The sequence below is a fragment of the Microcoleus sp. EPA2 genome, assembly GCA_020882975.1.
Lineage (GTDB): Bacteria > Cyanobacteriota > Cyanobacteriia > Cyanobacteriales > Microcoleaceae > Microcoleus.
The window spans coordinates 1-57,671 of record JAHRFD010000013.1 but is presented as its reverse complement, the minus strand read 5'-3'; the positions used below and the strand labels follow the sequence as shown (position 1 = coordinate 57,671).

Here is a 57,671-nt window from a genome sequence, read left to right as displayed (position 1 = left end):
ACCGCACCCACACCCCAAGTCATCGAGTACAGCCCACAACCCCTCGAAACCATAAACTTCGACATAGTTATCAGCGGCGCAACCCTAGGAATACTAATCGGTACAGCCCTAGCCCTGCAAGGCTGGCGAGTTGCCTTACTCGAACGTGGCATCCTGCGAGGCCGCGATCAAGAATGGAACATTTCCCGCAAAGAATTAGACGTATTCTTAAAACTAAATTTGCTATCCCTTGAACAAATAGAAAAAGCCATTGCTACCGAATATAACCCAGCCCGCATCAGCTTTCCCGATACCCCAGACATTTGGGTACGGGACGTACTCAACATTGGAATCGACCCAGTTTACCTCCTCGAAACCCTCAAACAGCGCTTTCTCCAAGCCGGAGGTAAACTATTTGAAAATACACCATTTAAAAAAGCAACCATTCACCCCAATGGAGTTGTCATAGAATCTACCAATACAGATGCGCCAGCAGCCCCAAATTTATTTACAACCAGATTATTAATAGACGCAATGGGACATTTTTCACCCATTGTGCGACAAGCCAGACAAGGTAAAAAACCCGATGCCGTCTGCTTAGTAGTCGGTAGTTGCGCCCAAGGATTCCCCAAAAACGACACCGGCGACATATTTGCATCCTTCACCCCAATGCAAAATCAGTGCCAATATTTTTGGGAAGCATTTCCCGCGCGAGACGGGCGCACCACTTACCTATTTACTTACCTAGATGCCGACACAGAAAGATTCAGTTTAGAAACATTATTTGAAGAATATCTACGCTTGCTGCCCCAATATCAAAACGTCCAACTTCACCAGCTCAAATTTCAAAGAGCACTCTATGGATTTTTCCCTTGCTATCGCCAAAGTCCCCTCAAAACCCCTTGGAATCGGATTCTCCCCGTCGGAGATAGCAGCGGCAGTCAATCTCCCCTCAGCTTTGGTGGTTTCGGCGCAATGGTGCGTCATCTTCAGCGCTTAACTCTGGGAATTCACGAAGCTTTGACAAGCGACAGTCTCAGTCAAAATTCCCTGGCACTTTTGCAGCCCTATCAGCCAAATCTATCCGTCACCTGGTTGTTTCAGCGTTCCATGAGTGCGGCGATGAATCAGAAAATCGCCCCCAATCAAATTAATCAACTTTTGTCTAGTGTGTTTCAGGTAATGGAAGAGTTGGGGGAACCTGTACTCAAACCATTTCTTCAGGATATCGTGCTGTTTCCGGCTTTGTCACAAACGCTGTTTAAAACTGCAATTAGTCATCCTGGATTAGTGATGAAAATCATCCCCCAGGTGGGAATACCTAATTTGTTGGATTGGATGGTTCATTATGTAAATTTAGGGATTTATACGGGATTGCAGCCTTTGGCTAAAGCTGTAGAACCCCAGGTGAAGCAGTTGTCACCGCAGCAGCAATATTATTTTCACCGATTAATTGAAGCCTGGGAATACGGCGCTGGGGGCGATTATTAACTGATAAACAAACAGGCAAGATGCCTGTTTTACAAGACACATATATATAAGTTGTGAGTTATTACGGTGCTATAACTATTAAAGCTTTAGGAATAACTCGAAATTTCGCAGGAGTATGAGTTGTGATTTCACCATCGGTATTAATCGCAAGACGTTTGGTAGTATACACCTCAATTTCTTCAGATTCCAAGGTGCGAACATTAGACCAAATAGCATGATTGCCTTGCCTCATGGCAGGAAGTAAAGCGATTATTTCCCACCAATGATTTGTTTCCAAACTGTACAAATCTAGTCGCCGATCGTCTATGGTTGCATCTTCCGCAATCGTCATGCCACCGCCGTAGTAGCGACCGTTACCAATCGCAATTTGAATAGTTTTTACATAAAAAACTTGGTTATTTGTATGAATTTCAGCTCTAAAAATTCGGGATTTCCAAATTACTTGCAACGCAGTAAAAGCATAAGCTAAAATTCCCCAGCGCTGCTTGACTTCTTTAGTCAGTCGTTCGGTAATTTGCACGCTCAATCCCAAACTGGCTACATTAAAAAAATGCTGGCCGTTCACCCAACCTAAGTCTATGCGCCGGACTTTCCCCCTGGAAATTATTTGACAAGCTGCTGATAAAGAGGTAGGAATTCCGAGAGTGCGAGCTAAGTCATTGGCAGTTCCCATGGGCAAAATACCCAAGGGCAACTGAGTGTCAATTAAACCTTCGATGGCTGCATTGAGAGTGCCATCTCCACCGCCGACTATGACTAATTCCACCAAATTTTGGTAGGATTTGATGATTGCTGAAAGTTGGTGAGGATGGTTGTTAGACTCTACAATTAACTCAAAACCTAGTGCTTGCAATTGGGCATTTGCTTGAGAGAATAAATTTTTCCCTTTTCGGGAGTGTTGGTTTATTAACAGTAGAGCTTTTTTCATTTTTTTAGTGTTATTTGTTATTTGTTATTGGTTATTTGTTATAACAATAAAGGTCAACTATCAATTGCCCACTCCAAACGTTCATCTACCTCCCTGCTGAAAAAAGCTCAACTAAAATTATGTCTAATATTTTAGAACAAGCGCAAGCCGCTGCCGATCGCCAAAACTGGTCTGAACTTGTCCAATGCTTGCAACAACTGCCACTCAAGGAACAGCAGGCGCTGGAAACACAAAATTTAGACAAGGCCGTAAGTTTGTCCATAGAAGTCTTAGAATGGGGCGATTTTCAAGATCGATGGGATATTGCGAAAATATTGCCCAATCTGGGAACTAGGGCGATCGCACCCTTAATCGATATACTCGAAAACGAAGACGCAGATACCGAACAGCAGTGGTTCGCCACCCGCATCCTCGGAAAGTTCGATCGCCCCGAAGTGATTGAAACTTTAGCAAAATTAGTCAAAAATTCCGACGAAGAATTGAGTCAAATCGCAGCGGAAACCCTGGGGAATTTAGGGCCAACAGCAGTCGCATCCCTAGCAGCTTTGTTATTGCAAGCAGAATCCCGACAGTTTGCAACAGAAGCACTGGCTCAAATTCGCCACAGTGAAACCATCGTACCGCTGTTGAGTGTAGTCGGAGATTCCCAAGTTGCAGTGCGGTTGGCTGCGATCGAGGCGCTGAGCACCTTTCACGACTCGCGGATTGGGCCGGTATTGATAGCAGCACTCACAGATCCAGCCACAGCAGTCAGAAAAGAAGCCGTGCGAGCCCTAGGAGTTCGTTCGTACCTAGATGCAGAATTCGATTTAGTTAGTTTGCTGAAACCTTTGTTGTGGGATATCCGTTTGGAAGTTTGTTATCAAGCTGTGATGGCTCTGGGACGGCTGAAAACTGATGTAGCGGCGGCGGCTTTATTTGAATTATTGCGATCGGTAACAACTCCGGTGGAATTGCAAATTGAAACTGTTCGGGCTTTAAGCTGGATGGAAACGAGCGCCGCTTGGGAATATTTGCAACAAGCGCTAACCGGAGGATTTAATAACATTAATTATGCTGTTTGTCAAGAAATTATTACGGTGTTGGGGCGTCTGTCAACGCCGGAATTAAAAGGCAAAACTGCGAAGATTTTGATCGATTTTCTCGAAAGTAGTCATGCCGCAGCCCAGCAGGTGGAAGTCCAACAATCTTTAGCTTTAGCTTTAGGTCAATTAGGAGATTTCAGGGCGCTAGATTGTTTGATTCAACTGTTGGCTAACCCAGATAGCAGAATCAGGCTCCACAGTTTATCAGCGCTCAAACAGCTAGGTGAGGCTCAGGTGAGGCAGAAATTAGAAAGTTTACTGAAAGAAGATAATTTGGAACTGGGGTTGAGAAAGGGAATTGCGATCGCATTACAAGAATGGTAGCAACATCAATCTAAAAACAGAATACCGATATCCCCGACTTCTTCAATAAGTCGGGGATATACTTTGGTATCGTCCTGTATTCATCTATCTTCTCCTCTGGAGAATCTGTGGCTGGAGCGGTTGAATCTTTTCCAAACAACTTTAAACAATATTAGAGAATCCGTTGCCGAACTTTCTTCGGCTAGATCATCCATGTTCTTTGTGAATTTGCGATATCGCACTTGTCACTCGCCCCAAATCCCCATCATTTAAATTAGAACCAGAAGGTAAACAAAGCCCATACTCAAATAACTCTTGGGCTACCGCACCGCCGATACATTCACAATCAGCAAAAACAGGCTGTAAATGTAAAGGTTTCCAAACCGGACGAGCTTCTATTTTCTCTTGGGCCAGCGCGAGACGAACCTGTTCTCTATCTGTACCAAAAGCGACCGGATCGATTGTCAAACAAGTCAGCCAGCGAGTAGCTTTTCCAAAAGCTGCTTCCGGCATAAATTCGATTCCCGGCAAGTTTTCTAAAGCTTGTTTGTAAAATTCAAAATTGTGCCTTCTTGCCTCTACTCTTTCCTCTAAAACCTGCAATTGTCCCCGACCAATTCCCGCTAAAACATTACTGAGCCGGTAGTTATAGCCAATTTCAGAATGTTGATAGTGAGTCGCGGAGTCGCGGGCTTGGGTTGCTAAAAAACGAGCTTTTTCTATTAATCTTTGGTCGTCTGAAACTAACATTCCGCCGCCGGAAGTGGTGATAATTTTGTTACCATTGAATGAGAAAATGCCGATTTTACCAAAGCTTCCAGGCGATCGACCTTTGTAGCTAGCCCCTAGAGATTCGGCTGCATCTTCTATTAGCGGAATTTCATAAGCATTGCAAGCTGCTAGAATTGGGTCGATGTCGCAACTTTGACCGTAGAGGTGTACGATGACAACAGCTTTGGGTAATTTACCAATTTTTGCTCGTTTGTCAAGGGCTTCTCGGAACAAGTTGGGGTCTAGATTCCAAGAAGTGCGATCGCTATCGATAAAAACAGGTTTTGCACCAAGATAAGTAATCGGGCTAGCAGTCGCAATAAAAGTCAGAGTCGAGCAAAAAACTTCATCTCCCGCACCGACACCAATTAATTTGAGAGCCAAATGCAAAGCTGCGGTACCGGAAGTAACAGCCGCTGCGTGTTTAGCGCCAACTACTTCGCAGAATTCTTGCTCGAAAGCGTCTATATGGGGGCCAACAGGGGCGATCCAGTTGGTGTCAAAGGCTTCTTTGACGAACTCCTGTTCGAGGGAACCCATGTGAGGTGTTGATAGCAGAATTTGTTTTTTCACTATGTAAAATAAACTGTAAGTAATGTTTCCAATTACCACTTTGGGCTATTTCAACCCGGAAGCAATAATTTTTCGCAGACTAAGTATACAGCACTTTTAATCTGCTGGTTGCTAATTGGTTCCACCATAGGGATACAAACCAAATTCATCATTTATAGACTTACTCAAAAATACCAATCTATACTTAAAAATCGTTTTAATCAGAGAGCAAAAAAAAGATTTCCCAGGAATTTGTAATTTCCTTACTTTTGACCGGGATAACAAAAAAAACATTAACTTTTCTCCTAGTAATTCAAAATATTAGTATTCATTAAAACAAGTTTGGTTGGTCAACTCCGTGAATATTTTACCTTACCTCTGAAGGTAAACGATAGGCAGGAAAAAACTTTGAATTGAGCATTTCTTCTGGTTTTACCCCTAAATATTTTGCTCGTAACTCAACCAGATGATGATATTTTTCTTCATCTGTAATCAGACGCATAGTAAAGAAATTGTGCCTTTCTTTGGAAAAACCAGACTTGAATATGTAAAGACTATCTTCCTTAGACCCTCCCACACCACCTCCCATATGAAAAAATTCATTTCCCCGTTCTTGAGACCAGTATCTGCCATAGTCAAATATTAAACTAAAAGGAGACTCACTCAAAAACTCTGTTTTGCTTCCGCCCAGGTGAACCTGAACTATACCACCACATTCTAGAAATATGGAAGCACTCGCAATTTGATTCTCCTTTTCTACAAGGCATAAATGAGTGTGTTCTCCTAATTTTGCTAAATCTTCAAAATACTCACGTCCAAAATAATAGGATTTACTCGCTTCCACACGATCCATGGTCTCTTCATAAACTTCCATAAATTCATTGAGGTATTCCAAATAAGGGACTATTCTTGCGGTTAATCCTAATCGTTTGCACTTATTAATTGTACTTTTATGACCCTTTCTAGTCCGCGACTTAATTTTACCTGTCGAAAGTTTTAAGTCAACGGAGACCGTCTCGCCATTAGGTGTAAAAGTCCCTGGTTGACAAATTTGATTTAAGTTGTCATGAAGGATAGGATGAAGCCGAAAAAAAGCGGAACATACACCTTTATTCCTCAAAACTCGCTTGAGTTCGTTGATGGCAAAATCTGGAAATCCTGGGGTGTTAGCTGCGGCTTCACTTAATAAAAATCCGGGATATCCGTAGGGAGAGATAACGTCAAAATTTTCCAGATCTGATAATTCAGTTGGCACGAGGTCATGGCAGGGACGTAGCAAATAAGGCAAGAATAAAATCTTCTCCCCATCAACTATCAAAAAAGCTTCTGGAGTTGTGTTAGTTCTTTTTGAATCTAACAATAAATACTCAGGTAAGTGATAGGTATCATGGCGAATTTTCGCCAATATTTCCAGCCATAATGGGTTTTGTATATCAAGGATTGAAATATTCATCTGCCTTCCTCCAACAAGTGATAGGTATAGTCGGAAATTTTGGGTAATTTTTAGCGTGATAATCTCGCGATAATTAGGTGTTATATTTCAAAGGATTGAAATGTTTATCTGTCTTACTCCGACCACAAAACAGGAAACACGGCTGGATCGTGGAAATCAGGCTCGCCGTTGGGCAATTTATGGCACAAAAGTTCGTTAAGAATGTGAACTTCTTCGCCTTTTTGATTCCAAAAATGCCGATATTGGTTAGCTTCATCTTGTAGGTGAATTGCCATTGCCAAACGGATGCGATCGCTAGTGTTAGGGTAGCTACCGTGAATTGTCCAACAGTGATGAAAGCTCATTTGACCTTTCTTTAAGGTCATCGGTAGTTTGATGATTTGCTCTCCTTTAGGGCATAAATTTTGTTCTATTTCCTCAAGATTCGGATTGTTAAAAGATCGCATATTTTCAAGTCCAGACCACTTGTGGCTGCGATCGAAAACCGCGATTGGACCCATCAACTCGTCGCAGTCTTGGAAAGGTATCCAAGCTGTGAGCAAATTATCGGAGGTACAGGTTGACCAGTAGGCGCGATCGACGTGCCAGCCGATAGTAGTTTTGCCACTTTTGGGTGGCTTAGAGATGATTTGGTCGTCTAAAATGCGAATTTGCTTGGTTCTTGCCAGTCGTGCGGCGATCGCGCCGATAATTGGTTGAAGGGCAAATTTCCGCAAAGCGTTACTTTGCAATGAAATAAATTCGTTGTTGCGAGTAACATCTCCATCTTCTGGCTTCCAGTTACAGTATCCGCTACTGAGAGGAAGTACCGCATCTCTTTCTCCTTGATAAAATTTTTCGCAAGCTAAAATTGCTTCGTCAATCATTTCATCAGGGATAACTTTTTGGGAAATGTACCAGCCGTGTTCTTCGTAAAACTGCACATCTTCTTCTGTCGGCAGAAGAGATTTCTGTTCATCTGTTAAAACTTGAGTTAAAGTTTCCATTTTTTATTCTGTCCTAGGGATTGACTAAGTGTTTTTTAGGAATTTTTCACAGACCCAATCTAACAAATGACTAAGGAACGATCGCTTGGGACAAATTCAACTAATTTGGTGACAACTCGCTCAATATCATTGTAGGAGTAACGATGATCTGCGGGAATTGTCAGCAACCGATTTGACAAATCAAATGCCAGTGGATCGTTACCGGATAATTGGTCTGGCGGTTGTGGCCAATGAACTGAAGCAAAAATATTTTCGCTAATCAAAAATCGGCGCAGTTCTTGTCGAACTTGAGTATTTTTGCAGAGGAGGATGCTGTTAAAAGGTACTGAACCTGGTTTCCAATCAGTAAAAATCGGTTCCCAATAGTCGTTTTTTTCTTTCACTATCAAATCTAAAATATTTCTGATATTAGCTGCTCGCTGTTGCCTCATTTCAGAAATTTTTAAACTTAATAGGACATTTTTTGTCAAGGTAGAAATGGTGTGTTCGCCATCGTTAATCAGCTCGTGTTCGCCCTCTAATTGTAAATTTCTATAGCTATCTTTGGAAATATTTGCCCCCATTAAATACGAGCGCTTTAGTAGCATGGCGGTGAGTTTTTGGGCGGCGGCTGGTGATTCTGATTGATTTGGTCGAGGCAATTCCATGTTTTGCCCCGACCAAATCATCCCTCCGTCGGGAATTGGCAGTGTTTTACGCAGAGATGCGATCGCATAATGAGCGGTAGTTTGTTGCGCCCAAAGGGAGAAGGGATCGTGGCTGTGGTCTTCAATCAAAATCATATCTTGATGTTGAGTTAGCCAATCTTGCCAAGCTTTTCCTTCCTTGATGCCAAACAAATTAACTGCTAATACCAAATCACCTGGTGAAGGGCGAAGGGAGTTAAAATCTGGTGCTGCTTCGGTAGGCAAATCTCGATACCAACAGACATCGAAAACTCTAGCCATTTTTTCGGCAACTTCCATGCAGTAATAGGTCGGTAAATGCAGCTTCAATCGCTGTCCATCGCCTCTTAAGAAACGTTCGATCGACAATAAAACGCCCGTCGCGGTAGAAAATAATTCGTAGTTTTGGGGAAATAAAGTTAGCGATGATGATGATGCCAAAACATCATCCGACCAATCAAATTCCGATCCGACTTCCCATCTTACTGTCATTAATTTAAATTCCTCATTCATTACCTTTAAATTCTTCTCCAGTGGCTTGACCTTCTTGGCTGATTTCTTTTTGTCCCAAAACTTTCCCTATTGTGAGGAAAAGTATTTTTAAATCCAGCCACAGGCTCCAATTATCGACATACCAAACGTCGAGCCTAAATTTTTCCGGCCAATTTCCATCTAGTAGTCGGCGACCGTTCACCTGAGCCCAGCCAGTGATTCCGGGCATAACTTCGTGGCGGCGTGCTTGTTCTGGGCTGTAGCGTTCTAGGTATCTTACTAATAAGGGGCGAGGGCCAACCAAGCTCATGTCGCCTTTGAGAACGTTCCACAGTTGCGGAAGTTCGTCCAAACTGGTTTTACGCAATAATTGACCGATCGCAGTCAGGCGTTGCTCATCGGGGAGCAGGTTTCCTTCTGCATCGCGATCGCTTGTCATGGTGCGAAATTTGTAGAAGTTGAAAACGCGACCGTTTTTACCCGGACGCGGTTGGGTAAAAATAATGGGGCTACCCATGCGGAGGTAGATGGCGATCGCCACGATTAAAAGTAAGGGAGAGAAGATTAGTAGTGCGATCGCGGCCACTAATCTATCTAATACCCACTTAGTTAGTTTGGCGAATTTGGTGATTAGCGATTGGTGATTATTCATTGTTGATTATTTGTGACTTAAATCAAGATTTTGGATATTCCTGTTTGGAAAATGTTCAGTTAGTTATTTAGAGAAGAATTGCTGGCAGTAGAATCCCAAAAATATAAATGATTAAGCGGTGGCTTCTGCATACAATTCCTCATGGAGTTTCACAATTTGCCCCAGCTCGTAATTTGCCATCCACGTTCTTCCCTTTTGTCCCATTACTTTAGCTTCTTGGGGATGATCTAATATCCAGGCCATTGCATTAGCAATTCCTTTTGTATCTCCCACATCTACCAGAAGACCGCAATCTTTTTCCAGCAAATCCCTTGTGCCCCGAATATTAGTACCAATCACCGGAACTTCCAGAGATAAGGACTCCATCACACTTCTTGGCAATCCCTCCTGTTCCGAAGCCAGCAGCGTCGCCACAGAAGCTCGTACTAAAGTCGGAATATCTCGGCGGTGTCCGAGAAAATGCACAAGGTTTTTTAGTCCCAAATCCGATCCTAATTGCTGCATTTGTTCGAGCATCGGGCCCTCTCCAGCAAAAGCCAAATGAACATCAGGTCTAGCCAATTTAGCAAAGGCGTTTAACACATCCTGCGGGTGCTTGCGGGGAATGAATTCGATCGCAGATAAAAATAGTTGATTTTTCCCGTTAAGCCCCATTTCCTGACGTACTTGCTGGACATCAGTTTCAGAAACAGCATCGGGACTGTAGCGTTCTAGATCAACTCCAATTCCCGGCATATAGCGGATTCTTTCGGGAGGCAGAATTTGGTAGCGTTTTGCTGCTGATTCATCCTCGCTATTAATCGTGACTAAATAATTAGTCCAAGGCCCTGCTAGCTTTTCCAAAGTCAGAAAAACAGAATTTTTTAACGGTTTACCTAAAGAATGAAAGTGAAAGCCGTGAGCTGTGTAAACGATCTGAACTTTTTTCTGTTTTTTCAAATCCTTGAGGGCGTATCTAGCAACAAAAGCAGCGACCGGAGTGTGTACGTGAATGATATCATATTGTTCTGTTTCTGCAACCTCTCGGATGACTCGCGGAGCAACTAATAAGTTTCTCGGATCTAGAGGATTACGCGACCATTCTACATCCCAGACGCGATCGAAAGCTTGCAAACATTCAGCATTTTCTGAAGCTCCACAAGCCATTGCATCTACCCGCCAACCCCGGTCGCGGAAGTGATAGGCAAAAGGCAGTAAAAAAGCACCGATAGTTGCTGGAATAGTAGTAATAATTAGAAGCTTATTCATGATAAAAATCACCCTGATTAAACCTTGGTATAAATAGAAATTATCCTAGTTTTTTTGCTTCAACCAAGCTTCAGTCATCTCTCGGACATAGCGGTAAAACTCATTCCGCTGTTCGCGTAGAACTTCATCTGTGTAATCTTTGGCTTTTTCTAAATTGCGGGCCGACATCCGAGCCATGCGCTCCGGGTCAGTCACTACCTCACGGATTTTCGAGGCCAATACCGCCACATCGCCCGGAGGCACGAGATCCTCAGATGGCAGCAATTCGGGAATCCCACCAACTGTAGAGCCAATGCAGGGCAGCGCCCGCGCCATCGCTTCCACCATTGCTTTCGGCAAACCTTCCTGGTGAGAGGGTAGGAGGAAAAGGTCAGCTCGATCCAACTCAGCGCGGACAGCATCACTACTGACCAACTGCCCCAGAAAACAGACTCGTTCGCTGATGCCCAATATCGCCGCTTGTGCTTCCAGTTCCGTCCGGTACTGACCCTCTCCAACTAAAACCAACTTGATGTCTAATCCCTCCCGAACGCAGACAGCCACCGCATCCAGTAGTACATCGGGAGCCTTGTAAAGTTGAACCAAAGTACCTACAAAGATTAGAGTCAATGGGCGCGTTTCCCGACACAGGGAACGGGGTGCGGATATCAGTGCCTGATCTGAAAGGTTCACGTCTGATATCCCCACCGAAAGGTTTGGGCAAGGATACCGCCGCTGGAGAGCTTCTCTGGTAACGTAAGCCGCCGCCCCAGCACCAGCACACTGGTGCTTCAGTTCACGGGGGAACCACCAGCGGAACAGCGGGCGCAAGGGATGTCTGATAGAGCCTGGTGCAAACGCATCGTAAGAATCAGCAACAACTTCAACACCATAAGGTCTTCCCGATGGCAATAAATGCAAAACTTCTGTACCAATACTACAAGGTATTCGCAACAGTAACGCTTCCGTATTCGGAACTACTTTACTAATCTTTCTTCTGATCTTTGTGTAGTTTTTGATAAACTCCCAAGCACCTACAAAATAAGGAACTGAAACTGCGTTAATTCCTGGTCCCGAAACCAAATTCCATCCCGCTGGTGGTTCGGAATGCAATTCTGCCCGCGCCATCAGATGTACCTCGTCGAATACCTCTAAATACCTAGCCCACAAATAATAGCCTAGGGACGCATTTGGAGTCCAAAAATTTCCGTCACTGGTAATGGCAAAGCGGGCGCTAGCTGTAACTAATACTTTCATTTTTAGTTCCTCAATTAATTGATTGGTACAAAAGAATTGTAAATTTCTTGCAATCGTTTGGCACTTACCTCCGTTGAGTAGTTATCTTTGACTCTGGTAAATCCAGCCTGAGCAAGCTGCTGAGCATAGGCAGGATCTTTGACGATCTTGACGACAGATTTAGCCATACCATCAATATCTCGAACATCATGTAGCAATGCCGTATCACCATCTTTAACTGCTTCTGAAAGTCCGGGAATTCTTGACCCGACCACAGGAAGATTAGCTGCATTAGCCTCCAATGCAACCAGTCCAAACCCTTCATAAATTGATGGGAATAAAAATACGTCGCACTTGCTCATCAGGGATGAAACATCATCGCGAAAACCCAGTAAGTACACGGCATTACTCAGCCCGCGTTTAGCTACTGTCTCCTCAATTAAAGACTGAAGTGGCCCTGACCCCACTAACACCAATTTAGCTGTAGGAATCTGCTCTAAAACTCGCTGAAATACAGATAGCAAACCTAAATGATTCTTTTGTTCTATAATGCGCCCTACATGAAGAATAATTGGCGTGTCCGCAGACCAACCACAGGATTTCCGAAATTCAGCACGCTCTTTAGGAGTTGACGGTTCTGGCAAGTTTACACCGTAATATAACAGGCTATGGTCTGCTTGCAATTTTTTACCATCAGGGTCTAGACTGTCAATAACTCCTTGAGAACAACCCGTGACTAAATCAGAATTTTGGAGCGCGTAACTAATACTAATGCTCGCATAAATTGACCGCATTTGGCGGAAGAAAGGTAGGCGAGTCAATGTAGTCTGCGGAGCAAACTGAGTGTTGTGAAAGGAAGTGATAACTGGAATTCTTAATTGCCGGCTTATCCACACAGGCACACCGCTGTAAGCTTCCAAATGGTTGTGTAAAATGTGGTATTCTCCCTCGATTAATATCTGTTTGAGCTTTTGAGTAAAACCGATATGAGCAGGTCCCAAGGGACAGTGAATTACTTTAGCTCCCAGTTCCTCGACGAGACTAGCAAGGGGACCAACCTCTAATCCTTTGCAGCAGAAATCCATCTCGTATTGACTTCGAGGAATTGCTTGCAGCATAGAAATTAGCCAAGTTTCAATTCCCCCTCTGTTAAAGCTGGTGATTGTATGAAGAACTTTTACCATAAATCTGACTCTCTAGTTTTTTGATAAACAATCATAATTGCACCTTGGCTGTGAGTTCTTTTCATTGCTTTTTAGTTTGCTTTTTTAATAATTATTTTGCTTTTCAGAGATTGTTGGAGCAAAAAATACTTGATTTTTTGGTGATTCTTGCAGACTTGTGTTTGGAGGATAGACAACTATTTTTTTATGAATTATGCAAATCAGCAAAATTGGAAACCCGGCATTTTTAAAAAGAAAAAAGATATCATTATCAAAGTCGCTGACAAGGACTACAAAACAAAAATTTACCATCATTGGCAGCAAGAGTAACCTGATATCCGTAGAGTCCCAGGTCACAAGGCAACGTTTAACCAGACCTACAATAAGCCCCAATACAATAAAAGCAAAGGGAACTGGCAGAGGACCAAAGTTGAGCATTACTTCGCCAGCAAGTCCGTACACCTTCGATGCAACCCATTTTCCCGGCTCTTGAGGATTGTATGAACCCATGCCAGACATAACATTGGTTCCTTCCATTGATTTATTGGGTGGTTTATTTGGTAAAATAGCTCCTGGTATCATAATAGTTGTCGCAGCAAAATAAGTTCTGCCCCAAGCGTATTGGTAATCGCTATTGGCACGCATCATGCGGTAAAGTACAAAAGCTTGAACGTCACTGCGGCCCAAATCTCCTAACAGCATACCTTTCCAAGTTCTACCCGATTTTTCCTCGGCACCAGAACTATCTTCCTGTAATGCTTTTTGAACTCCTTCTATACCTCCCCCCTTATAAAAGCCATAAATATACATAAAAAACATTAGAAAAACTAGCCCAAAGGCAATTTCTTTTTTAGTAACCGATCGCAGCCAGAAATGAACGATCCCTAAAGCCCAAAACAGAGCCCATATCGTGTTAGAACGACTGCCACGGAGACCACCAAAAAACATTTGTAAGACCAAAAATACAATTAAAACTCCTATTAATACAGGTAAAGTTCGCAGCCGCTTGTACTTTTGAGCAGAGACGGCAAACCCCATCATTGCCAAAATAGGAAAGCTTTCTGAAACTATAAAGATCATGCCCATGCCTTGGAATTGGCTTGAGTCTGCGTCTGTAGATGGAGATGTGGATGTCGCAGCATTGATGTAACTCATTACCCCGCCAAATTTTTGGTAAGTTAATACCTGTAGGGTCGCAGAAAGCAATAGGGCAATCATCAGAACTGGTAGAAATCGCTTCTGGTTAACTGTCCAAATTATTTTTCGCTTTGACTGATGCTTTGCCGGTGTGTTGCCAAAACTTCTGGACAGGCGATATATGCAAAGACCCATGAAATTAAGGATTGCCATATAGCCAAGCCAAGGCCGCCAGTCTGGAGGAGGAGTGTACCAAGGTTCCAGCCAAGCGTCCCACCTAATGTGGAGCAGAGGGGCTAAGAAAAAGAAATGGAAACCGAGTAAACCGATAATGCCAACAGGATCGAATATCTCCAAGCGACCTCGAAACCAGTCAACAGCATCGATACCAATTAAAATACCGCTCAATGTAACAGGAATGACAAACCAGTGCCAATACTGATCCGAGTGTGGAAGAAATTCTGCTACTATTAAGATAGTGAGAAAAAAAGAAATAAAAAAACTGTGTTTGTATGCAACTTGGCGGCGGGAGCTTTTTCCGTTCATAGAGCAACCTCCTTAGTGAATTGCGCTTGATAAATGCTTTCCAACTGCTGCACAGATGTCTCTATATTGAAAGGGCTAGTTTCTACAAGTGACAAGGCATCAAACTTAGTAATAGCTGAGGGTAAGTTTGGTTGGGCTAACACCGTCTCAGCCCACTCGGAAACTGGCTGCGATAGGGACAGTCTCGACATTAGAGACTTGAGGACATCTGCTTCGTCGGGAACAACACTGGAAACAATACAGGGTAGCCCCGCGGCTTGTGCTTCGATTAATACTAGGCCTAGTCCTTCGTAAAGGGATGGAAATAGAAATACATCCATAATACTTCCCATGATTTCGGGTACATCTGGTCTGGCACCTGCAAAGATCGCACGATCGCTCAAACCCATTTCCAAAACTTTCTGCTCAATGTCTGACCGCAACGAACCTTCACCCAGCAACAACAGACGCATTTTCGGTTCTCGCTTGGCAACCTCGGCCGCGATTTCTAAGAGAAATACATGGTTTTTTTGCTCGGCAAATCTCCCGACATGACCAATCACAAAGGCATCTTTTGGTATGCCTAATTCAGCGCGTAGGGAGCCTGAATCTACCTGCTTTTGAAAGGGAGTTAAGTTAATACCATAATAAAGAACTCGCCAGCGCGGATCGCTTTTCCAATCGGAACCAAACAGGTTGGCTGCTGCTTTGTGGCTGCATCCCAAACCCATAGTGGCATAGCGGGCAATCCACTTTTTTGTTAAAGCTAAATATAAGCGCCGGTGCCATACTGCTTTAGCTTCGACGGCGGAGGTATCGTTGTGGCTGTGGGCTATACGAACAGGTATTCCTGCTTGCTTTGCTAACCAAAGAACGTAACCGCTGAAGTGGTGGACGTGGCTATGAACGATGTTATAAGCCCCGTACTCGCGCAAAATTCGTTTGAAGTTGCTGGCGTACAGCCAAGGTTTTGACGGGTTAAGGCAAGGGATAATTTTACTGCCGATCGCGTACACTTCCTCATCATAAGCGCAGGGTTCTGCCGTATGAACCAGAAAGTCCATGTGAAAGCGATCCGGATCTATGTGTCGCAAAACGTGCATCAGCCAAGTTTCTATCCCACCCCGGTTCATTCCTCCTACAACGTGGAGAATACGTATGGGATGCCGGACATTTTGATTAATATGGGGATAACCGATCACTAGAGTTCTCCTATTGAGTTAGTTGCGAATATTTACTACTGCATGAAAATCTGGACCAAGCATATAATCGATACTATTTGGCAAGTTTTCCAAGGAGATAAACACTGTCTTTAATTCTTCTTGTTTGGTACGAGCGTGGGGTTGAATAGTAATCGTCGCTTCAGTAGCACCAATCGGAATTGTCACAGTCTCAGGAATACTTTGGTAATCTGTTCCATTTTTTGCTGTCCCCCTGATAGTGTACTTTACCCTTAATGCTTGACTCGTATCGCCCGTGCGCGTGATGCGAAATTCCCCCCCATCACCTGACCGAGACGCATACAGTTTTTTGGCTGTGATGTTCACAATTTTAGGATGGCTGCTGGTAAACTTCAAATCAACATATTCATTGGCAATATCAAAGTAAGCATCTTTGGGATTTAAAGCCAGCTTACCTTCAATATACAGGTTGTCAAAAGTTACATTTCTGATGTCGTGTTGTAAATTGTAGCCCTGAAAAGTTGATTTTTTTCCCCCGCGATCGTCAGCAGTCAGATTATAAACATAAACGTTTCTAATAGAACCTAAATTGTTAGGAGAAGAAGTGGGTTCCCATGATGCTATCATAATGCGCCACTGAAATAGATCGGCAGAACCAGATCCTTTGGGAGCATCCATAATATCTTCAGACCTAATATTTTTGAAGTATATATTGTCAAATTTTGCTGCGGTGACAGGCCATAATCCTGCCAAAGAATCTGCATACACAACGTCAATATTTTCGTAAGTGATATTGTGGATAATTTCTTGCTCTGCTGTTGTTCCTATTTTAAACCCAGAACCTCCATAAAATACAGAATTGATCGCATTAATATTTTCATTATTCTGAATTCTGCCCTTTTTGTCACCTCCATGAGAGGTAGCATCATCGGTTCCTTTATAAAGAACATTATCAATAGTAATATTTCTGGAAGACCAAAAATCAAAGCCATCTGTATTGATAAAGTTAATCGGATCTGCCAAAATTTTGACGTTGTAGATTTTCCAATTTTCTAAATGGGACATCCAGACATTCGCTACACAGGGATCTCTGATGATAATGTCCTGCAAAATCACATTGTTAGCGTTTTCACCATGAATTAAACTGTACCATCCTCCATGGGAACGCCAATAAGAACCATTACCGTAGATCGCTCCACGTCCCAGAATTTTGATATTATTGACGTCTTTCATATAGATCAGACCCTCTCCGTAGGAAGGGTTTATATCTTTCGTGGCTTCCAGTACAGCGCCTCCGGCTAAATAAAGAGTCAAATTGCTGTTGAGATTAATTTGTTTGATTTTGTATATCCCTGGTGGAAAATAAAGTACACGCAATTGTGATGAAGCATCGTTAATAGCTTGTTGAATTTTTGCTGTTGCATCAATTACTCCGGTGTTATCAACCCCGTAGTTCATAATATTGATTGCTGTTTGCAGATCTAATTTAACAGAATTATCTTCGAGTGTATCGGCGATAATAAACAGTTTTTCCTCTAAAAAGTTTAGTTTGTGAATAATCAGTTTTCTGGGAACATTCAGAGAAAAATTTATTTTATTCCCCTGCTTTTTTGATACAATATTATAACTTTTGGGACTCAAGGTATAGTTATCGATTTTTTCTTTGATAGTTACTTCAATGTCAGCATTGCCAGCAAAAGCAAAGTGAACATAACTCAGCGAGTTATATTTTTCGACAAAGAGCTTTTTACCGTTAACGCTCACTGAATATGTACTGCTTGGTTGAGCAGATATGGTGACTGGGTAGTTGACAATACTGCTTGGTTGACCTTTGACTAAATTAGAGTTGATTTGTAGTATGCTTAGCCCTGGCAAACAAAGCCAAAATATTTTGTTTTTAAGTTTGGTTAATTTGTTGCCATTAGCTGATTTTTTTACAGAGGTTGGCTCCTGCATATTGAACAAATATGAGATTAATTTGATCGTATTTAATTTGATAATTCTGATGCTCAATATTAGAATTCTTGAGTACAGCATATATTAATTACTCATCTAGTTTTTCGGTTTTGACTGGTGGGTGAATCTTGTATAGTGCGTGATATATCGCCCCTAAACTAAAAACTGCTTGAACGATCGCCCCAACGATCAGCGCGATCGCCGCCCCTTGCACTCCCATACTTGGAATTAACCATAAACAAGCGATCGCAGAACTCCCCGTCACCACAGCAAACAAAGGCATTTGAATACGGAAGTATCTAGCAGCCGTAATCCCGTAACCCAAAAACGAAGACACATAACCTATTCCCGCCGCCACCATCAGCCAGACAAACAAATCTGCCTGTTGACCATATTCAGGTCGATACAGAATAGTCAATATTTCCTGACCAGCAACAACAGCAACTAAAACACCCGCCCCTCCGATCGCAGCACCAACCCCTACCAACTTGAACATAAGTGTCCGAAAAGCGATGCTATTTCCTGCTGCATAATACTTCGCCAGCCGTGGACTAGCCGACTCCGCCAAGGCACTCACTACCATACCTCCAACCACCATTAGGTAAGATATTGCACCAAAAATACCAAGTTGTCGTTCTCCTAAATACTGTTCGATCAAGTATCGAGGAATATTAGTATTAAAGGAAATCAACATCATCACAAAACCTAAAGGCAAGGCAAGCCATATTAACTTTCTCAAGGTTTTCAAATGCCAACGGGGGAGTAACTGATGTTTGCTTTTCTCCCCCCCTTGCGAAGCAGGGGTTAGGAAAGGTAAATGGGTAGGATTTTCGGTTGACTCAGCAGGTTCTTCGACTTGAGTTGCGATCGCTCGCGTCTCTACAAGATTCTCCCGTTGTGCTTTTTGAGAACTCTTCACGATTAATCTACCATTGCGAATGTCGCACACAATTAGCACCACCGCCCAGGCAATTGCTAACCCCACAGATCCCCCTACCACACTCCCAGTTAGGGAAACTCCGAGGCCTAAAAGTAACAGGGATAAAGGGCCTTTAATCATCAGGGCGATCGCAATTTTATCCATCCGTTCGTGCTGCTGAATCAGTCCGTAAAATATATCGCTGATAGACTCGAAGGCCTTAGCTAATCCTATGTCTAAAATCACTAACGATGTCTCCCAGCTATACCCAGCTTTCAGCGTAATTCCCGCAATTATCAACAGGGCTAAACCAGTGCCAATTAACCTCAGACCTAAATAGTCAGCAAAAACATACTCGCCTTTGGCATCAGTCACTTGGATACTTCGCAGTTGGAGATTAGTAAACATCATCACAGGTGCTGTCACCGCCAAACCCAAGGTAAATTGACCCACCATTTCAGGACTGCCGAATTTAGCAAGCACCACCAAAATCCCCCACTGAGAAGCCGCATAAACGAGGTTTCCAGTGAAAGTCCAGGAAAAATTTCGGCGTAAAGTTAGTGGTTTCAACTGTTGCATTAGTAGCTAATTTCCGGCTGGCTAATTGGTTAATTCCAAATCTTGTATTGTCCTGGCAATTTTATTCACCAATGCCCAATTAATTTTGATTAACTTTAGCCCCCATCAGTTTACCTGCCGCAGCGCATTCTACAGGCTTCGAGAAAAAGTATCCCTGTCCGTAGACGCACTTCAGCTCTTTTAGCTGAGCGATTTGCCATCTCGTTTCTACTCCTGTGGCAATCATCCCCATACCCAACTCCTGAGTTATGGCAATAATTTTGTGAAGAATTTCTAAGTTTGGGTGGCTAGCATCCAGACCACTTACTAAAGAGCAATCTAGCTTCAAACTGTCGAATTTTCCATACTTAAGCCGCGTCAATTGGTAGAGCTGAGTTAACGATACATCACTCAAACCACAGTGATCGATTTGTACTTGCACGCCTAAAGTTTTAATTTGAACTAAAACAGACCCAGCCAACTCAGAATTTTGGGTGACAACATCTTCGGGAATTTCTAATCTCAAACTAGAAGCATCAAGATTGGTTTCCTTCAATATTTTGCAGATAGTCGGGATTAAGTCAGGGTGAAAAAACTGTTTGCTAGTCAGATTGACACTGACTGTTAAAGGAGTGTCAAAACCAAATTGCGACTGCCAAATCTGTATCTGGGTGCAAGCTTGCCACAGTACCCACTCGCCAATCGGAACAATCAAGCCTGTTTGTTCTGCGGCTGTGAGGAATTCGTCTGGCCACAGCAAACCTCGATGCGGGTGCTGCCAGCGCAACAGCGCTTCAAAACTACTAATCTTATCAGTTTCCAGGCAGACTATCGGCTGATAATGAATCCGAAACTCTTCATTAGCAAGAGCCACGCACAAGTCATTTTCTAACTGCACAGATGCTGCACTGCTAATCTTGACCGGTTCAGTTTTTTCTAGGGCTGTAGTTTCGTGTAAATTGGCTGGGGAATATCCTGGTACGTATTCAGGAACTAACTGCTGTAGGAGCGAGACAATTAAATTGGTATCATTGCGATCGCCTGCTTGACAAAGAGCTTCGATTTCCCGATCGATATTATCTTTCACTAGGCGGCTGGCATTACCCAAACTGAGAATTTTTGCGTGTTGAGTTTTGTTATATTGCTCACCAGGAATAAATAGCTCTTCAAACAATTTTTCTCCCGGCCTGAGCCCCGTGAACGCGATTTCAATGTCTTTGCCGACTTCATATCCTGAGAGTCGAATCAAATCATTTGCCAAATCAACAATTCTGACTGCTTCACCCATCTCCAGCATGAAAACTTCCCCACCACCACCGATGACTGCGGCCTGCAAAACCAGTTGAACTGCTTCGGGAATTGTCATGAAGTAGCGACAGATATCTGGATGGGTAATGGTAATCGGCCCACCCTCAGCAATTTGTCGCTTGAAAGTTGGTACGACACTACCACGACTGCCCAGAACATTACCGAAACGAACCACTACAAACGGGTTTTTGCTTTTTTTGGCTGCTTGCAACACCAGCATTTCGGCAACTCTTTTGCTAACTCCCATAATGCTAGTTGGATTCACCGCTTTGTCGGTGGAAATCATCACCAAGTTTTGCACATTATATTTCAAGGCCATATCTAACAGATTTTTCGTCCCCCGCACATTGTTAGTAATGGCTTCCGGCGGATTTAATTCCATCATGGGTACGTGCTTGTGAGCGGCCGTATGAAAAACCATGTCTGGTCGGACTTTTTCAAAAACGTACTCTAAGCGATCGAGCAAGCGAATGTCGGCGATGCAAGCTGTAATGCGAGTAATATCTGTTGCAGTTTTGCTAGTCTTTTTGAGTTCTGACAGAACTTTGGTTAGTTCTTGTTGAATGTTGAATACAGAATTTTCTCCGTGTCCCAGGATGATGATTTCGGCGGGAGTACACTTTAATATTTGCCGACACAGTTCGCTACCGATGGAGCCACCTCCACCAGTAATTAGAACCTTTTTGCCTCCAATCAATCCCAAGACTTTTTGGGTATCGGTTTGGATGGGAGCGCGGCGGAGTAAGTCTTCAATTTGGACTTCTCTGAGGTTCCCTATACTGACTCGACCGTTGAGGATCTCATTCAAGCCGGGGAGAGTGCTGGTTGGAACTCCAATTGACTGGCAAATTTGAACGATTTGCCTAATCTCTTGTCCCGGAGCTGAGGGGATGGCAATCATGACTTTGCTGATATTTAGAGATTGAACTACTTCGGGAATGTTATAACGATTGCCGAGTACAGTCAGTTTGCGAATCTTCTTAGTGATTTTTTTAGGGTCATCGTCAACGAAAGCGATTGGATCTAGTCCTAACTCTGGGCTCCTTTGCATCGTTTGCACCAGAGATGTGCCTGCACTACCGGCACCAACTATTAGGATGCGATCGCGTTGTTGAACTTTCCACGGTTTTTGGTCCCATCTTTCCAGGGTGGGAATGCTGAAACGAACTGCCGCCACTAACAAAAAGCCGATCATGGTGTCTACCAGTGGCAGCGATCGTGGCAGAATGGCGATCGCCGAATTATTTAGCTGGTAGAGTTGGTGGAACAATATAACTTCCACTGCTAGGGATATACCTATCAGCATCGCTATTTGTGTCATTTCTTCGAGACCAGCATACTGCCAGTAACGATTGTATAAGCCACCAACATAAAAAACTGCTAGTTTGACTAATACAAATAATACTGTAACTACCGCTAAACTGTTTAGATAGGGAGCCAGAGTCGTATCATCTAAACGAATTGCCAGGGCTAATAACGGTGCGATGCCAAAACAAATGGCATCGACAAGTAAAAAATGACGGGTTCTTAATCCCAACAACACTTTGCTGATTTTCTTGACTATGCTATTCATAAGACGCTATGAGAAAACAAGTTTGCTCAAACTAGATATCTTCATCGAATTTCTGTTTTTATTTTATATTTGCCTTAGTGATGAAAAATTTCCGCACTTAAATCCGAATCCACTTCTGTGATAGCATTAAGGGGAGCTGGCAAAGCATTTGTTACAACTCCTAATTGCTTTGTAAGGGATTTATTTTTTTAAATTCGATTTGATATTGAGTCTATATTCTCCTACTACGGCTTCTCTAGCTCAAAAATTCATAATTCTTTACTTTTGTCTTAACAAAAATATATACTTAAGTAGGGCTTTGAGTGGAAGTAACATATTTATTAAAACAATGAAAATGGGGAAATTAAGTGATAAAATGGAAATCTTAAATCATCAATTTAAAACCCCTAGATTGTGAGTATTTACCCAAAATATATTTTTTGGAGAGATTTATGGAATCAAGTGAAAATGGTCTGGGATTTCAGGAATACTGGCAGATTTTGAAGCGTCGATGGCTGCCAGCCCTAGCTGTATTTGCCTCAGTGGTTGCACTCGCTAGCTACACCACTCTTAAGGAAAAACCAGTTTATGAAGCAGAAGGAAAGTTATTATTTAAGAAAACAACTCCGGGCTCGGCATTGACAGAATTGGGAAAGGAAATCGGACAGTTGACTCCTGCTGCTGAGCAAAGTAATCCTCTGACCACTGAAATTGAACTGATTCGTTCTGTAGAAATTGTCGAAAAAACTATCAACAAGCTTCAATTACAAGATGAAAAAAATCATCATCTTAAAGTCAAATATTTTTTGAAGAATTTGACAGTAGCTACTATTAGGGGAGCGGACATCCTAACCGTGTCATACAAAGATAAAAATCCCCAAATAGCAGCAGATGTTGTAAAGACAATGATGAATTTTTATATAGACAACAATCAAAAAGTAAATCGTCTAGAAGCTGTATCAGTGCGACAGTTTATCGAAAAGAAACTGCCTAACTCCGACAAAGCGATGCGCAAAGCCGCGGCCGAATTGAGCAAATTCAAAGAAGATAATAAAGTTGTAAATCTGGAAGAAGAAGCTAAGTCAGCAGTAGCGGTTATGGCGGGACTAGAAAGTCAAATAGACCAAGCTAAATCGGATTTTATCAAGGCAAGTGCTAAGTCAAAAGCATTTGAAAACCAATTACAAATGACTCCCCAACAAGCATTGGCTACCAGTACCCTCAGCCAATCGAGCACTGTGCAGGAAGCTCTGAAAGAATACAAACAAATAGAGCGTCAGTTAGCGGTTGAGCAAAATCGCTACCTGGATACTTCGCCTGTAATAACTAGGTTGGTAACTAAAAAAGCTACGATGAAAGCTTTACTAGATGAACAAATTAAACAAGTTTTAGGCGGTCAACAGCCCTTGGAAAATCAAAGCTTACAGATAGGAGAAGTAAAACCAAAGTTGATTCAAGAATTTATCAGTGTCGATGTAGAACGCCAGGGTTTGGCCGATCGCGTTACTATTCTCTCAAATGCTTTAGCAGCTTACAAGCAGCGGGTAAAAGTTTTGCCGGCGCTAGAGAAACAAAAGCGGGAACTAGAAAGAAAACTCCAAGAAGCCGAGGCTGATTATGAAGAATTGCAGAAAAAGCTCCAGCAAATTCGGATTACGGAAAATCAGCAAGTCGGGAATGCTCGCATTATTCAAAAGCCGAGTGTTCCTGAAGAACCAGTGCGCTCTCGCAAGTCTTTATTGTTGGTGTCGGGTACTTTGTTGGGAACTCTGCTGGCGATCGCTGCGGCGCTGCTTTTAGAATCTCAAGATAAGTCTGTCAAAACTATTGAAGAGGCGAGGGAGTTGTTTGGGTTTACTTTGTTGGGAGTGATTCCTTTCCATAAAAAGCCTGAAAAAAATACGAGGCGCAATTCCAAGCGGGTTAAATCAACTTCCCAGGATTTAGAGCCATCTCCTCAACAGATTGTGGTGAGAGATATTGCTCATACTTCCAGCAGTGCTGCTTACCGAATGCTTCAGGCAAATCTCAGGTTTCTGAGTTCTGATAAAGAGCTGAAAGTGATTGTCGTCAGTAGTTCGCTACCGCAAGAGGGTAAGTCTACTGTATCAGCTAATTTGGCTGTGGCTATAGCTCAATTGGGACGGAAAGTTTTGCTGGTAGATGCGGATATGCACTTTCCTGTTCAGCACCGGATTTGGGAACTCCCCAATCAAGTAGGCTTGAGCAATGCGATCGTGGGACAAGCTGAATTGAAAAGTGCGATCGCACAAGTTATGGAGAATTTAGATGTGCTCCCTTGCGGGGTGATTCCGCCTAATCCCATGGCTCTCTTGGACTCCCAGCGGATCGCTTCGTTAATTAAGCAATTTGCGGCTAGTTATGATGCAGTGATTATTGATGCTCCTGCTTTGAATGTTGCTGCTGATGCTCTGATTTTGGGGAATAAAGCTGATGGGATTTTATTGGTAGTCAGGCCTGGAATTCTTCATTCTGGTACTGTGGCTTTTGCGAAAGAGCTTTTGAAGAAATCCAGTCAACAGGTTCTGGGTTTAGTGGTGAATGGAGTAATTCCTAAAAATGAACCTCACAGCCATTACTATTTTACCAATGAATCTTACGCTCAAGGGCAGAATGCTAATTTCAATCACAAAATTTTGCGATCGCCTGGGGAGATGGAAAGATGGGGAGATGAGGATATCTTTAACTAATAAGTCACGGCGATGGGGAATAGTCGATGTTGTCGAGCTCGATCGCCCATAAATCAAAACGAATCTGTAGCTGTATCAAAGTCTACTAAACTTGGCGAGCAAATCGGTTAATGTCACTGTTATTCTTCAGTCACTAATACTGATGAAGATCGCGCCAAATGTCAACTCGACTTAAACATCCATGCGTTTAGAGCAGATTCAAGCATTTCTTTCCGTTGCCGAAACCGGAAGCTTTCAGCAAGCAGCAGGGAAATGTGGCGTGACTCAATCGACTATTAGCCGCCAAGTGCAGGGACTAGAAGCTGAACTCGGCCTATCTCTGTTTCATCGCATGGCCCATGCCAAGCTAACTTTAGCTGGGGAACGCCTGTTACCTCATGCTCGCAAAATCTGTCAGACATGGCAAAATGCCAGTCAGGAATTGGGAGACTTGCTCGCGGGTAAGCAGCCCGAACTTTGCGTAGCTGCTATTCACTCCGTGTGTGCTGCTTATTTACCACCTGTACTCCAAAAATTTTGCCGGGATTATCCAGAGGTACAGTTGCGGGTAACAGCCCTGGGGAGCGATCGAGCTCTGAAAGTCCTCAAAGACGGTTTGGTGGATGTAGCGGTGGTGATGAACAATCGCTATTTTACTCAAGGTGCCGAAATGTTGGTTGAGGTGCTTTACAATGAGCCGATCGAGGTATTGATGGCTGCGAGTCATCCCCTAGCTAAATACGATCGAGTCCCAATTGCTGAATTGATTTGTTACCCGCAAGTCGTGTTTAAGGATGGCTACGGAATGCAGCGGATGGTGCAAGACGAATTTGGACGCATGGGTGCTAAACTGCAAGCTGTTTTGGAGTTGAATACTCTCGATGCTTTTCGAGGTGTAGTGCGACAGGGAGAATTGATTGCTATGCTGCCACATTCGGCTTTGTTGGAAGCCCGCGCCGATCGCACCTTAGCAATTCGCCCGATCGAAAACCAGAGACCAAATTCTAAGGTTTCTGCCATCGGCACTGCGGCGGCAGATCCGATTTGGACTCGCGAAGTCGTTTTGGTGACAACTCAGGATCGAATGCAAATTCCGCCCATCGCCCATTTCTGCCAATTAGTACGAGAATTTGTGCCACCGCAATTGGATGTCTTAAAAGTCGGAACAACTAACAAATAACCAATTACTAAGTCCCCAAATTATGAGTAACGCTTTTAGAGAATTGCTGCGAAAAATTGGCAGTGGCGTACACACAGGAGAAAACTTGACTCGCACCGAATCAGCCGCAGCAACGCGGATGATGCTGTTAGGAGAAGCAACACCGGCTCAAATGGGAGCTTTTATGATTTCCCACCGCATTAAGCGACCAACGGGGGAAGAATTAGCCGGAATGCTCGATGCTTATGAAGAATTAGGACCGAGACTCGCCTACCCAAACAGAGAAAAAGGCTTTTCAGTATCTAGCGTGGCGGTGTTTGGAGTTGCTTACGATGGGCGATCGCGCACAGCCCCAGTGAGTCCTTTAACTGCTCTAATTTTAGCAGCCACAGGCGTTCCAACTCTCATGCACGGCGGGGATATCATGCCAACCAAAGAAGGTATTCCCCTGATAGAAATCTGGCGCGGTTTAGGTGTTGACTGGGCAAAATTGAGTTTAGAAAAAGTCCAGCAAGTGTTTGATAATACAGGTTTGGGTTTTGTCTACCTCCCCACCCATTTTCCCCAAGCTGAGAGTTTAGTTCCCTACCGGCGCGAAATCGGCAAACGATCGCCTTTTTCGACAATGGAGTTGATGTGGTGTCCCTGTGACGGCGATGTTAACGTCATCTCCGGCTACGTCCACCCACCGACGGAAGGTATGTTTATCAACGCTTTTGAATTGCGAGGAGTCAAGAATTACACCACAGTCAAAGGACTAGAAGGAAGTTGTGATTTGCCGCGCGATCGTACTGCAATCATCGGTATTGCTAAGCCAGATGTTGAGTTTGAGCGACTGCTGTTAGCTCACGGCGATTACGGTTTCAGTAGTACAAATCCCGCCTTTGAATCGACATCAGAGTTATTAAAACAAATGCAGGAAGTTTTACAGGGAAAACCCTCGGAATTAATGCAGTCTACTATTTGGAACAGCGGATTCTATCTCTGGCGTTGTGGAGTTTGTTTAGATATAAATTCTGGTTTTATTAAAGCAGAAATTTTGTTAAGTAGCGGTCAAGTTTATCAAAAATTGGAGGAAATTAGCAATTTAGTTGGTCAATAGCTAAATGTAGACACTAGACAGTTCACTTTTGAATCTATAGAAACCCATGACAAATAACCCATAACAAATAACAAACAACCCACAACCCACAACCCTTCGACGAAGCTGAGCGAGCACCGCCAACAATCAACAACCAACAACAAATAATCAATAACCAATAACAAATGACTAATAATAAAATTGCTGTAATTTTGCTCGCTGGCGGTCAAAGTTCCAGAATGGGCAGAGATAAAGCTCTTTTAGAAATAGATGGTAAATTCCTATTAGAGCGAACCTGGGAAGTCGCTGCTCACTTAACCTCAGAAGTTTACGTCTTAACTGCTTGGCCCGATCGCTATCGATCTACCTTAAATAAAAAATGTCAATTTCTGGTAGAATACAATCCCGGTTCCGGGCCCTTGAGAGCCTTGAGTCAGGGATTAACGCAAATTACTAACGAGTGGATTTTACTCCTAGCTTGTGATTTGCCTTTGTTGGATGCTGATATAATTCAGCATTGGGCCCGTCAGTTAACAGCAGTAGGGCCATCTACTTTAGCAGTTGTGCCTTATCAAAATCACAATTCGCGCTGGGAACCTTTGTGCGGATTCTACCGCCAGCAATCCCTCTCAAGTTTGCAAAGTTTTATTGAGAAAGGCGGGCGATCGTTTCAAGTATGGTTAAAGCAAATTGCAGTAGTACCTCTGCCTATAGGAGAACGAGAAGCACGAATGTTATCAAATTGCAATACACTAGAAGAGTTTGAGAAATTAAAAAATCAAATGGGGAATCGGGAATAGGGAATGGGGAATCGGGAATGGGGAATCGGGAATGGGGAATGGGGAATGGAGAATGGGGAATGGGGAATTGGGAATCGGGAATAGGACATTGGAATTAACCAATAACCAATAACCAATAACCAATAACCAATAACCAATAACCAATAACCAATAACCAATAACCAATAACCAACAACAAATAACAAATAACCAATAACCAATAACACATGAACTTAGAACACTGGCTACTCGATCGCGATATAACATTTCTCAATCACGGCTCTTTTGGAGCTTGTCCGATTCCCGTACTAGAAGCACAAACAAGTTTTCGAGAACAGTTAGAAAGAGAACCGTTGCGCTTTTTGATGCGGGAATTTGAGCCACTGTTAGATAATGCTAGGAATGAATTAGCCACTTTTATCGGTACCAGTAGTGATGAGTTGGCATTTGTGCCGAATGCGACGACGGGAGTAAATGCAGTTTTGCGATCGCTCTCTTTTGCTCCGGGCGATCAATTATTAACCACCAATCAAGAATACAACGCTTGCCGCAATACACTAGATTTTGTAGCCAGCCGCACAGGCGCTACAGTCATAGTAGCCGAAGTACCATTTCCCATTGAGTCACCAGAACAAGTTATCGAAGCAGTAATTAAGTGCGTTTCACCACAAACAAAATTAGTATTATTAGACCATATTGTCAGTCAAACAGGCTTAATATTTCCCATCAAACAGCTAGTTAGTGAATTAGCCCAAAGAGGTATAGATGTCTTGGTAGACGGAGCCCACGCACCCGGAATGATTCCACTAAATCTAGATGAAATTGGCGCGGCTTACTACACGGGAAATTGTCACAAATGGCTGTGCGCCCCAAAAGGTGCTGGCTTTTTGTATGTGCGACGCGATAAACAGGACGGTATTGGGCCGACAACCATCAGTCATGGTGCAAACTCCCCGCGCAGCGATAAATCCCGCTTTCAATTAGAATTTGACTGGATGGGAACAGTCGATCCAAGTGCTTATTTATGTGTACCGGTGGCGCTCGACTTCATGGGTTCTTTGTTGGAGGGCGGATGGCCAGAATTGATGGCAAAAAATCATGCTTTAGCCTTAGCAGGAAGACAGATATTGCTGGATAAATTAGATTTACCCCAGCCTTGTCCAGATGAAATGGTAGGCTCGATGGCTGTTGTACAACTCAGAGATGCAGAATTTGATGCCGTTGGTAAGTCAGGAATTGCCCCTTTACAAGAGGCTTTGTGGGAGATTTTTAAAATAGAAGTGCCGGTGATTCCTTGGCCGGATGCAAATCAGCAGTTAGTGAGAATTTCTGCTCAATTTTATAATACTTTACCGCAATATGAATATTTGGCTAAGGCGTTGGTTGAGTTAATAGGAACAAAATTTATAGAAAAACCGGATTAAGGCAGGCTTTTTCCCCAAGCTAGCAACAGTTTGAAAAAAACTAATTCTGAGAGATCGCATTTAGATAAAATTGCAAAATCTCAATTACACACTCTAGGACGCACGCGAGACTAAAAACCCGGTTTCTGGGGAGCATCCCCATTTTGTAAGGGCGAAGTATTTCTCTATTCTCTCCCTCTGTGTCCTCTGCGTTCTCTGCGGTTAAATCATTCCGATGTAGCCGGAAACGATATTACATCTAATACTAAAAAAATCTTAATTTATGCGGAAAAACCAACTCAAACAAAAAATCAAACAAGGCGAAACAGTCCTCGGTTTATTTATGAATTGCGCCTATCCCGCATTTATAGAAATTTGCGGTCACGCTGGCTTTGACTTCGCCGTCATCGACATGGAACACGGTCCCTTACATTCCCTCGCAGCCGAAGATTTGTGTCGCGCAGCCGACTGTGCAGGAATTGCGCCCATTGTTCGCGTCCGCAAAAACGACGGCCCACAAATTCAACGAGCCCTCGACATTGGTAGTGCTGGTATTCAAGTACCTCAAATTGAATCTAGAATAGATGCCGAAATTGCGGTTAAAAATGCCAAATATAGTCCTCTCGGCACCCGTGGTCTTTCCTTTGCTACCAGGGCCGGGCTTTACACTGCTGCGGGTACAAATATTACCGATCGACTCAACGAAGAATCCTTAGTTGTAATTCATGTCGAAGGGAAAGGCGGCATCGACAACTTAGCAGAAATTGTGACAGTACCCCAGGTTGACGTGATTTTTCTGGGGCCATACGATCTGTCACAGTCGATCGGCATTCCCGGCCAAGTTCGCGATTCGCGAGTGATCGAGATGATGGAAAATGCCGTCAACACCATCCGCAGCGCCGGAAAAGCTGCGGGTACTTTTGCCGACACCCCCGAAGTAGCCCAACAGTGGATTGATGCTGGCGTTCAATACGTGGGACTGGGGGTGGATGTTGCCGTCTTTTTGCGAGCTTGTCAGTCTCTAGTCAAAGCAGTCGATCGACTTTAGACTTGGGATTAAACAGCTTATAACTCCCGAATTTTTTTTGGCATCTTTACAATATCTTTGCAATTTTTGTAGTGTCTTTGACCACACAGACCAAAAACCTGAGCTAGACTAGAAGCATACATCTCCTTAAGGCAAAATTAAGGAGGGGAGCAAGGATTCATGGAGAACTATCTATGAAAACAGCATTAGAATCCATTCATTTGGATTATGCTTTTATGTTTACTTTCAAAAAAGTAAACTCAATTAAGCTAGAAGGATTTAAGCCATTTTTCGACGAGATGCCGCTCGATCCTTATATTAAAGGAAAGTATCGTTCGAGAAGGTTGTCGCGATTTATAGTCAATGGAAACGAATTAATTAAGTTGCCTCACGGCTATCTTTTTCAAAGTAAAGAATACAATCCGGTGGTGGGTGATATCAAGCGTGAATTTGCCGAATTGGACGATCGACTAATCGCCCTGGATAATTTCAAACAAATGATTTTTGCTTTTTTCGATTCCTGCAAAATTCACCCGGAAGCTGAAATCGGCATCCATCAAATCAGGACGACTTGTTCGCCACACAATTTTGGCAATCCTGCACCGGAAGGTATTCACAGAGATGGTACTGATTTTATCGGCATCTTCTCAGTTGACCGAACTAATATTGTCGGTGGCGAAACTCATTTGTACTTGGCGAAAAAAGAGAAGCCTGTGTTTAATAAAGTTCTGCATCCCGGAGAACTGCTGTTGGTTAATGACCACGAATTTTTTCACTTTACTACACCAATTAAGCCGGAAGTGGAAGGGGTGGGGACAAGGGATGTCTTTGTGCTGACATCTCCGAGTTTGCTGACTGATTGAGTAGAGTTCGGTAATGAGGCGATCGACTTAACATACCAATGGGGTTCCCTGATTTCTTCAAGAAGTCGGGGAACTTCTGTATCTTACCAAGAAATTGGGTCTAAAGCCCCGTCCTTATAGGACGGCTTTGATTTTCTTTGTAAACGTGTTTCTAAGCGGGAGAGTGTCAAAATGAAATATGGCTCCTAAGCTGTTAAAGATGCGAGGATTGTTTCAGTTTAGCTGTTGGCAGTTCCAGAATCTCAGCAAAAACAAATGTAGCCGATCGGGAGTAGCTCCTCACTGTCCCAAGCGCTCTATATGTAAGGAGGATTTGTATTATGAAAGATGGACAAGAAGCACGCCGCGTACCCACAGCCGTGGTTGCCGGTGTTTGCGGGTTGGCTTTATTAACCGGAGGGAGCATTGCTTGGTGGACTGCCAACCGTTCCTCAACGTCAGCAGACACTCAGTCTACTGCTGGGACTACCTCTGGGGCACTTTCCCCGACTCCTGGGGAATCGCCTGCTGTAATTATCCCCGTACCTGCTCCAACTCCTGTTGATACACCCCAGGCTCAGACACCAGCAGCTCAGACACCAGCAGCTCAGACACCATCATATCCCACACCCCAGGCTCAGACGCCAGCAGCTCCAATACCCCAGGCTTTGACACCGCAGGTTATTAAGCCACAACAGTCTCAGCCTAAGTCTGTGTCGCCGACGGCTACCCAGACAGTGCAAGTCTACTGGGTTAAAGATGGGGGTGGCAAGTTTGAGGCAGTTCCTAGCAAGGTAGCTCTCAAAGAAGTCGATCGACCTGATGCTGCCCTACAGGCTGCTTTTAACAGTTTGTTGGCTGGACCAAAGGATACAAAGGTTTTTAGCGAAATTCCCAAGGGGACAAAACTCAGGAGTTTGAGTGTCAATAATCAGGGAGTTTACGTCGATTTGTCTGCCGAATTTACTTCGGGAGGAGGCAGTAGTTCCATGAGCAGTCGGTTGGGGCAAGTGATCTATACAGCCACGAGTTTAAAACCGAATGCCAAAGTTTGGATTTCGGTGGAAGGTAAGCCTTTAGAGCTTTTGGGTGGCGAAGGGTTGGAGGTTGCTCAGCCGAGTACCCGTCAAACTTTCGATAAAAATTTTCCGGTGCCGTAATTTTTAGTCCTTCGTCATGAGTCATTGGTCATGAGTCATTAGTCAGAAGGCGGGGAATAGGGACTGCTCGCTGATGGCTGATGACTTTTGACCTGAGACTGGGGATGAAAAATTAGAGCTTGGTATTCAGACTCAAGGCTCTAAATTGTTGGGCTTGTTGTTCGACCCTAGTCGCAAGCCGATCGCACACCATAGTAGACAACTCGAAAATCAACTCATCCTCTACTTTGTAATAGGCTGAAGTTCCTTCACTCCTGCGAGTGAGGATACCAGCTTGGAGCATGAGTTTTAGGTGTTTAGAAACATTGGCTTGACTGGTTTGAGTAGCTTCCACCAACTCTTGCACGCATTTTTCGCCGTCGCGAAGCAAGTTCAGAATTCGCAAACGCATCGGCTCGCTCAAAATACTGAAATACTCAGCAACTTGTGGCACAACCTCTTGAGGAACAGACTGGGATAACTTCATCAAGCTCACCTGCCAGAAGCGATCGGGAAATAGGAGGATTAATTCTGTATATAACAATCAAGTAATCCTTCAATCCGGATTAATCCTCATCAAAACTTGACCGTACTCCACAGGTTCCCCATTTTGAACTAAGATTTCCATCACTTGACCCGATACCTCATCGGCATCGATTTCATTCATGAGCTTCATCGCTTCAATAATGCACACTGTCTGGCCCACCTTGATGCGATCGCCAAGCGCCACAAAAGGCGGTTCATCGGGAGCAGCCGCGCGATAAAAAGTTCCTACCATCGGCGAAATAATGGATACCCATTTGGTATCCACAGGAGCAGGCACGGAGGCCAGCACGGGAGCAGGAGCCGAGGGTGCTGGGCTAGTGATATTTGCTCCTGAATTTTGGTCTACAGCAGGAGGTGACGCTAAGGTGGGGCTAGCAAAAGTTTCTGCGATGGTCGCAAGAGGCGTAACTGCTGGATGACCAACAGCGACGGTTCTTGGTTCGTTGGCTTGAATTCCTTTGCGTACAGTCAGTTCAAGTTCTCCACTTTTTAACGTCAGCTCCGAAATGCCGGTTTGGTCTAAAACAGTTAGCAGTTCGCAGAGCTGGTTTAAGTCTAGTTGCACAGCAGATTCAAGGGTAATTGATAATTGAGAATTGAAAATTGAAAATTGGGAATTGAAAATTGGACACCAGTGCGATCGAAAGCAGAGTTAGGGGGTTGAGGCTTCTGGCATCAACCCCAAAGCACCATTTATGTCTCTCGCCCAAGATACTTGTCTTCGCGAGTATCGATCCGAATCCGTTCTCCAATCGAAATAAATAGAGGCACCATGATCTGAGCTCCGGTGGAGAGGATGGCGGGTTTGCTGCCGCCGGTGGCAGTATCTCCTTTGACTCCGGGGTCGGTTTGGGTCACTTCTAAGACAACGGAGTTGGGCAATTCTACTTCGAGGATTTGGTCGTTCCAGCGCAGGATGTTAACTTCCATGCCTTCATTGAGGTATTTGACCCGATCGCCTATTTCCTGAGAACTGAGGCGACTTTCCTCGTAAGTTTCCATATCCATAAAGACGAACTGATCGCCCTCTTTATAGGTATATTGCATGGCGCTCTTTTCGAGGTTGGCTTGAGGCATAGTCTCCCCAGCCCGGAAGGTTCGTTCTACTACGTTGCCGGTTTTGACATTTTTAAGTTTTGTCCGCACGAAAGCCGAGCCTTTTCCTGGCTTGACATGGAGGAATTCAATTACCCGCCACACGCCGTCATTGACTACAATTGAAACACCTGGTCGAAAGTCGTTACTGGAGATCATATAAATTTTTGCAGGCAATCCCGTCGCCCAAGGGCACGGGGGAACTACTGTCAGCTTCAAACCGCAGTCTAGCTGACGGCATCAAAAAACAATTGGCATTTTATTTTACCGTCGAAAGGGAGCAAGTGCTTGACTAATCTGTTAATCGCTGTGGGGAGTTGTCACTTGATTCTCCCTAGAGGGCGGACAGTGCTGTGGGAAGATGATAGAGGCCATAAAAGTTAAAGTTATGTTGCATTGGTCTAATTTCTCGATCGATACGTGCAAGCGCTGGCTCAAAACCACTGTCTTAGCACTCCTGCTATTCACTTTTTCCCTCAGCTTCAGTTCGGTATCCCATGCCAAACGCCCTAGCAGCAGTATGCCTGCGGGGAATGCGATTACCGATGGCCGGGCCCTGTTGCGCTACGCTCTACCTATTGACAATCAGACGGTGCGAGAGTTGCAAATTACTCTCGAAGACATCGGGAACCACATACGCTCTAAACGTTGGGGCCCCATTAGTAGCGATGTCAGCAAGGCTTCCAGAATTCTCAGCATTCGCGAGTCTGATATTTTAAAGAGTATTCCCGACGCGAAAAAGCCCGAAGCCGAAACTCTAGTGGCAAAAGTCAAAGAAGGAGTTTCACAACTGTCTGAGGCTGTGGAGGCCAAAGACAGAGAAAAAGTGATTGACTTGAAAGCCAAAATCCTCGGTTCGGTTGGTGACATCGAAGAGTTGATGGTGACGGAGTTTCCGTTTGAAGTTCCTTCAGAATATGCTAATTTGCCTCAACTCAAGGGTCGCGCTACGGTGGCTGTAGAAACCGAGAAGGGGACAATTACTGTTGTGGTTGATGGTTACAGTGCGCCGGTGACTGGTGGTAATTTTGTAGATTTAGTCGATCGAGGTTTTTATGATGGTTTGCCATTTATTCGATCGGAAGAATCCTACGTGCTACAAACAGGAGACCCTGAAGGTAAGGAAGTAGGTTTTATTGACCCCGCTACTGGTAAATACCGCAATATTCCACTCGAAGTCCTCGTCAGGGACGAAAAAGAACCCATCTACGGAATTACTTTAGAAGATGCGGGGCGTTATCGCGACGAACCTGTGTTACCTTTTTCTGCCTATGGTACTTTGGCCATGGCTCGTGCGGAAGCTGAACCAGATAGCGCTTCTTCGCAGTTTTTCTTTTTCTTGTTTGAACCTGAACTGACCCCTGCTGGTCTGAATTTGTTGGACGGTCGGTATACTGTTTTTGGTTACATGATTGAGGGAAAAGAAGTTTTGGATCAACTGAAGCAGGGAGACAAGATTGTATCTGCTAAGGTAATTAAAGGAATGGAAAATTTGTTGCGACCTCAAGTTTAATCAATGACGGCGATTGCAATCGCTTTGACACAAAAGTGAAGGAGCATTAAATCGCTTGTTATCAAACCAAGCCCGCCCCGGCGGGCTATAAGATGTAAATAATGTTTATGTCTGGGTTATTGAAATTAGAAATTAGCGCAAAAATATGGCATTATTAGAATTTTTATTAGTAATTGGCATGGGTGGATTTGTAGGTTTATTAGTGATTAATAATCTGAATGAAAACAAACAAAAAAAACGCTTAGATGAGGCTTTTTATCAGTTATTGGAAAACCAAAATAGTCAAATTTCGCTGATTCAATTGGCGGCTAGCGCTAGGGTGGAGGCTCAAGTTGCACAGCAATACTTAGATGCACAAGTTAAAATTTTTTCGGCGATTTTAGAAGTGGATGATGAAGGAGATACTTTTTACAGATTTCCTAGGTTGCGCTTGCCGCCGAGTTCGATGAAGGAATGGTGATTAACGCAGGTGAAAAATTTCGTTCCCAAACCAACAACTCGCCGTTATTGCCACCTGCTGCGAGGAATTGACCTTGGGGATGCCAAGAAAGACAGGAAAAACCGGCATCGACACCCTCAAGAATTTGCAGCAATTCTTGTGCTTCGTACCACAAACAAAGTTGACTATCTTCTGATGCAGAAGCTAATAACAAGGTATTTGGTTGAAAGCCGATCGCCTGGACTACTTTTTCATGTACTTCTAATCCCCAAGCTTCCCAACCGACACTTTCATCAGCTTCTCTTTCCCACACAGAAATGCCTTCTGAACTCGCAGCAGCTAATAAAGGATCGCCCAATGAATTAGTTCGATCGGACCAAGCCAAATGTCTAACTTTGCCTGGAAAACCCTGCATTACCCAAGGTTCCGAGTTACCCCATTCATTAACAATTAAGGTGTTATCCATATTGCCACAGGCTAGATATTTGCCGGAAGGAGACCAGGAAATTGTACTTGTTACCGATGGTACGGATAAGATGTCTGGGTCATCATTCCAATCTGTCGCGTTCCAAACTTTTACACCTTGATAGCCGCTAATTGCCAGATATTTATCAACAGGATGCCATGCTAAATCGAGGATTGAAGAGGAATCAAAATTCAGGGTTACTTCTACTTTATTTTCATCAGCATTCCAAACTTGAACTGAACGACCCATATTGAAAGCTAATTGATGACCATGAGGACTCCAAGCTAACTTATCAACCCAAACACGCTGGTTATCCAAGCTAGCAATTAATTTCCCAGAATTTACGTGCCAAATTAGCACTTTTCCATCTTGTCCACCAGCAGCTAACAGTTGACTATCTGAAGAAAAAGACAAGCAATCTACTGATTTACCAGTTGCTGTTTGCAGGGGTTCCAAGGACAATTTATTGATGTTTCCGAGAATCCCTAACATAATTTCACCGGCGGCGGAACTGACTGCTAGATTTTTGCCATCGGGCGACCAAGTAACAGCAGTCACGTAGTCTGACAGCATTTCTTTGGCGTGAAATTTCAGAGTGAGTTCGCTTTTATTTTTGTTGTTGTTACCCATATTTATTTAATCTGAGATGTTCTAGTATTCTCAATAAGGCGCTTTCTGACCCGTTCCACAACAGATGAATTTGTGTATGTGTGGAACAGGCCCGAAAGCCTGTGCTTAAAAAGCTGATTTAAAATGGTGCAAGGTGCCAGTTAAAACAGACACTGATGAAAATCAGCTTTTAATTGACTTTCATTTAAGTTGCGACCAATGAATACGAGTTCGTTTTTCGGAGTTTCATTGGCTTTCCAGGGTCTATCGGGTCTACCGTCAAACAGCATATGCACGCCTTGAAATACAAATCTCCTGTCTTCTCCAGCAATATTTAAAATGCCTTTTGTCCGAAAGATATCCGGGCCTTTTGTCTGCAACAATTGGGAGATCCAGTCGCTAAATTTGTTGCCATCAACCGCGCCGGATTCTTGGATTGCGACGGAAGTTACTGTGTCGTCGTGTTCGTGTTCGTGTTCGCCTAAAAAATCGGGTTCAATTTCTAAGGCTCGATTCAAATCAAATGCTTTTACTCCTAACAATGCTGACATTTCTATTTCAGCATGGCGGGTGCGATGAATTTTTGCCATTGCATTCATGTTGCGAATCCGCGTTTCTAATTCTGCTAATTCTGCTGGGGTGACTAAATCGGTTTTGTTCAGCAAAATGACATCGGCAAAGGCAATTTGTTCTTGAGCTTCGTCGGAGTCCCAGTGCTGCCAGATGTGCTTGGCATCTACTACGGTGACAACGGCATCTAGCAGTAATTTATCTCGCATATCTTCGTCTACGAAGAATGTCTGAATTACAGGTGCGGGGTCGGCTAAACCTGTGGTTTCGATGACTAGGTGATCGAATTTGTCCCGTCGCTTCATGAGGTTGCCGATAATCCGAATTAAGTCGCCTCGGACTGTGCAGCAAATGCAGCCGTTGTTCATTTCAAAAATTTCTTCGTCGGCATCGATAATGAGTTGGTTGTCGATGCCTACTTCGCCAAATTCGTTGACGATGACTGCAACTTTTTGGCCGTGTTCGTGGGTTAAAATCCGGTTGAGTAGGGTGGTTTTTCCTGCACCTAGATAGCCTGTGAGAACGGTCACGGGTACTGATTCGATCGCTCTAGTAGTCACCATACTTTATCTCGATTGCGCTACAATGATAATCATTTTCACTACTTTACACCACCGTGGCTGGTAGTAGCAAGCATATTAAATAATATTAAGAGTTTTTGAAGTAGAGGCAGAGGCTGTTTTTGGTTCGGTGTTCAGCGATGGGGCTAGAAACCGGGTTTACACGAGTTTTGCCCACAGGAAGGAGAAATATAGGAAGAAACCCGGTTTCTGAAGTCAGCAGCCATGGGGCTAAAAACCGGGTTTACACGAGTTTTGCCCACAGGAAGGAGAAATATAGGAAGAAACCCGGTTTCTGAGGTCAGCGTGGGTGATTAATTGCTCATTATCGCTACAATGCGATCGCGATCGAGTTCTCTACCGATAAACACCAATTTGGTTTGGCGAAGTTCCGAAGGTGTCCAAGGGCGATCGTAAAAATGTTCGATGCGCGAACCCACACCCTGCAACACCATCCTCATCGGCTTCTTGGGAACCGCCACAAACCCTTTAATCCGATAAATCTCTTGACTTTGCATCAACGATTGCAGTTTTTTGACCAAAGCTTCTGGTTCAAATTCGCGATCGGCAATAAAGTAAGTTGAGGTAATATCATCATCATGGTCGTGTTCTTCCTCAGTGTCGTGATGGCTGGGACGAGACTCCAAATTATCCTCAACTGCGGCATTAAATCCCAACAACACATCAGGATTAATTTCGCCACCTTTGCAAGGTACAATTTTGACACTAGGACGCAATTCTTGCTGCAACCAAGTTTGGACTTTTTTCTGAGTTGCAACATCGACGCGATCGACCTTAGTCAAAAGTACCATATCAGCACAAGCCAACTGGTCTTCAAACAATTCCTCGATCGGCGTCTCATGATCTAAACTATCATCAGCCTGTCGCTGGGCCATCAAAGCATCAATATCACCCACAAAATTACCACTAGCAAGGGCTTCGCAATCGACCACAGCCACAACACCATCTACGGTAGCACCAGTCCGAATTTCCGGCCAGCGAAAAGCTTGAATTAAGGGTTTAGGGAGTGCGAGTCCAGAAGTCTCAATCAAGATGCAATCAATTTGTGCGCGACGCTTCAATAATTCTTGCATGGTGGGCAAAAATTCCTCTTGAACCGTGCAGCAAAGACAGCCATTTGTCAGTTCTAAAATATTGGTACTGACATCTTCTTCTTCATCGCAAACTTGGCAGTCACGCAACAGTTCGCCGTCGATGCCGACTTCGCCAAATTCATTCACAATAACTGCGATGCGACGGCCTTGATTATTTTGCAATAAGTGGCGAATGGCGGTGGTTTTGCCACTACCGAGAAAGCCCGTAATGACTGTAACAGGAATTTTGTGCATTGATAATTTTGTGTTTTTTTGTGTGAGGGAAGATCTTTCAATTTTAGGTCAATTGCTGACAGGAAATTCGTTAAACCGACAGTCCGGCAGGGACTTAAGTCCCTGCCTCAAAGCTAAAGTCCTCTAAAGAGGACTGAGACAAACTTTTTTCAACTCATGAGTCCTCTTCAGAGGAATTTCGCTATTAGCCAGGGACTTAAGTCCGTGGCGGATTGGTTTCCTTAGTTACCGCTGATGGGCAAAGCCTGGAAAGAAAGAGGTTAATTACCCAGTGGCGGAATTTTAGCTATAACTCCTTTTTTCAGAGCTTGAGGACGTTCTGACCAAGGCAACAAACCATCGGGTTTAGCATAGTATTGACTCGCGCATTCCAGTACAGCCTCGACGCTTTCAGATTCATTGGGAGGTAAGTCACCAAACAGATAAGTGTACTTTCCAGCAGCAGCAAAAGATATAGCGCAAGAGTGACTGCAAGCACTCATGCACTCAACTTCTTGAATCTCAAATTCATCCGAAAATTCCCAATCCTTAGCCAGTTGCGACAAGTCTTCCAAGAATTGTTGGCCGCCACTTTTGCCTTCTCGCTTGCCATTTTTCCAAACACTCGCGCAAGCAGTGCAAACAAACAGACTGTGCTTGGTGCGTACAGTCTTATTAATTCCATTCATCATCCGTACCTCGCAGATGCGTTCCAAAGTGAGTTAGATATCGGCGGGCATTCTGACTTTAGAAACAACCTGTGTTTCATTACAGTTGCGGGACAGCGCCGGACTTGCACCGAACTTTCCCCGTTTCCTCTAGCGGCTGCTCCCCGCTAGAACCGATCGCAACTTCACATCATACCGCACTTGTCGCCATTTTGGGAAAAAGTTAAATTGCTCAGGTGAAGGGCTGAATATCTAGTAGCATAAATTCACAGCCCGTTATTCTCTAAACCCGCGTTTGACTTTGCTCAATTTCTACCAACAACCCCTCTCGACTCTGGGCAGGTTCCTTACAAGTGAAAGACTCACAAACCAACCCAACAACTCCTGGCGGTAAATCAGTCTCAATCTGAAAAACAGCCGTGGGATAATACTGCGACATCAAACCAGAAACTAACTCAGGAGTCGTGCGAATCAAAGTAGAATGTTGATACCAGTCGAGAGCAGAAATCAGACTCGGACAAGCTTGGGGAGCATCTTGTATAATACTGCTAAAAATTTTTAAACCTTGTTGGGCGCGATCGAGATATTCCAAATTTTGAGCCAACAGCGCTAAACGAACCAAAGAGGCGATCGCAATTCCATTAGCCGCCGGAGTAGCATTATCCGTATAACTACGTTCCCGCACCAACAAATCTCCACTATAATCCTTAGCAGTATTGTAATATCCTCCTAATTCTAAACTCCACAAAAACTCATCAAATTCGGCTTGCACTTCCACAGCCTTCTGCAACCATTTGTCACTTTCTGTAACTAATGACAAACTCCCTTGATGCAAATCCAGCAGCGCTTTTACAAACAAAGCATAATCTTCCGACTGCGCCATCACCGCCGCTTTGCCATCATAATTCAATCGGTGAAACCGCCCATCAATCCACTGATTTTCTAAAATAAAATCAGCACTTGTGACAGCTAATTCCAGATATTCCTGATTCCCAAAAACCGTAGCAGCCCTTGCCAAACCAGAAATCATCAAGCTATTCCAAGCTACAATCATTTTAGTATCTGTTACCGCCGGAATTCTACCAGGCCAACTATTATTTTTAGCTTCGTGATTGTTCCGGGCTGGGGGAAAGGTTTTGACATTATGGGGAAGGGCTCCATAGCGAACTTGAAAGAGTTTTGACAAAGCCGTTTCTACTGTTTCACTCAATTTGCCTTCATAACGGCGCTGCAATACATTTTTTCCTTCAAAGTTTCCGGTGCGACTAACAGTAAACTGTTGTTCAATTTCTACTAATTCCTCCGCCGTCAAAACTTGTTCTAGTTCCCTGTAAGTCCAAACGTAAAATACTCCTTCTTCTGGTTCTGACCCCCCCGTCGCCCCCCCTTGGTAAGGGGGGGTTAAATTTTCTGCCCCTGCTTGGTAAGGGGGGGTTAAATTTTCTGCCCCTGCTTGGTAAGGGGGGGTTAAATTTTCTGCCCCTGCTTGGTAAGGGGGGGTTAAATTTTCTGCCCCTGCTTGGTAAGGGGGGGTTAAATTTTCTGCCGCCCTTTGGTAAGGGGGGGTTAAATTTTCTGCCCCCCTTTGGTAAGGGGGGGTTAAATTTTCTGCCCCTGCTTGGTAAGGGGGGGTTAAATTTTCTGCCCCCCCTTGGTAAGGGGGGGTTGGGGGGGTAAAACTGTCAGCATCTTGTGCAGCATAAAAATAGCCTGTAGGTGCGGTCATTTCCCGTTTTAACCATTCTACGGTCCCGGCGATCGCAGTTTGAAACGCCGGTTCTTGAATTCCTGCACTCCACAAATTTGCTAAATACTCAACAATTTGACCGTTGTCATAGAGCATTTTTTCAAAGTGTGGTACTGTCCAGGTGTCATCGACTGTGTAGCGGTGAAATCCGCCGGCAACATGGTCGTAAATACCTCCCAATGCCAGGTCTAACCCGCGCCCAGCACAGGCTTGTTGGCGATCGTATTCAGATTCCCAGTTAAATCGCGTTCCACGTAAGGCTAAATCAGCATAGGGCATCATCGGAAAACAGGGAGCTCGATTGCCAGTGGCAATAACTGCGGTGTTAGTTTTTACGCCTTTTTGAAATATTTCGTTACTTAATTCTGTGGTTACTCCTGACAGCATCGCTGACTGTTCGAGGTTGCCTAAAATTTCTGATTTGAAGGCTTGTAATTTGCTTTTCTCTAGGTCGTAAAAACGGCGAATTGCTTGTAATACTTCTAAAAAACCAGGTCGTCCATAGCGCGGTTCTACGGGGAAATAAGTGCCACCGTAGAAGGGAATGCGCTCGTCTGGCGTGAGAAAAATGTTGAGTGGCCAACCGCCTTGACCGGTCATCATTTGCAGTGCTTGCATATAAATGCTGTCGATGTCCGGGCGTTCTTCGCGATCGACTTTGACAGGAATAAAATGGGAATTCATGTATTGGGCGATCGCGTTATTAGAGAATGCTTCCCCTTCCATCACCGTGCACCAGTGGCAGCTAGAGTAGCCAATGGACAGGAAAATCGGTTTATTTTGGCTGTGGGCGGTATCTAAGGCTTCGTCGCACCAGGGCCACCAGTCGATCGGATTTTCGGCGTGTTTTCGCAGGTAAAGGCTTTGGGATTGGGCAAGACGGTTGACCATAATCTAATCTAATTTAGTTTGTACTGAGTCAGCTTATCAGTTATATAGCAATATAGCGCTAGATGTTTTAGTTTAGTTGTGGTGGACTGCGATGTTTTAATATTATGGCTGATTATCCAATTTTAATTTAAAATAACTTTATCATCTTAGTTTTAGTGCCAGTGTACTTACGCTCAAACACCTAAGTATGGCGACCGATCTAGAATTTTGGTTGTCAATCATCCGATTTCCAACCTTCATCAAATCTTCACACAATCTACTTGCGTTAGCCAGGAGTTCTGTGTATATTGAAAATAAGAAGTGGAAACAACATGATTCCAGTCAACAAAAACATAAAGGTGTTAACCATGAAATCCCCATTAACTTTAGTCAAATCTATTTTAACTGTTGTCGGTGTTGCTAGTCTTAGTGCAGTATCCGCAGCACCTGCTAGTGCTTTCAGCTTTGGTAATATAGTTAGTGACAATACGGTTGGAGATGCTTATGTTAATGACTTTAGCTTTAATGTTGCAGATGGTGGCTCAGATAACGTCATCTTCAAAATAGCCAATAATAATACATCTGTCGCTGGCATATTTATTGGTTCCGTTTACTTTGACACAGGTTCTAATAGCAATTTATTAAGCGCTTTTGGAATTAATTCTAGTAATACTGGTACGGTTAATTTTGAAGATAATGGAACTGCTAATATGGCACAAAGTGCGAACCTTAGTATGCCTTGGTCTACTGATTTTGCAGCTACTAAACAAGGTGCGGCTTCAAACGGTGTCCAAACAGGTGAGGTTTTGGGATTGAGTTTTGCTGGAAATTACAATAACGTAGTTTCTGCGTTGAATGCAGGTACTCTCAGATTAGGGTTGCACGTCCAGGGTATTAATGGTGGTAGCGATACTTTTGTCAGCAGCATTGACAACACTCAAAATACTCCCGAACCTTTAACAATGCTTGCTGCTGGAGCTGCTGTTGGTTTTGGTGCTATGTTCAAAAAGCAACGCAGTGAGGCTCAAAAATCGGAATAGGCGATCGTTTTCACTGGTTTTTCCTCATGGCTTGATGCCACAATGATTATTTTTAGATAGCTTTAAAAACCTGGTTTTATCAAAAAACCAGGCTTTTTATAGCTTCAGTTAAAGGACATGATATAATAACACTGACTTAGTATGGACAGTTAGACGGTTAGTTTAAAATTTGTCCTAACACTTGCGAACGACATAGCCGCGTAGGCATTGCGTAAATTTTGTATAATCTAATCAATCAACTAATAACTAATATCAGAATGTTCAAAAAACAACTTTTTGGGCTAACCATTATCGCCACAGGTTTAGTAACCCTGAATATGACACTCCTTTGGAAACTTGGGGATATTGCTCATTTTTATATGAGTTTAGTTTTTTGGTTGGCTGTAGGTTCCCTACTTTGGGACAAGCAGCATATTCTCAAAGAGGATGAGGGAAAAAGCGATCTATTAGCAAGAGTATTAGGAACGCTCTTAATAGCTTTTATTTTATTTAAAAGTGCTATAGTTTCCAGTAAATTCGATCATTTTTTAAGAATAGCACCTTTTTTGTCTGGTTTAAGTCTGGGCTTGATTGCGGTAGGTTTTCGGAATTTAAAAAAATATTGGCGTGAATTGGTAATACTATTTTTTCATGGCATCCCCAGTGTAATTACCTCACCTTTATTGGGTATTCTTACCTCGTTTACTGCTAAGTTTGCTCATGTTATTTTGTGGTATTTTGGTTTTAATGTAATACGTGAGGGTAATTATATTGCTTTGGAGACAGGCAGGGTGTTTGTAGATGAGGGATGTTCGGGGTTCGAGGCAATGAATTACTTATTAGGTTTATCCGTAGTTTGTTTGTTGATGTTTTCTACTAAACAAAATAAAGCTTTGGTAATAGGTGTGGCTGTCGCTTGTGGTTTTATTATTAATGCTTTTAGAGTGGCTGCAATGGCATTGTTAGTTGCATCTCATCGTCTAGATTTGTTTAAATATTGGCATGAAGGTGAAGGTTCTTTAGTGGTGGGTATGGTTTCGGTGATTTTGTTTGGGATATTTTATCAATTTATGTTGAAACAAGATAGCAAAATTCCTGAAAGTTCGAGAAAATAATTTGTTTCCAGTTATCGTGTTTTAATATTATGACTGATGCTCAGGAGCTAAAATGAGTTTGTCATCTCGGAGAACGTTCAATCAACGGCTGCTACAATTTTTGCTGAGTGCTGTGGTTCCTCCTCATGTTCTCAAACAGTGCCAAGCTGAATCCTCAAATCAAGCTTCGTTTGAAAATAAAGTTAATAATTTATTAGCCAAAATAGACCCAGAAATAGAATTGTTAGTTCCAACTTTTTTAGGTAACGACCAACGCAGGTTTTATGGTAGAGGTGTTCCGAAAGGTTTGAAGTTAATCGACAAGTTTCAACTGGGAAGTGGGCGCACTTTTCTCGGAAGGCGATCGCAAATTTGGAGCGGTGCGGGTTGGACTGGACAGCCCACAATCATCAGAGACAGAGGAAAAACTTATTTAATTATAGGTAGTTTTGACCACAATTTGAGAAAAATAGACCTCAGTAATAACCAGGAAGTTTGGCGCTATGAATTTGATGATGTAATTAAAGGGTCATCTACTATTTATATCGATAAAAAAGCGAGTCCTGAAAACAAAATTGTGATTTTACAAGGTAGCCGCAGCGGTGGTGGTGGCAAAAGTGTTGTACCTAGTTTTCGGGCAATCTCTTTTAGAACCGGTAAGGAACTTTGGAAATTGAATATCAGGAGAACTCCCAGCTACAGTCAGGATAATGATAGTAGTGCTTTGTATCTGGGCGATGGGGTGTTGTTCAATGCGGGGGAAAATGCGATCGGCTATTTTCTCGACAGTTCAACAAGTAAGGCGAAAATTACACAAGGAATTAAGCAGCCAAATATCTTGTCAGAAGTACAGCTTTATGCAGCGACAGATATCGGCAAGCATGGCGGAAATTTGGTCGCAGAATCATCGCCATCTAGACTTAAAGACCGAATATTTATCGCTGCTGGTTCTGGTCATATTTATGGCATTAATGTTAAAAATAAAAAGATTGTCTGGGATTTTTATACTGGTTCTGATTTGGATGGGAGCGTCGTCATTTCTAAATCTGGCAAACTGTTTTGTGCTATAGAAAAACAATACATTCAAGGCAACGGCGGAGTTATGAAGCTTAATCCCAATCAGGAACCGAATGCCAGTGTAGAATGGTTTTTGCCTACGGGAAATCGCCGACTTTCTGGCTGGGAAGGTGGCATAATCGGCTCGGTGGCATTGAATGATGAGTACAATCCAGGGGGGTTTCCGGCTATTTTTGCGACGAATGCGATCGATGGTAATTTGTACATCGGTTCTCAAGGTATGGTTACAGGTAAAAAGAATTTTGTACCTTGGCGAAATCAGTCTTACGATACTCCTGTTATCGTGTTTAAAAAAGATATTGGCGCTTCGATTTCGACTCCGATATTTACCGATGGGAATAAGTTGATATCTGCGGGATATAATGGTGTTTATTTGTTTACTTTGAAGTGGGAACGAGCGAAGTCTGGGGATAAAAATGCTTTGAAAAATGCTAAAGGTGAGTTTTACCGTTTGCAGGTAAAGGAATCAGGGAGATTTAAACCGGGTTTATCCTTTGAGGCGACGCCTGTAGTTTGGGATGGAATTGTGAGGATTTGCGCCAGGGATGGCTGGATGTATACTTTGGGTTAAGATTGATATTGTGTTTCTATTGGCAACAAGCCTCTTGCCTGTTCCGAAAAGGGTGTTGAAATCCGCCACCTATTGCTACCTGTGGTTTAACTGCGGTTATAGGTATGATAGAAATAACGTCGGAAATTATAGGAAAGTCGTTATGGCAACTAATGACAGTCAAATAAGTCAAGTTTACGGTTCAGAGGATGCTCAAGCTATTCTGCAAATTGCGATCGCCCAAAAACAGGAAAACGGAGAACTTTCGCGAGTGCAGTTGTTCGAGATTGCAGCGGAATTGGGCATTTCGGAACAGGATATTGTGGCGGCGGAACAGCAATGGCTAGCCCATAGAGGAGAATCTACAGAAAAAATAGCTTTTAATGCTTATCGCCAGCGCCAATTACAGAAAAATGTAACGAAGTACGGTATCATCAATACTTTTTTAGTGTTGCTAAATCTAGCAGGAAGTCACGAACTTTCTTGGTCACTTTTTATTCTACTAACTTGGGGGTTGGGATTGTCTCTGAATGCTTGGAATGTGTATCAAACTGAAGGGGATGATTATGAACAGGCCTTTGGGCGGTGGCGGTTAAAAAAACAAGTAGGAGAGTCTCTTGGTACTGCTGCGGATAAGTTTTTGAAGTGGTTGCAGTCGTGAAAAGTTCATTATTAAAGTAGAGGGTAGCGTATCGCTTCTAGAGCATCTTACTTTTAATTATAACGAGCTACTTATCCGTTGCTTGTAGTTGCGCCCCAGCACAACTACAAAACCATTAAAATTAGTGCGCCGAATCGCTCTTAGCAGCATCTCCAACCACAGGATTAATTAAAAGCGATCGCAAACCTTGACGAGTTTCCGAATTCAAATACTTGCGCTGCAAAATCTGCCATTTTTGCCAAGCTGCGTAGCGATTTTCTGATAAAATTCCAGCAAGTATCGGCAACTCTGTTTGCAGTTCGCTATCCACAAAATCTGTCAGAAAATCGCCTAAAACTTCACTGTCTTGAATATCGCCCAAACATTCTTGAATAGCTTTCACATCCTCTACATAAGCTTCATAAGTCTCGCCGTAAAATTCTCCAAACAGATTCATCAAATAGCGAACTCGCTTAGCTTGCTTCCGCAAATCGTGCAGGATAGTTCCCTCTGTGGCCAACTTTTCCTCGACAGCCTCAGCATTCAAATCATCACAAACTTTAACTTTCCCATCCAGATATTCCGTGCCCAACAGCCAAGCTGGATGCAGGAAAAATTCACTAACTTGAGGTAACAGTAAATCTGGCAAAACCTCAGCAATTGGCAAATTCGATATCGCCTGAAACTGCGGTTTTTCCAACCAATTTTCGATCGCCTTTTTCAGCAATTGATAACTTTTGTGTCCTAAAACCGCCCTCACCCCTTTCAAGGCGCGCCGTCGCTGCTTGAGTAAATTCAACAAAACTCGATCCAAAACTTCCTGTTCTTCAGCCGACAAATTCGGGTAATATCGGTTTTGGAGACTGTCGAGCATCACATCCAAATCTCTGAGGGTTCCCAGTATCCGTCCCACTTTACCAATTTTGTGCTCATTGGCCTCTTTTGGCCAATCTAAAACTGGAGCAAAACCAGTCACAGCCGATCGCAAACGACGCATTCCGACTCGCATTTGGTGAAGTTCTTCGGCATCTTTGTCTTTGATAACTTCAGCTTCGTGGGCTATACTTTTGTGGAAATATTTCTCGATCGCCCCAGCAGCAGCGTCTCCGAGAGTCTTAACTTGAGCTTTAACTTTAGCTGTTTTTTTTACGTTCATGGTAGATGTAGATTCCAGAGTGTCGATCGGCTTTAATAGAGATTTCAAAGCTTTTCTAATAAAGGGTTTACATCGTAGCACACAACCAAAATTTATGACTCCGCCGCCACATAAATCTTAATATAAAACCCTTGACAATTTCTCACTAATCAGCATTTAGCAATTGTTCAAGAATTCTTCAATCTCAAACAATCCTGGACGCAACTGCTACAGTTCTGTACTTAAAAGATCGCCCTTAAATCCCGAAAATACCCATGATTCGGTACTTTTAAGCCAAGCTGGCGATGATACCCTCAACGGCAACGACAAACTCTACGGAAAAGGAGACACCGACCTAATCTACGGGGGCACCGGCGACGACGAACTCTCTGGCGGTTGTGGCAACGACCAATGACATCTTGCTAAATGGCGGTTCAATCCCAACCATGAACAGCTTTAGCGAAACCGACGATGACATTCTCATCTACGACACAAAGAGCTTGTTGACTTCTCTCACTAGCGCTCAAAGTCAGCCAATTCTGCCTTTGCAAGCGGCGAGTGTTAATAGTTCAATTATCCCAACTGCGAATGCTGCTAAGGACAACAGCCTCTTAATTACTCCGGCTGCAAGTCCGATTAACCCGCTAACGAATAGCAGTTTGACTGGCATTTCTAGCGTCAAGTAATTGTCGATCGATTGAAATCGAATACTTTAAAAACCCGGTTTCTTCAAGAAACCTGGTTTTTTGCAGTTTTTTGCGTGTAATATCATGTCCGGGTTAGCTATTGGTGCGCTCGATGGTGCGGATTGTTATGCTTCTTCAGCTTGCAGAATAGCAATCACTTCTGCAAGCAAAACATCTAGATACTGAGAGAAGTTAACTTGTAAAGAAGTAGGAAGGACTTCTTTTTTCCGAACTTGAACATGAAGATGAGAATCTGCTATTTTTCTGGCTCCATTTTCAAGGTGTTGCATTGTATCCTTAAAACTTTTTCCACCATACCCCGAAGCTACTTCTTTAAATGAAGCCTTAGAAAAAATTGGAGGAACATGATCTAATATTGCCCTTAGAAGCATTGCTGTAGCCAGGTTAAGTTCATTAGCATGAGCAATATTAAGTTCCTCGCACAGTCTTATTAATTTTGTCAAATCAACTCGCTTCGATTTTATTGACTTTAGCTCCTGAATCCGTGTTGCGCTTACATATCCAAAACTCTTAGTCGAACTAGCCATCGGACTTTGAGAAAATTGAGCAGACATAATCTCTAATTCTCGTCGGCAAATTTGAAGAATTTCCACGATACGCTCTTTGACTTTCACCCACTCATCCTGGGGATATAAATCCGATGCTAGTTCACCCGGAGGATCGTATTCTATCGATTTCAAGATTAGAGATATATCTTTGATACTGTGATGTGACTCTCCAAAAATACTTGTTAATAAGTGACAAGTATCGGATATCCACTCTGAAATATTACCTTCAAAGAAGGCTAGAGCAGTAATACGTTCCTCTAACACTCCAAGTTTAGATAATTGACTTTCTTGCCCAGATTCAGACTTGTTTTTCATGATCTCTTGCTGCCGAAGACTCAACAAAACAAAGTAACACGATCTTGTAAACTTAGGCAATTTTAATAGCTTCGATAGCGCGTACTTGCAACCTTGACGACAGCTACAACTCATCGATAGTCACCAACCCACCTTCTGTAAACTGAATAACAAGTTCTTGCTCATCCAGCAAGGCAGTTCCAAGTAAAGGTCGCCTTCCTGTCGCAATGACAAGGACTTCTCGCTCTTCACCATCCCAAAGGACGATCGCTTCGTGAACTGGTAGCAAGACTTCACTGTTATCTGCCAAATTTGCAGGAGTGTCGTGTCTAAAGGTTAAGCCCATCAATAAAACAGCTTCTAGAGGAAGACATAATTCCCCAGTGAAGCCTGTATCTATCACAAACTCAATAGGGATGCTTGAGCCATTCGATAGCAAGAAAGTCAGCGTTACTGTTGCGTGTCTATTTGTCACAATCCCTGAAATCACTTGTATACACGCTCCATGACACCACCAAATGAGACAGCAACGTTATATCCAATACGAATACCAAATAGTCTAGCGTTTGGGTGCTTCTTGCTAAGGTTACGGGAGGCTTGCAATCCAGTTTTATCGACTTCATAATCACCTGTCTCAATGTCGATGATTACCATCTTGCCGATGTTCTTTTCCACTTCTACCTTTTCGCGGATGGTGCTTTCATACAATTGCTTGGCACGTTTCGCAACTTCTTCACGGCTTAAAAGGATTGCTTGCATAGGTTGACTCCCGATCGCTAGGCTTTTCTGTGAATCCCTCCATGATAGCGCACGGACAAGCAGGGCGATCGTTGCGGTTAATTCCGTAAATTTGTTTTATTTTCTGAAAAGCAACTCTAACCCATAATAAGATGTAACCGGAAGAAGCTATTACACTTGTGATGATAAAAAAAGGAAAAACCGATGACCCAATATCAATTAGCGCCAGCCAAATACCACCACGTACAAGTAGTTGTTTCCCTGAACCGCGTTCATTTAGACAACTATAAAAACCCCGATGCAGCATTGACAAAACTCATCGAACTAGGTTACAGTCCAGAACTGCGCTATCAATGGAATCCAGAACGCAACGAATTTGATTTATACGCCCTAATTCACGACTTGCCACTAGATGAATCGCTGATGACCGATGAAAAATGTCAGGATTTTTTCCAGCATTTCAAACACAGCCAAATATATTCGATCGGCTGCGGTAACGCTGACCCCGATTGGCTATTTGCTTGGGATTTTGATGACCCCCGCCGTCATGCCAAGCCCGACGAAATTGAACCTTTACCAGCAGCTACAGCAGCTTAAATCTTGGACTAGGCGCGTGAGGCTTCAGAAACCGGGTTACTGCCACTGAGGCGATCGCCTTGCGCCCCGTCACCCGTCCTATAGAACCCTTGTGACAGTTGGGTCTAGGACTGTCCAATTTAAAATCTCCCATAAAATGTCCCTCCCCCGCCCTTGGGCACATAAAAATCCGATCTCTTGCATACTTTCCCAAAAAGGTTAAGATAGCTTCAAACCGACATTTATGCGCCAAAGGGTGAGAGAGGGCGCGATGGAAAAGACAAGTTTTAGGTTAAATCAAGTCCGTCCAGACAAGCAGTTTAGCCTTTCCAGTCTTTGGCAGATTGTTCGAGAACGTAGGTTGCGACATCCTCAATTTGTGCAGGCTTCAAACGACCACCGAAAGCAGGCATCGCATTTTTGCCCTTTGTTACCTGAGTGGTAATAGCTTCGATAGAATTCATGCCGTACTTCTCTAAAGCTGCGGATTTCAAGGTTTTGGCAGACACAACCACGTTGCCACCACCGACGTGACAAGCAGCACAGTTGGCGCTAAAGAGTTTAGCTCCGTTAGCCGCATCTCCAGCTAAAGCAGGGCTGCCGAAGCCGACAGTAAAAATTGCCAACGCTAACAGAGCGATCGATAAGAGTCTTTTCAACGTAGTTCTCCTCTAATGGACACAGTTAATGGTGATTCTTCAGTTATTTTACCTGTTTAGTCACCCACAAACACTTAGTAGCGATCGCGATTTTTCTAGTAGTTAACCACTTTGGGCTGGCGATTCAACTCTCCAGATTATCAATACCCCATCCGGGAGCCTTTTGAGCGGCCCGAAGCACAAAAGCAGCCAAATCTTCAATCTGAGTCTGGGACATCCAGCTTTCGGGTACTTGGCGGCACCAAAAAGTTTCCTCACTACCGTCATAAGTCATTGGTTGTCTCAGATAGGCTACCAAACTATTGATGTCCTTGCGGGGAGGGGTTGCTCCCTGGAGAGCCGTTAAAGATAGAGAGATAGTCGGATCTGGCAAAGTCGCTCCTCCGACGTGACAGTTGAGGCAATTTTGCTCGAACAACCGCTTGCCGGCAGACAAATCCTCAGCCGAAAATAATCGAGTGTGTCCCTCAGCATCCAATTCCAGTGGCACAGGTTCGCTGACTTTTAAATAGCGAGTCACATAGGAATCAGCAGCAGCCAAAACAGGTTGAGGTGCCAGCAGCACCATCGGCAAAATCACCAAAATTCCTAACAGAAAGCAGACAAAAACACCACGACGCAGCATGAGGGCCTACAACTTTTTGCGATATTAAATAAGGAGAGGGTAAATTTTAGATTTGAGATTTTCGATAGAAGCCAACCAGGGAACAACAATTAATTTTGCCGAACTCTAGCCCCCTTCCCATCCAAAATCTCAAATCTAAAATTTCTTAAAATCGATTAGCGAGCGCCTTTACCACCAGCCCACTGGGTTCCTACAATTTTTGGCTGCAACAGAATGTGACCACCAATGGCGTACAAATCATCATCCGAAAGATTTCTCATTTCAGGAAAAATATCTGCGCTTTTCATGCTCGGATGCAGCTCAGAAATTTCCTCAAAGCCGTCATAAGTCGTGGGGTTTTTCATATAGTCAACCAGCGACTTAATATTATTACGGGGTGGATTTGCCAAAGCCAAAGTTTCAGGGCTCAAGTTCAAATTCGGGTCAGTTTTGGTCATGCCAGCAGCGTGACATTGAGCACAGGCTGAGTTAAACAACCGTTTGCCTTCCTGAACCTGTTTGAGGCTCAGCACTACGGGAGTGCCTTTCTCATCTAATGTCACGGTGCGTAGTTGAGGACTGAGTTCTACTGCCATCGCACTGCTGACAAAGAATTGAAAAGTCATGAATAAAGCAGTCAGAGCAATGAAATATCTTTTAAGCATGGTTCTCCTTAAAAAAAAATCAGGGGAAAGTATTGAATGCTCTTTTGGAGGAGCTAGCACACAGATTGCTGTTCAAGATTCCACCGCCGGGAAAAACTGGTGACAGTTGATGCGGTTGTACCTTCAAAGGTAAGGGAATTATGGCATCAATCTAATCTGCAAGAAGTTTTGAGTCGCGCCTTTTTTCCAGAGCGGACATAATTGCCTTAACATCCTCTAGGGCCAAACGGGTTTGAGGGTGCTTGTATGCAATTTCTAACTCGTCGCACAAGCGGATCACGTCTTCAACAGGGACGTTGAAGTCCTCTGCTATTTCTGCGATGGACAGGTCTGCAAAACCCATAGTTTTTAGGTCGCTGACGGGTAAAAATGGGGTTAATCGCTCTTAACTGAAATCTGGATAATTTCACCAAGCGCTGTTAGTTTGTTCTGAGGTTTATAGAACGCCAGAGCGATCGTTAAATGCAGGATTAGCCCTGGGGCTATTTACTGCTATTGACAACGCCTGAGTTCAGATTGAGTCTGTCAGAGCCAACTAAGTTCTAACAGCCAGTAGGCATTTTTGCTCAGTTCAGCTTTTTAGTCAATCAACTTCCAATCAATATCATCCCACTGCGGTGTCCTTATGAACAATGAACATCAGAAGCGGCTGCTCGAACTCACAGAGCATCAGGAGGGGCTTGATGCTTAGGGTGAAAGTTTGAAAGCATGAGTCTGTGCGGGAAAAGCGTGGCTGTCTATTGGTGTGTGATGCTCTAATTCTGAGGGAGCCAATAAAGCTTGGGGCCGGTGAAGACTAATTAGCTGAGCCAGGGTTTTCTTGAGCTGAGTCCTAGGGACGATGATATCTACAAAGCCGTGGGCAAAGGAGTATTCGGAAGTTTGATAGTTCTCCGGCAACTTTTCCCGCAGAGTTTGCTCGATCACCCGGCCGCCGGTGAAGGCTACAGTCGCTTTTGGCTCGGCAATGGTAATGTCTCCCAGCATGGCAAAACTCGCGGTGACACCGCCGGTCGTCGGGTGAGTCAAAATTGGGATGTACAACTGTCTGGCTTCGCGGTGGCGTTCCAGAGCACCGGAGATTTTCGCCATTTGCATCAAGCTGAGCATTCCTTCTTGCATTCTGGCTCCACCGGAAGCGCAGACAATGATGACGGGTAGCTGTTCCCGCGTTCCGTATTCGATGAGGCGAGTCAGTTTTTCTCCGACAACGGAACCCATACTGCCACCGATGAATTGAAATTCCATGACTCCGAGGGCGATGGGGAAACTTTCGAGTTTGCCGATGCCTGTTTCTACTGCGTCTAGGTGGCCTGTTTTTTCTTGAAATTCTCGGAGCCGATCGCTATATTTTTTGCGATCGCGAAATTTCAAGGGGTCGGTGGCGTGGAGTCCTTCATTAATGGGCATCCAAGTATGGGCATCGATCAACTGCTCAATGCGGTCGTCGCTGTAAACTCTCATGTGATGCCCGCATTCCAAGCAAACCATTTGATTTGCTCGCAGGTCTTTGGTGTAACTGAGCGCATCGCAAACTTCGCATTTATTCCAAAGCCCGTCGGCAATTTCTCGTTCCGGCCGTTCTTGAGAGTTCGGTACTGATTTTCTTCGATTTGCAAACCAATCAAATAGAGACATTAAAATTTAGTAATTGTTAACTGTTGACTGTTGACTGTTGACTGTGTTTATAGGTTATTTATTATTTGTTATTTGTTAGCTGCTACTAATAATTCATAACCTATATATGACTATTGACAATAAACAACTGACCATTGTACCACTGTTTCACGGCGTCTTCATAAAAAACAATTGCCAGTAAGTAGATAAGATCGCTTCGCCCCACAAAACTGTAATTGCTGCACCGAGAGCGAGAAATGGACCAAAAGGCATGGGTTGGCGTCGATCGAGCAATCCCAGGGCGATCGCCCCGCCGCCAGCAAAAGCCCCGGTAGCACAGGCGAGAAAGCCCGCTAACAGTAAGTATTTCCATCCTAGCCAAGCTCCCATCAAAGCAGCCAATTTGGTATCGCCAGCCCCCATCGCATTTTGGCCAAGGGCGATGGCACCGGCTAAACCAATGATGTCAAACAGCCACAGCCCCACCACGGCTCCTAGGATACCGTCGAGTACCAGATAGTTTACTGAGTCGATCGGACTAAATATGGGCCACCAACCCTTAGCGATTTGGAAAACCAGCCCCATCACTAAACCCGATCGAGTTAAAGAATTAGGCAAAGTCATGGTATCGAGATCGATCAAAGACAAAGCCAAAAGCCAGCTAAAAAAAGCCCAAAACCCCAGAGTGTGTACTGTGAGTCCAAAGTGCCAGAAAATCAGCAAAAACAGCAAACCCGTAGCCGCTTCGACCAAGGGATACCGTAGAGAAATCCGGCTGCGACAATACTTACAGCGTCCCCGTAGCCACAGCCAACCAAAAACAGGTACATTTTCGTAAGATTGAAGCTGATTCAAGCATTTGGGACAGCGAGAAGGAGGATGTATCACGGACAAACCCGCAGGTAAGCGATAAACTACCACATTCAAGAAACTACCGATCGCCGAACCCAAAGCAAATACAATAGCAGAGACAAGACAATTAAAGATGATGTCCATAGTCAACAAATCACTAATAAATAATGAGGTAGAGTTAGCCCAAAGATAACCAACAACAAATAACCAATAACCAATAACAAATCACCAATCACTAATAACTAATACATTTGCGATTCAATCTCTTCAAAAGTAACAAAACGTTCACCTGGCAACAAAATTGGCTGCGAAGTGAAAATCAACTGACCTCGATCGCTTCCTTGACAGACAACAACACCAGCCGGACGTTGTAGGCGATCGGAATGAACTGTGAGATATAGACCCAAGACCGATCGAGCTACTCGGATCAAATCGGGAGCAAGTAACCTGAAACTATCGGAAGTTTCTCTCATAGGTTCTGGGCAGGACTGGTATTCTATCACTGGAAACTTACCATAATGGTATAGGTCTAGCTATTGGTGTCGCCACTAGATCGCTCAAACTTACCTTATTTTTTAACAATAAACTAGGTGGAAATTAATAAATTAACTTACAATCCTCCTTTGGCAGAGATTGAATTGCGACTACGAGGGCTGCTCCCAGCCTCACTGTACACCTCCGCCTGGGTAGATTCGTCGCCAGCGACACTAATGGGGGTCTTCGAGCATCTACGTACTCTCCGATACATAATTCACGACTACGTACCCAAACAGGTGTCGGAATCTCCTCCCAATCCAGGGGAAGTGAGCTACCAATGGCAAGAAGGGACACTACTGTTCACCGATTTAGCAGGGTTTACATCCTTATTGGAAGCAAATGCGGCCCTGGGACGCCAGGGAGCTGAAACCTTACTGGCGGTGATTAACGACTATTTTGCCTCGATGATCGAAATTGTCAGTAAGTCTGGGGGAGATTTGCTGGAGTTTACCGGAGATGCGATGTTAGTGCAATTCCTGGCCGGCATTCACCAAGAGGATACAGCTAGGGCCGTCCGTGCTGGTTTGCGAATGCAGCGAGCCATGGCTAAATTTGCGCGTATTGAAACCCCACGGGGTGTTTTGTCTTTGAGGATGCGAGTGGGTATCCACTGCGGCCGTTACATTAGTGCGGACATCGGTACGCCAATGCGGATGGCTCATGTGTTGCTTGGTCATTCAGTCCAGCAAGCCAAGCAAGCTGAGGGTTCTGGAACTGTGGGAAGGGTCTGTTTGACGACTACTTCGAGTTTGTGTTTGGGAGAGCAATTTCGGTTTGAACCAGGAGCAGCGGGTTATTTTTTGGTGGTGGACGATCTGACGGAGGATCTACTAGGAGAATATGATATTACTCTGACTAGACGGCGGATGCCGAGTTCGGTATTGCTCGATCGCAGCATTGCGGGCCTAGTGAGCGAAATCCAGGAAGCTCTCAACCGGGTTGAACCCCTTGCTAGCTATATCCCCAAGCCGATTCTGAGACTACTGGTAGAAAATGCTAACAGGCGCAAAATTCCCCCTGATTTTCCTGAACCAACGGTGATGTTTGTCAATTTAGTCGGCTTACCGGAGTCCATCGACAAAGCTTCACCGGAGGAAGAAGTAGCTCTGATTCTAGGTTGTTCGAGGGTTTTTGCGTCGATCGATGCCGTAGTATCAGCAAAAGCAGGCGTCTTGCAAAAAGTAACCGCCCACTTGAACGGTTCCGATATGCTGATCTATTTTGGCGTGCCCGACGCTCATCGGGATGATGCTTGTCGCGCCGCTAGCGCCGCTTTGGCGATACGAGAGATTATCGCAACTTTGGAGCCGCCAATTATCGGCGGTCAAGCCGTCAAAGTAAGCTGTCAAATAGGGCTGTGCCAGGGGCCAGTGTTTGCTGCTGAGGTTGGCGAACCCCGTGGTCGCAGGGAGTTTAATGTTTTGGGAGATACGGTGAATACGGCGGCTAGATTGATGACCAAGGCTGGGGAAAACGAAATTTTGATTAGCGAAAGGGTGTTTGAGGCGATCGGCTTAGAATTCAATTGCGAGGCTTTGGGAGCTGTTGCTCTCAAGGGCAAATCGGCTCTAACTCCGATTTTTGCTTTACCAAAGAAATGGGTCTAAAGCCCCGTCCTTATAGGACGGCTTTAATTGTCCTTATTCTATCAGTCAGTCATGGTATAATAGAGCAAGTAAACAGCCAGTAAAAATGAAAGCAAGATACCA

General features: G+C 43.8%; 54 protein-coding genes and 1 riboswitch (1 of these 55 running past the window's edge). Of the genes, 20 read left to right on the top strand and 34 right to left on the bottom strand.

All coding sequences use genetic code 11. From position 1 onward, the window contains the following. A protein-coding gene (locus tag AAFP14_RS13710) for an FAD-dependent oxidoreductase (protein ID WP_341732803.1) crosses the window boundary here: on the top strand, nucleotides 1-1,470 show its 3' portion. 96 nt of this gene lie to the left of the window's left edge; 1,470 of the gene's 1,566 nt are visible here — the last part of the coding sequence; its start codon lies beyond the left edge, outside the window; its stop codon occupies nucleotides 1,468-1,470. Between the two features lie 61 nt (nucleotides 1,471-1,531). Here AAFP14_RS13710 and AAFP14_RS13705 read toward each other — a convergent pair whose 3' ends face one another. Next, nucleotides 1,532-2,398: a lipid kinase gene (locus AAFP14_RS13705; RefSeq protein WP_341732802.1), complete on the bottom strand. Its 867-nt coding sequence runs from the start codon at nucleotides 2,396-2,398 to the stop codon at nucleotides 1,532-1,534. A 119-nt stretch (nucleotides 2,399-2,517) separates the two neighbouring features. Between AAFP14_RS13705 and AAFP14_RS13700 the strand changes: the two genes are divergently transcribed. Next, the gene (locus tag AAFP14_RS13700; RefSeq protein WP_341732801.1) at nucleotides 2,518-3,807 is read left to right on the top strand and encodes a HEAT repeat domain-containing protein; all 1,290 of its coding nucleotides are present in this window, start codon (nucleotides 2,518-2,520) and stop codon (nucleotides 3,805-3,807) included. Nucleotides 3,808-3,993: 186 nt separating this feature from the next. On the opposite strand, the gene AAFP14_RS13695 is transcribed toward AAFP14_RS13700, so the two are convergent. From AAFP14_RS13695 to AAFP14_RS13635, 13 genes are all read right to left on the bottom strand, one after another. Further along, nucleotides 3,994-5,169, bottom strand: a complete 1,176-nt coding sequence (locus AAFP14_RS13695; RefSeq protein ID WP_341732800.1) for a DegT/DnrJ/EryC1/StrS family aminotransferase — start codon at nucleotides 5,167-5,169, stop codon at nucleotides 3,994-3,996. Between the two features lie 307 nt (nucleotides 5,170-5,476). After that, entirely contained in the window at nucleotides 5,477-6,562 is a 1,086-nt protein-coding gene (locus tag AAFP14_RS13690; RefSeq protein ID WP_341732799.1) for a FemAB family protein, read from the bottom strand. A 113-nt stretch (nucleotides 6,563-6,675) separates the two neighbouring features. Beyond that, nucleotides 6,676-7,548 (bottom strand): phytanoyl-CoA dioxygenase family protein, encoded by an 873-nt coding sequence (locus tag AAFP14_RS13685; RefSeq protein WP_341732798.1) that lies wholly within the window; start codon nucleotides 7,546-7,548, stop codon nucleotides 6,676-6,678. A 59-nt stretch (nucleotides 7,549-7,607) separates the two neighbouring features. Next, nucleotides 7,608-8,705 carry an aspartate aminotransferase family protein gene (locus tag AAFP14_RS13680; RefSeq protein ID WP_341732797.1) on the bottom strand — a complete coding sequence of 366 codons (1,098 nt, stop codon included), beginning with the start codon at nucleotides 8,703-8,705 and terminating at the stop codon, nucleotides 7,608-7,610. Nucleotides 8,706-8,718: 13 nt separating this feature from the next. Next, complete coding sequence (locus AAFP14_RS13675) at nucleotides 8,719-9,357, bottom strand: sugar transferase (RefSeq protein ID WP_341732796.1); 639 nt, start codon at nucleotides 9,355-9,357, stop codon at nucleotides 8,719-8,721. 111 nt (nucleotides 9,358-9,468) lie between these two features. Beyond that, entirely contained in the window at nucleotides 9,469-10,605 is a 1,137-nt protein-coding gene (locus AAFP14_RS13670) for a glycosyltransferase (protein WP_341732795.1), read from the bottom strand. Between the two features lie 45 nt (nucleotides 10,606-10,650). After that, on the bottom strand, nucleotides 10,651-11,841 hold the full coding sequence (locus AAFP14_RS13665; protein ID WP_341732794.1) for a glycosyltransferase family 4 protein: 1,191 nt from the start codon (nucleotides 11,839-11,841) through the stop codon (nucleotides 10,651-10,653). A 14-nt stretch (nucleotides 11,842-11,855) separates the two neighbouring features. Continuing rightward, complete coding sequence (locus AAFP14_RS13660; RefSeq protein WP_341732793.1) at nucleotides 11,856-13,004, bottom strand: glycosyltransferase family 4 protein; 1,149 nt, start codon at nucleotides 13,002-13,004, stop codon at nucleotides 11,856-11,858. An 84-nt stretch (nucleotides 13,005-13,088) separates the two neighbouring features. Continuing rightward, nucleotides 13,089-14,666 (bottom strand): hypothetical protein, encoded by a 1,578-nt coding sequence (locus AAFP14_RS13655; protein ID WP_341732792.1) that lies wholly within the window; start codon nucleotides 14,664-14,666, stop codon nucleotides 13,089-13,091. Then, the gene (locus AAFP14_RS13650; RefSeq protein ID WP_341732791.1) at nucleotides 14,663-15,847 is read right to left on the bottom strand and encodes a glycosyltransferase family 1 protein; all 1,185 of its coding nucleotides are present in this window, start codon (nucleotides 15,845-15,847) and stop codon (nucleotides 14,663-14,665) included. Before AAFP14_RS13650 ends, AAFP14_RS13655 begins: the two co-directional genes overlap by 4 nt. An 18-nt stretch (nucleotides 15,848-15,865) precedes the next feature. Beyond that, nucleotides 15,866-17,782, bottom strand: coding sequence for a glycosyl hydrolase family 28 protein (locus AAFP14_RS13645; RefSeq protein ID WP_341732790.1), 1,917 nt, complete (start codon nucleotides 17,780-17,782; stop codon nucleotides 15,866-15,868). Nucleotides 17,783-17,870: 88 nt separating this feature from the next. After that, on the bottom strand, nucleotides 17,871-19,280 hold the full coding sequence (locus AAFP14_RS13640) for a lipopolysaccharide biosynthesis protein (RefSeq protein ID WP_341732789.1): 1,410 nt from the start codon (nucleotides 19,278-19,280) through the stop codon (nucleotides 17,871-17,873). Nucleotides 19,281-19,359: 79 nt separating this feature from the next. Next, nucleotides 19,360-22,140, bottom strand: a complete 2,781-nt coding sequence (locus AAFP14_RS13635) for a polysaccharide biosynthesis protein (RefSeq protein ID WP_341732788.1) — start codon at nucleotides 22,138-22,140, stop codon at nucleotides 19,360-19,362. Nucleotides 22,141-22,571: 431 nt separating this feature from the next. Here AAFP14_RS13635 and AAFP14_RS13630 point away from each other — a divergent pair, with 431 nt between their 5' ends. The 4 genes from AAFP14_RS13630 (at nucleotide 22,572) to AAFP14_RS13615 (ending at nucleotide 27,849) form a co-directional block, all read left to right on the top strand. Further along, nucleotides 22,572-24,830, top strand: coding sequence for a GumC family protein (locus AAFP14_RS13630; RefSeq protein WP_341732787.1), 2,259 nt, complete (start codon nucleotides 22,572-22,574; stop codon nucleotides 24,828-24,830). Nucleotides 24,831-25,011: 181 nt separating this feature from the next. Continuing rightward, nucleotides 25,012-25,989 carry a LysR family transcriptional regulator gene (locus tag AAFP14_RS13625; RefSeq protein WP_341732786.1) on the top strand — a complete coding sequence of 326 codons (978 nt, stop codon included), beginning with the start codon at nucleotides 25,012-25,014 and terminating at the stop codon, nucleotides 25,987-25,989. Nucleotides 25,990-26,011: 22 nt separating this feature from the next. Next, the gene (locus AAFP14_RS13620; RefSeq protein ID WP_341732785.1) at nucleotides 26,012-27,070 is read left to right on the top strand and encodes an anthranilate phosphoribosyltransferase family protein; all 1,059 of its coding nucleotides are present in this window, start codon (nucleotides 26,012-26,014) and stop codon (nucleotides 27,068-27,070) included. Nucleotides 27,071-27,234: 164 nt separating this feature from the next. After that, a complete protein-coding gene (locus AAFP14_RS13615; RefSeq protein ID WP_341732784.1) occupies nucleotides 27,235-27,849 on the top strand; it encodes a molybdenum cofactor guanylyltransferase in 615 nt (204 codons plus the stop codon). Here the strand turns inward: AAFP14_RS13615 and AAFP14_RS13610 are convergent. Further along, nucleotides 27,828-28,055, bottom strand: coding sequence for a hypothetical protein (locus tag AAFP14_RS13610; protein WP_472851049.1), 228 nt, complete (start codon nucleotides 28,053-28,055; stop codon nucleotides 27,828-27,830). The two genes, AAFP14_RS13615 and AAFP14_RS13610, sit on opposite strands and share 22 nt — an antisense overlap. Between AAFP14_RS13610 and AAFP14_RS13605 the strand changes: the two genes are divergently transcribed. The 4 genes from AAFP14_RS13605 (at nucleotide 28,056) to AAFP14_RS13590 (ending at nucleotide 32,260) form a co-directional block, all read left to right on the top strand. Then, nucleotides 28,056-29,252, top strand: coding sequence for an aminotransferase class V-fold PLP-dependent enzyme (locus AAFP14_RS13605; RefSeq protein WP_341732782.1), 1,197 nt, complete (start codon nucleotides 28,056-28,058; stop codon nucleotides 29,250-29,252). Between the two features lie 262 nt (nucleotides 29,253-29,514). Next, complete coding sequence (locus AAFP14_RS13600; protein WP_341732781.1) at nucleotides 29,515-30,279, top strand: HpcH/HpaI aldolase family protein; 765 nt, start codon at nucleotides 29,515-29,517, stop codon at nucleotides 30,277-30,279. A 173-nt stretch (nucleotides 30,280-30,452) separates the two neighbouring features. Next, complete coding sequence (locus AAFP14_RS13595) at nucleotides 30,453-31,121, top strand: 2OG-Fe dioxygenase family protein (protein WP_341732780.1); 669 nt, start codon at nucleotides 30,453-30,455, stop codon at nucleotides 31,119-31,121. A gap of 320 nt (nucleotides 31,122-31,441) precedes the next feature. After that, nucleotides 31,442-32,260, top strand: a complete 819-nt coding sequence (locus tag AAFP14_RS13590) for a GerMN domain-containing protein (RefSeq protein ID WP_341732779.1) — start codon at nucleotides 31,442-31,444, stop codon at nucleotides 32,258-32,260. A gap of 112 nt (nucleotides 32,261-32,372) precedes the next feature. On the opposite strand, the gene AAFP14_RS13585 is transcribed toward AAFP14_RS13590, so the two are convergent. The 3 genes from AAFP14_RS13585 to efp form a co-directional block, all read right to left on the bottom strand. Further along, a complete protein-coding gene (locus AAFP14_RS13585; RefSeq protein WP_472851051.1) occupies nucleotides 32,373-32,765 on the bottom strand; it encodes an ArsR/SmtB family transcription factor in 393 nt (130 codons plus the stop codon). Nucleotides 32,766-32,795: 30 nt separating this feature from the next. Then, nucleotides 32,796-33,350, bottom strand: a complete 555-nt coding sequence (gene accB, locus AAFP14_RS13580) for an acetyl-CoA carboxylase biotin carboxyl carrier protein (protein WP_341732778.1) — start codon at nucleotides 33,348-33,350, stop codon at nucleotides 32,796-32,798. A 128-nt stretch (nucleotides 33,351-33,478) separates the two neighbouring features. Then, nucleotides 33,479-34,039 carry an elongation factor P gene (gene efp, locus AAFP14_RS13575; RefSeq protein WP_341732777.1) on the bottom strand — a complete coding sequence of 187 codons (561 nt, stop codon included), beginning with the start codon at nucleotides 34,037-34,039 and terminating at the stop codon, nucleotides 33,479-33,481. Between the two features lie 229 nt (nucleotides 34,040-34,268). On the opposite strand from efp, the gene AAFP14_RS13570 reads away from it, so the two are divergent. Both AAFP14_RS13570 and AAFP14_RS13565 read left to right on the top strand, forming a co-directional pair. Continuing rightward, the gene (locus AAFP14_RS13570; protein ID WP_341732776.1) at nucleotides 34,269-35,393 is read left to right on the top strand and encodes a peptidylprolyl isomerase; all 1,125 of its coding nucleotides are present in this window, start codon (nucleotides 34,269-34,271) and stop codon (nucleotides 35,391-35,393) included. Between the two features lie 145 nt (nucleotides 35,394-35,538). Continuing rightward, nucleotides 35,539-35,853: a hypothetical protein gene (locus tag AAFP14_RS13565; protein WP_341732775.1), complete on the top strand. Its 315-nt coding sequence runs from the start codon at nucleotides 35,539-35,541 to the stop codon at nucleotides 35,851-35,853. Here AAFP14_RS13565 and AAFP14_RS13560 read toward each other — a convergent pair. The 5 genes from AAFP14_RS13560 to AAFP14_RS13540 form a co-directional block, all read right to left on the bottom strand. Further along, the gene (locus AAFP14_RS13560) at nucleotides 35,813-36,928 is read right to left on the bottom strand and encodes a WD40 repeat domain-containing protein (RefSeq protein WP_341732774.1); all 1,116 of its coding nucleotides are present in this window, start codon (nucleotides 36,926-36,928) and stop codon (nucleotides 35,813-35,815) included. The two genes, AAFP14_RS13565 and AAFP14_RS13560, sit on opposite strands and share 41 nt — an antisense overlap. 140 nt (nucleotides 36,929-37,068) lie before the next feature. After that, a complete protein-coding gene (locus AAFP14_RS13555; protein WP_341732773.1) occupies nucleotides 37,069-38,040 on the bottom strand; it encodes a CobW family GTP-binding protein in 972 nt (323 codons plus the stop codon). A gap of 311 nt (nucleotides 38,041-38,351) precedes the next feature. Next, nucleotides 38,352-39,386: a cobalamin biosynthesis protein CobW gene (gene cobW, locus AAFP14_RS13550; protein WP_341732772.1), complete on the bottom strand. Its 1,035-nt coding sequence runs from the start codon at nucleotides 39,384-39,386 to the stop codon at nucleotides 38,352-38,354. Between the two features lie 260 nt (nucleotides 39,387-39,646). After that, on the bottom strand, nucleotides 39,647-40,057 hold the full coding sequence (locus tag AAFP14_RS13545) for a DUF1636 domain-containing protein (RefSeq protein ID WP_341732771.1): 411 nt from the start codon (nucleotides 40,055-40,057) through the stop codon (nucleotides 39,647-39,649). 22 nt (nucleotides 40,058-40,079) lie between these two features. Then, nucleotides 40,080-40,225, bottom strand: a riboswitch (cobalamin riboswitch). Nucleotides 40,226-40,316: 91 nt separating this feature from the next. Then, nucleotides 40,317-42,671, bottom strand: coding sequence for a thioredoxin domain-containing protein (locus AAFP14_RS13540; protein WP_341732770.1), 2,355 nt, complete (start codon nucleotides 42,669-42,671; stop codon nucleotides 40,317-40,319). Between the two features lie 347 nt (nucleotides 42,672-43,018). Between AAFP14_RS13540 and AAFP14_RS13535 the strand changes: the two genes are divergently transcribed. The 4 genes from AAFP14_RS13535 (at nucleotide 43,019) to AAFP14_RS13520 (ending at nucleotide 47,051) form a co-directional block, all read left to right on the top strand. After that, nucleotides 43,019-43,690: a PEP-CTERM sorting domain-containing protein gene (locus AAFP14_RS13535; protein ID WP_341732769.1), complete on the top strand. Its 672-nt coding sequence runs from the start codon at nucleotides 43,019-43,021 to the stop codon at nucleotides 43,688-43,690. Between the two features lie 257 nt (nucleotides 43,691-43,947). Then, complete coding sequence (gene crtA, locus AAFP14_RS13530; RefSeq protein WP_341732768.1) at nucleotides 43,948-44,784, top strand: cyanoexosortase A; 837 nt, start codon at nucleotides 43,948-43,950, stop codon at nucleotides 44,782-44,784. Nucleotides 44,785-44,836: 52 nt separating this feature from the next. Then, complete coding sequence (locus AAFP14_RS13525) at nucleotides 44,837-46,411, top strand: hypothetical protein (protein WP_341732767.1); 1,575 nt, start codon at nucleotides 44,837-44,839, stop codon at nucleotides 46,409-46,411. Between the two features lie 142 nt (nucleotides 46,412-46,553). Next, on the top strand, nucleotides 46,554-47,051 hold the full coding sequence (locus AAFP14_RS13520) for a 2TM domain-containing protein (protein ID WP_341732766.1): 498 nt from the start codon (nucleotides 46,554-46,556) through the stop codon (nucleotides 47,049-47,051). A gap of 121 nt (nucleotides 47,052-47,172) precedes the next feature. Here the strand turns inward: AAFP14_RS13520 and AAFP14_RS13515 are convergent, their stop codons facing one another. Continuing rightward, the gene (locus tag AAFP14_RS13515; RefSeq protein ID WP_472851050.1) at nucleotides 47,173-48,186 is read right to left on the bottom strand and encodes a CHAD domain-containing protein; all 1,014 of its coding nucleotides are present in this window, start codon (nucleotides 48,184-48,186) and stop codon (nucleotides 47,173-47,175) included. A 163-nt stretch (nucleotides 48,187-48,349) separates the two neighbouring features. On the opposite strand from AAFP14_RS13515, the gene AAFP14_RS13510 reads away from it, so the two are divergent. Then, complete coding sequence (locus tag AAFP14_RS13510; RefSeq protein ID WP_341732764.1) at nucleotides 48,350-48,580, top strand: hypothetical protein; 231 nt, start codon at nucleotides 48,350-48,352, stop codon at nucleotides 48,578-48,580. A gap of 31 nt (nucleotides 48,581-48,611) precedes the next feature. Next, entirely contained in the window at nucleotides 48,612-48,851 is a 240-nt protein-coding gene (locus AAFP14_RS13505) for a hypothetical protein (protein ID WP_341732763.1), read from the top strand. Between the two features lie 125 nt (nucleotides 48,852-48,976). Here the strand turns inward: AAFP14_RS13505 and AAFP14_RS13500 are convergent, their stop codons facing one another. The 3 genes from AAFP14_RS13500 to AAFP14_RS13490 all read right to left on the bottom strand — a co-directional run bounded on the left by AAFP14_RS13500 (nucleotide 48,977) and on the right by AAFP14_RS13490 (nucleotide 50,473). Beyond that, nucleotides 48,977-49,735, bottom strand: a complete 759-nt coding sequence (locus tag AAFP14_RS13500) for a hypothetical protein (protein ID WP_341732762.1) — start codon at nucleotides 49,733-49,735, stop codon at nucleotides 48,977-48,979. Between the two features lie 103 nt (nucleotides 49,736-49,838). Further along, nucleotides 49,839-50,189: a clan AA aspartic protease gene (locus tag AAFP14_RS13495; protein ID WP_341732761.1), complete on the bottom strand. Its 351-nt coding sequence runs from the start codon at nucleotides 50,187-50,189 to the stop codon at nucleotides 49,839-49,841. Nucleotides 50,190-50,200: 11 nt separating this feature from the next. Next, nucleotides 50,201-50,473 (bottom strand): hypothetical protein, encoded by a 273-nt coding sequence (locus AAFP14_RS13490; protein ID WP_293178736.1) that lies wholly within the window; start codon nucleotides 50,471-50,473, stop codon nucleotides 50,201-50,203. A gap of 183 nt (nucleotides 50,474-50,656) precedes the next feature. Here AAFP14_RS13490 and AAFP14_RS13485 point away from each other — a divergent pair, with 183 nt between their 5' ends. Further along, nucleotides 50,657-51,049, top strand: coding sequence for a hypothetical protein (locus AAFP14_RS13485; RefSeq protein WP_341732760.1), 393 nt, complete (start codon nucleotides 50,657-50,659; stop codon nucleotides 51,047-51,049). A 299-nt stretch (nucleotides 51,050-51,348) separates the two neighbouring features. Here AAFP14_RS13485 and petJ read toward each other — a convergent pair whose 3' ends face one another. The 7 genes from petJ to AAFP14_RS13450 form a co-directional block, all read right to left on the bottom strand. Beyond that, nucleotides 51,349-51,687: a cytochrome c6 PetJ gene (petJ, locus tag AAFP14_RS13480; protein WP_341732759.1), complete on the bottom strand. Its 339-nt coding sequence runs from the start codon at nucleotides 51,685-51,687 to the stop codon at nucleotides 51,349-51,351. 124 nt (nucleotides 51,688-51,811) lie between these two features. Continuing rightward, the gene (psbV2, locus tag AAFP14_RS13475) at nucleotides 51,812-52,312 is read right to left on the bottom strand and encodes a photosystem II cytochrome PsbV2 (RefSeq protein ID WP_340519044.1); all 501 of its coding nucleotides are present in this window, start codon (nucleotides 52,310-52,312) and stop codon (nucleotides 51,812-51,814) included. A 155-nt stretch (nucleotides 52,313-52,467) separates the two neighbouring features. After that, on the bottom strand, nucleotides 52,468-52,956 hold the full coding sequence (gene psbV, locus AAFP14_RS13470; RefSeq protein ID WP_341732758.1) for a photosystem II cytochrome c-550: 489 nt from the start codon (nucleotides 52,954-52,956) through the stop codon (nucleotides 52,468-52,470). 151 nt (nucleotides 52,957-53,107) lie between these two features. After that, nucleotides 53,108-53,299: a hypothetical protein gene (locus tag AAFP14_RS13465; protein WP_015178341.1), complete on the bottom strand. Its 192-nt coding sequence runs from the start codon at nucleotides 53,297-53,299 to the stop codon at nucleotides 53,108-53,110. Between the two features lie 344 nt (nucleotides 53,300-53,643). After that, entirely contained in the window at nucleotides 53,644-54,594 is a 951-nt protein-coding gene (gene accD / locus AAFP14_RS13460; protein ID WP_341732757.1) for an acetyl-CoA carboxylase, carboxyltransferase subunit beta, read from the bottom strand. Between the two features lie 147 nt (nucleotides 54,595-54,741). Beyond that, nucleotides 54,742-55,569: a prepilin peptidase gene (locus AAFP14_RS13455; protein ID WP_341732756.1), complete on the bottom strand. Its 828-nt coding sequence runs from the start codon at nucleotides 55,567-55,569 to the stop codon at nucleotides 54,742-54,744. Between the two features lie 98 nt (nucleotides 55,570-55,667). Then, on the bottom strand, nucleotides 55,668-55,898 hold the full coding sequence (locus AAFP14_RS13450; protein WP_341732755.1) for a hypothetical protein: 231 nt from the start codon (nucleotides 55,896-55,898) through the stop codon (nucleotides 55,668-55,670). A 117-nt stretch (nucleotides 55,899-56,015) separates the two neighbouring features. Here AAFP14_RS13450 and AAFP14_RS13445 point away from each other — a divergent pair, with 117 nt between their 5' ends. Then, nucleotides 56,016-57,569, top strand: coding sequence for an adenylate/guanylate cyclase domain-containing protein (locus tag AAFP14_RS13445; protein WP_341732754.1), 1,554 nt, complete (start codon nucleotides 56,016-56,018; stop codon nucleotides 57,567-57,569). The last annotated feature ends 102 nt before the right edge of the window (nucleotides 57,570-57,671 follow it).

Bases quoted from the DNA above. Each gene is read 5' to 3' on its own strand.
- AAFP14_RS13705 (WP_341732802.1), bottom strand. From the start codon at position 2,398: ATGAAAAAAGCTCTACTGTTAATAAACCAACACTCCCGAAAAGGGAAA.
- AAFP14_RS13700 (WP_341732801.1), top strand. From the start codon at position 2,518: ATGTCTAATATTTTAGAACAAGCGCAAGCCGCTGCCGATCGCCAAAAC.
- AAFP14_RS13690 (WP_341732799.1), bottom strand. From the start codon at position 6,562: ATGAATATTTCAATCCTTGATATACAAAACCCATTATGGCTGGAAATA.
- AAFP14_RS13685 (WP_341732798.1), bottom strand. From the start codon at position 7,548: ATGGAAACTTTAACTCAAGTTTTAACAGATGAACAGAAATCTCTTCTG.
- AAFP14_RS13680 (WP_341732797.1), bottom strand. From the start codon at position 8,705: ATGACAGTAAGATGGGAAGTCGGATCGGAATTTGATTGGTCGGATGAT.
- AAFP14_RS13675 (WP_341732796.1), bottom strand. From the start codon at position 9,357: ATGAATAATCACCAATCGCTAATCACCAAATTCGCCAAACTAACTAAG.
- AAFP14_RS13670 (WP_341732795.1), bottom strand. From the start codon at position 10,605: ATGAATAAGCTTCTAATTATTACTACTATTCCAGCAACTATCGGTGCT.
- AAFP14_RS13665 (WP_341732794.1), bottom strand. From the start codon at position 11,841: ATGAAAGTATTAGTTACAGCTAGCGCCCGCTTTGCCATTACCAGTGAC.
- AAFP14_RS13660 (WP_341732793.1), bottom strand. From the start codon at position 13,004: ATGGTAAAAGTTCTTCATACAATCACCAGCTTTAACAGAGGGGGAATT.
- AAFP14_RS13655 (WP_341732792.1), bottom strand. From the start codon at position 14,666: ATGAACGGAAAAAGCTCCCGCCGCCAAGTTGCATACAAACACAGTTTT.
- AAFP14_RS13645 (WP_341732790.1), bottom strand. From the start codon at position 17,782: ATGCAGGAGCCAACCTCTGTAAAAAAATCAGCTAATGGCAACAAATTA.
- AAFP14_RS13640 (WP_341732789.1), bottom strand. From the start codon at position 19,280: ATGCAACAGTTGAAACCACTAACTTTACGCCGAAATTTTTCCTGGACT.
- AAFP14_RS13635 (WP_341732788.1), bottom strand. From the start codon at position 22,140: ATGAATAGCATAGTCAAGAAAATCAGCAAAGTGTTGTTGGGATTAAGA.
- AAFP14_RS13630 (WP_341732787.1), top strand. From the start codon at position 22,572: ATGGAATCAAGTGAAAATGGTCTGGGATTTCAGGAATACTGGCAGATT.
- AAFP14_RS13625 (WP_341732786.1), top strand. From the start codon at position 25,012: ATGCGTTTAGAGCAGATTCAAGCATTTCTTTCCGTTGCCGAAACCGGA.
- AAFP14_RS13620 (WP_341732785.1), top strand. From the start codon at position 26,012: ATGAGTAACGCTTTTAGAGAATTGCTGCGAAAAATTGGCAGTGGCGTA.
- AAFP14_RS13615 (WP_341732784.1), top strand. From the start codon at position 27,235: ATGACTAATAATAAAATTGCTGTAATTTTGCTCGCTGGCGGTCAAAGT.
- AAFP14_RS13605 (WP_341732782.1), top strand. From the start codon at position 28,056: ATGAACTTAGAACACTGGCTACTCGATCGCGATATAACATTTCTCAAT.
- AAFP14_RS13600 (WP_341732781.1), top strand. From the start codon at position 29,515: ATGCGGAAAAACCAACTCAAACAAAAAATCAAACAAGGCGAAACAGTC.
- AAFP14_RS13595 (WP_341732780.1), top strand. From the start codon at position 30,453: ATGAAAACAGCATTAGAATCCATTCATTTGGATTATGCTTTTATGTTT.
- AAFP14_RS13590 (WP_341732779.1), top strand. From the start codon at position 31,442: ATGAAAGATGGACAAGAAGCACGCCGCGTACCCACAGCCGTGGTTGCC.
- efp (WP_341732777.1), bottom strand. From the start codon at position 34,039: ATGATCTCCAGTAACGACTTTCGACCAGGTGTTTCAATTGTAGTCAAT.
- AAFP14_RS13570 (WP_341732776.1), top strand. From the start codon at position 34,269: ATGTTGCATTGGTCTAATTTCTCGATCGATACGTGCAAGCGCTGGCTC.
- AAFP14_RS13565 (WP_341732775.1), top strand. From the start codon at position 35,539: ATGGCATTATTAGAATTTTTATTAGTAATTGGCATGGGTGGATTTGTA.
- AAFP14_RS13560 (WP_341732774.1), bottom strand. From the start codon at position 36,928: ATGGGTAACAACAACAAAAATAAAAGCGAACTCACTCTGAAATTTCAC.
- AAFP14_RS13555 (WP_341732773.1), bottom strand. From the start codon at position 38,040: ATGGTGACTACTAGAGCGATCGAATCAGTACCCGTGACCGTTCTCACA.
- cobW (WP_341732772.1), bottom strand. From the start codon at position 39,386: ATGCACAAAATTCCTGTTACAGTCATTACGGGCTTTCTCGGTAGTGGC.
- AAFP14_RS13545 (WP_341732771.1), bottom strand. From the start codon at position 40,057: ATGATGAATGGAATTAATAAGACTGTACGCACCAAGCACAGTCTGTTT.
- AAFP14_RS13540 (WP_341732770.1), bottom strand. From the start codon at position 42,671: ATGGTCAACCGTCTTGCCCAATCCCAAAGCCTTTACCTGCGAAAACAC.
- AAFP14_RS13535 (WP_341732769.1), top strand. From the start codon at position 43,019: ATGAAATCCCCATTAACTTTAGTCAAATCTATTTTAACTGTTGTCGGT.
- crtA (WP_341732768.1), top strand. From the start codon at position 43,948: ATGTTCAAAAAACAACTTTTTGGGCTAACCATTATCGCCACAGGTTTA.
- AAFP14_RS13525 (WP_341732767.1), top strand. From the start codon at position 44,837: ATGAGTTTGTCATCTCGGAGAACGTTCAATCAACGGCTGCTACAATTT.
- AAFP14_RS13520 (WP_341732766.1), top strand. From the start codon at position 46,554: ATGGCAACTAATGACAGTCAAATAAGTCAAGTTTACGGTTCAGAGGAT.
- AAFP14_RS13515 (WP_472851050.1), bottom strand. From the start codon at position 48,186: ATGAACGTAAAAAAAACAGCTAAAGTTAAAGCTCAAGTTAAGACTCTC.
- AAFP14_RS13505 (WP_341732763.1), top strand. From the start codon at position 48,612: ATGAACAGCTTTAGCGAAACCGACGATGACATTCTCATCTACGACACA.
- AAFP14_RS13500 (WP_341732762.1), bottom strand. From the start codon at position 49,735: ATGAAAAACAAGTCTGAATCTGGGCAAGAAAGTCAATTATCTAAACTT.
- AAFP14_RS13490 (WP_293178736.1), bottom strand. From the start codon at position 50,473: ATGCAAGCAATCCTTTTAAGCCGTGAAGAAGTTGCGAAACGTGCCAAG.
- AAFP14_RS13485 (WP_341732760.1), top strand. From the start codon at position 50,657: ATGACCCAATATCAATTAGCGCCAGCCAAATACCACCACGTACAAGTA.
- psbV2 (WP_340519044.1), bottom strand. From the start codon at position 52,312: ATGCTGCGTCGTGGTGTTTTTGTCTGCTTTCTGTTAGGAATTTTGGTG.
- psbV (WP_341732758.1), bottom strand. From the start codon at position 52,956: ATGCTTAAAAGATATTTCATTGCTCTGACTGCTTTATTCATGACTTTT.
- AAFP14_RS13465 (WP_015178341.1), bottom strand. From the start codon at position 53,299: ATGGGTTTTGCAGACCTGTCCATCGCAGAAATAGCAGAGGACTTCAAC.
- accD (WP_341732757.1), bottom strand. From the start codon at position 54,594: ATGTCTCTATTTGATTGGTTTGCAAATCGAAGAAAATCAGTACCGAAC.
- AAFP14_RS13455 (WP_341732756.1), bottom strand. From the start codon at position 55,569: ATGGACATCATCTTTAATTGTCTTGTCTCTGCTATTGTATTTGCTTTG.
- AAFP14_RS13450 (WP_341732755.1), bottom strand. From the start codon at position 55,898: ATGAGAGAAACTTCCGATAGTTTCAGGTTACTTGCTCCCGATTTGATC.